At 66.1% G+C, this 56,511-nt stretch carries 54 protein-coding genes, 1 tRNA gene and 1 pseudogene (1 of these 56 only partly in view); 19 read left to right on the top strand and 37 right to left on the bottom strand.

The genetic code is table 11. From position 1 onward, the window contains the following. On the bottom strand, positions 1 to 1,235 hold the 5' portion of the coding sequence (locus tag AC3WTE_RS29540) for an SDR family NAD(P)-dependent oxidoreductase (protein ID WP_492443004.1). 184 nt of this gene lie to the left of the window's left edge; the window shows 1,235 of its 1,419 coding nt (coding positions 1-1,235); the start codon lies at positions 1,233 to 1,235; its stop codon lies off the left edge, out of view. Between the two features lie 99 nt (positions 1,236 to 1,334). Here AC3WTE_RS29540 and AC3WTE_RS29535 point away from each other — a divergent pair, with 99 nt between their 5' ends. Further along, on the top strand, positions 1,335 to 1,925 hold the full coding sequence (locus AC3WTE_RS29535; RefSeq protein ID WP_492443003.1) for a TIGR03086 family metal-binding protein: 591 nt from the start codon (positions 1,335 to 1,337) through the stop codon (positions 1,923 to 1,925). Between the two features lie 58 nt (positions 1,926 to 1,983). On the opposite strand, the gene AC3WTE_RS29530 is transcribed toward AC3WTE_RS29535, so the two are convergent. The 4 genes from AC3WTE_RS29530 to AC3WTE_RS29515 all read right to left on the bottom strand — a co-directional run bounded on the left by AC3WTE_RS29530 (position 1,984) and on the right by AC3WTE_RS29515 (position 5,030). After that, complete coding sequence (locus tag AC3WTE_RS29530) at positions 1,984 to 2,772, bottom strand: hypothetical protein (RefSeq protein WP_492443002.1); 789 nt, start codon at positions 2,770 to 2,772, stop codon at positions 1,984 to 1,986. Continuing rightward, positions 2,760 to 3,950, bottom strand: coding sequence for a hypothetical protein (locus AC3WTE_RS29525; protein ID WP_492443001.1), 1,191 nt, complete (start codon positions 3,948 to 3,950; stop codon positions 2,760 to 2,762). Before AC3WTE_RS29525 ends, AC3WTE_RS29530 begins: the two co-directional genes overlap by 13 nt. Positions 3,951 to 4,113: 163 nt before the next feature. Continuing rightward, positions 4,114 to 4,398 carry a type VII secretion target gene (locus tag AC3WTE_RS29520; protein WP_492443022.1) on the bottom strand — a complete coding sequence of 95 codons (285 nt, stop codon included), beginning with the start codon at positions 4,396 to 4,398 and terminating at the stop codon, positions 4,114 to 4,116. A 434-nt stretch (positions 4,399 to 4,832) separates the two neighbouring features. After that, entirely contained in the window at positions 4,833 to 5,030 is a 198-nt protein-coding gene (locus tag AC3WTE_RS29515) for a hypothetical protein (RefSeq protein WP_492443000.1), read from the bottom strand. Positions 5,031 to 5,230: 200 nt separating this feature from the next. Here AC3WTE_RS29515 and AC3WTE_RS29510 point away from each other — a divergent pair, with 200 nt between their 5' ends. Beyond that, positions 5,231 to 5,779, top strand: a complete 549-nt coding sequence (locus AC3WTE_RS29510; protein WP_492442999.1) for an ion transporter — start codon at positions 5,231 to 5,233, stop codon at positions 5,777 to 5,779. A gap of 3 nt (positions 5,780 to 5,782) precedes the next feature. Here AC3WTE_RS29510 and AC3WTE_RS29505 read toward each other — a convergent pair whose 3' ends face one another. From AC3WTE_RS29505 to AC3WTE_RS29485, 5 genes are all read right to left on the bottom strand, one after another. Then, the gene (locus AC3WTE_RS29505) at positions 5,783 to 6,376 is read right to left on the bottom strand and encodes a DsbA family protein (RefSeq protein WP_492443021.1); all 594 of its coding nucleotides are present in this window, start codon (positions 6,374 to 6,376) and stop codon (positions 5,783 to 5,785) included. Between the two features lie 96 nt (positions 6,377 to 6,472). Then, positions 6,473 to 7,957, bottom strand: coding sequence for a SulP family inorganic anion transporter (locus AC3WTE_RS29500; protein WP_492442998.1), 1,485 nt, complete (start codon positions 7,955 to 7,957; stop codon positions 6,473 to 6,475). A 29-nt stretch (positions 7,958 to 7,986) separates the two neighbouring features. After that, positions 7,987 to 8,736, bottom strand: a complete 750-nt coding sequence (locus AC3WTE_RS29495; RefSeq protein WP_492442997.1) for an ABC transporter ATP-binding protein — start codon at positions 8,734 to 8,736, stop codon at positions 7,987 to 7,989. Then, positions 8,733 to 9,545 carry an ABC transporter permease gene (locus tag AC3WTE_RS29490; protein WP_492443020.1) on the bottom strand — a complete coding sequence of 271 codons (813 nt, stop codon included), beginning with the start codon at positions 9,543 to 9,545 and terminating at the stop codon, positions 8,733 to 8,735. Before AC3WTE_RS29490 ends, AC3WTE_RS29495 begins: the two co-directional genes overlap by 4 nt. 103 nt (positions 9,546 to 9,648) lie before the next feature. Further along, positions 9,649 to 11,100: an ABC transporter substrate-binding protein gene (locus AC3WTE_RS29485; RefSeq protein WP_492442996.1), complete on the bottom strand. Its 1,452-nt coding sequence runs from the start codon at positions 11,098 to 11,100 to the stop codon at positions 9,649 to 9,651. Between the two features lie 201 nt (positions 11,101 to 11,301). Between AC3WTE_RS29485 and AC3WTE_RS29480 the strand changes: the two genes are divergently transcribed. Further along, a complete protein-coding gene (locus AC3WTE_RS29480) occupies positions 11,302 to 11,670 on the top strand; it encodes a YidH family protein (RefSeq protein WP_492442995.1) in 369 nt (122 codons plus the stop codon). Next, positions 11,667 to 11,987, top strand: a complete 321-nt coding sequence (locus AC3WTE_RS29475) for a DUF202 domain-containing protein (RefSeq protein WP_492442994.1) — start codon at positions 11,667 to 11,669, stop codon at positions 11,985 to 11,987. Before AC3WTE_RS29480 ends, AC3WTE_RS29475 begins: the two co-directional genes overlap by 4 nt. 4 nt (positions 11,988 to 11,991) lie before the next feature. Here AC3WTE_RS29475 and gyrB read toward each other — a convergent pair whose 3' ends face one another. The 4 genes from gyrB to AC3WTE_RS29455 form a co-directional block, all read right to left on the bottom strand. Then, on the bottom strand, positions 11,992 to 13,905 hold the full coding sequence (gene gyrB / locus AC3WTE_RS29470; protein ID WP_492442993.1) for a DNA topoisomerase (ATP-hydrolyzing) subunit B: 1,914 nt from the start codon (positions 13,903 to 13,905) through the stop codon (positions 11,992 to 11,994). Between the two features lie 62 nt (positions 13,906 to 13,967). Beyond that, a complete protein-coding gene (locus AC3WTE_RS29465; RefSeq protein WP_492442992.1) occupies positions 13,968 to 15,320 on the bottom strand; it encodes an arylsulfatase in 1,353 nt (450 codons plus the stop codon). A gap of 71 nt (positions 15,321 to 15,391) precedes the next feature. After that, positions 15,392 to 16,096 (bottom strand): GntR family transcriptional regulator, encoded by a 705-nt coding sequence (locus AC3WTE_RS29460; RefSeq protein WP_492443019.1) that lies wholly within the window; start codon positions 16,094 to 16,096, stop codon positions 15,392 to 15,394. Positions 16,097 to 16,294: 198 nt separating this feature from the next. Further along, positions 16,295 to 17,191 (bottom strand): formylglycine-generating enzyme family protein, encoded by an 897-nt coding sequence (locus tag AC3WTE_RS29455; RefSeq protein ID WP_492442991.1) that lies wholly within the window; start codon positions 17,189 to 17,191, stop codon positions 16,295 to 16,297. An 83-nt stretch (positions 17,192 to 17,274) separates the two neighbouring features. Here AC3WTE_RS29455 and AC3WTE_RS29450 point away from each other — a divergent pair, with 83 nt between their 5' ends. After that, positions 17,275 to 18,126 carry an NYN domain-containing protein gene (locus AC3WTE_RS29450; protein ID WP_492442990.1) on the top strand — a complete coding sequence of 284 codons (852 nt, stop codon included), beginning with the start codon at positions 17,275 to 17,277 and terminating at the stop codon, positions 18,124 to 18,126. Positions 18,127 to 18,133: 7 nt separating this feature from the next. Here AC3WTE_RS29450 and AC3WTE_RS29445 read toward each other — a convergent pair whose 3' ends face one another. The 4 genes from AC3WTE_RS29445 to AC3WTE_RS29430 all read right to left on the bottom strand — a co-directional run bounded on the left by AC3WTE_RS29445 (position 18,134) and on the right by AC3WTE_RS29430 (position 23,486). Further along, positions 18,134 to 19,603: a glycoside hydrolase family 130 protein gene (locus tag AC3WTE_RS29445; RefSeq protein ID WP_492443018.1), complete on the bottom strand. Its 1,470-nt coding sequence runs from the start codon at positions 19,601 to 19,603 to the stop codon at positions 18,134 to 18,136. 5 nt (positions 19,604 to 19,608) lie between these two features. Next, positions 19,609 to 20,586 (bottom strand): glycosyltransferase, encoded by a 978-nt coding sequence (locus tag AC3WTE_RS29440; protein WP_492442989.1) that lies wholly within the window; start codon positions 20,584 to 20,586, stop codon positions 19,609 to 19,611. A gap of 32 nt (positions 20,587 to 20,618) precedes the next feature. Next, positions 20,619 to 21,728, bottom strand: coding sequence for a glycosyltransferase (locus AC3WTE_RS29435; protein WP_492442988.1), 1,110 nt, complete (start codon positions 21,726 to 21,728; stop codon positions 20,619 to 20,621). Positions 21,729 to 22,397: 669 nt separating this feature from the next. After that, positions 22,398 to 23,486, bottom strand: a complete 1,089-nt coding sequence (locus AC3WTE_RS29430) for a fatty acid desaturase family protein (protein ID WP_492442987.1) — start codon at positions 23,484 to 23,486, stop codon at positions 22,398 to 22,400. Positions 23,487 to 23,715: 229 nt separating this feature from the next. Between AC3WTE_RS29430 and AC3WTE_RS29425 the strand changes: the two genes are divergently transcribed. After that, complete coding sequence (locus tag AC3WTE_RS29425) at positions 23,716 to 23,853, top strand: hypothetical protein (protein WP_492442986.1); 138 nt, start codon at positions 23,716 to 23,718, stop codon at positions 23,851 to 23,853. 175 nt (positions 23,854 to 24,028) lie between these two features. Here the strand turns inward: AC3WTE_RS29425 and AC3WTE_RS29420 are convergent. Then, positions 24,029 to 24,112 (bottom strand) — tRNA-Leu (locus AC3WTE_RS29420). Between the two features lie 237 nt (positions 24,113 to 24,349). Between AC3WTE_RS29420 and AC3WTE_RS29415 the strand changes: the two genes are divergently transcribed. Both AC3WTE_RS29415 and AC3WTE_RS29410 read left to right on the top strand, forming a co-directional pair. Then, positions 24,350 to 24,721 (top strand): hypothetical protein, encoded by a 372-nt coding sequence (locus AC3WTE_RS29415; protein WP_492442985.1) that lies wholly within the window; start codon positions 24,350 to 24,352, stop codon positions 24,719 to 24,721. After that, positions 24,718 to 25,059, top strand: a complete 342-nt coding sequence (locus AC3WTE_RS29410) for a DUF3817 domain-containing protein (protein ID WP_459368856.1) — start codon at positions 24,718 to 24,720, stop codon at positions 25,057 to 25,059. The genes AC3WTE_RS29415 and AC3WTE_RS29410 overlap by 4 nt, the downstream gene beginning before the upstream one ends. 88 nt (positions 25,060 to 25,147) lie before the next feature. On the opposite strand, the gene AC3WTE_RS29405 is transcribed toward AC3WTE_RS29410, so the two are convergent. Beyond that, positions 25,148 to 26,035 carry a haloalkane dehalogenase gene (locus AC3WTE_RS29405; protein WP_492442984.1) on the bottom strand — a complete coding sequence of 296 codons (888 nt, stop codon included), beginning with the start codon at positions 26,033 to 26,035 and terminating at the stop codon, positions 25,148 to 25,150. Positions 26,036 to 26,090: 55 nt separating this feature from the next. Between AC3WTE_RS29405 and AC3WTE_RS29400 the strand changes: the two genes are divergently transcribed. Next, positions 26,091 to 26,768 (top strand): TetR/AcrR family transcriptional regulator, encoded by a 678-nt coding sequence (locus AC3WTE_RS29400; RefSeq protein WP_492442983.1) that lies wholly within the window; start codon positions 26,091 to 26,093, stop codon positions 26,766 to 26,768. A 62-nt stretch (positions 26,769 to 26,830) separates the two neighbouring features. On the opposite strand, the pseudogene AC3WTE_RS29395 reads toward AC3WTE_RS29400, so the two are convergent. From AC3WTE_RS29395 to clpS, 8 genes and pseudogenes are all read right to left on the bottom strand, one after another. Next, positions 26,831 to 27,661 (bottom strand): annotated as a pseudogene (locus AC3WTE_RS29395) (type IV toxin-antitoxin system AbiEi family antitoxin); the annotation flags it as partial. Between the two features lie 159 nt (positions 27,662 to 27,820). Next, entirely contained in the window at positions 27,821 to 28,426 is a 606-nt protein-coding gene (gene rdgB, locus AC3WTE_RS29390; protein WP_492442982.1) for an RdgB/HAM1 family non-canonical purine NTP pyrophosphatase, read from the bottom strand. Next, a complete protein-coding gene (gene rph, locus AC3WTE_RS29385; RefSeq protein WP_459368850.1) occupies positions 28,419 to 29,201 on the bottom strand; it encodes a ribonuclease PH in 783 nt (260 codons plus the stop codon). The genes rdgB and rph overlap by 8 nt, the downstream gene beginning before the upstream one ends. Before the next feature lie 39 nt (positions 29,202 to 29,240). Further along, positions 29,241 to 30,008: a cyclic nucleotide-degrading phosphodiesterase gene (locus tag AC3WTE_RS29380; protein WP_459368849.1), complete on the bottom strand. Its 768-nt coding sequence runs from the start codon at positions 30,006 to 30,008 to the stop codon at positions 29,241 to 29,243. Between the two features lie 138 nt (positions 30,009 to 30,146). Continuing rightward, positions 30,147 to 30,803: a rhomboid family intramembrane serine protease gene (locus AC3WTE_RS29375; RefSeq protein WP_492442981.1), complete on the bottom strand. Its 657-nt coding sequence runs from the start codon at positions 30,801 to 30,803 to the stop codon at positions 30,147 to 30,149. Positions 30,804 to 30,828: 25 nt separating this feature from the next. Further along, the gene (locus AC3WTE_RS29370; RefSeq protein WP_492442980.1) at positions 30,829 to 31,848 is read right to left on the bottom strand and encodes a P1 family peptidase; all 1,020 of its coding nucleotides are present in this window, start codon (positions 31,846 to 31,848) and stop codon (positions 30,829 to 30,831) included. Next, on the bottom strand, positions 31,845 to 32,426 hold the full coding sequence (aosR, locus tag AC3WTE_RS29365; RefSeq protein ID WP_492442979.1) for an oxidative stress transcriptional regulator AosR: 582 nt from the start codon (positions 32,424 to 32,426) through the stop codon (positions 31,845 to 31,847). Before aosR ends, AC3WTE_RS29370 begins: the two co-directional genes overlap by 4 nt. A 3-nt stretch (positions 32,427 to 32,429) precedes the next feature. Next, the gene (gene clpS / locus AC3WTE_RS29360; protein ID WP_492442978.1) at positions 32,430 to 32,741 is read right to left on the bottom strand and encodes an ATP-dependent Clp protease adapter ClpS; all 312 of its coding nucleotides are present in this window, start codon (positions 32,739 to 32,741) and stop codon (positions 32,430 to 32,432) included. Positions 32,742 to 32,794: 53 nt separating this feature from the next. On the opposite strand from clpS, the gene AC3WTE_RS29355 reads away from it, so the two are divergent. Together AC3WTE_RS29355 and AC3WTE_RS29350 are read left to right on the top strand one after the other, a co-directional pair. Further along, positions 32,795 to 34,072 (top strand): nicotinate phosphoribosyltransferase, encoded by a 1,278-nt coding sequence (locus AC3WTE_RS29355; RefSeq protein ID WP_492442977.1) that lies wholly within the window; start codon positions 32,795 to 32,797, stop codon positions 34,070 to 34,072. Next, entirely contained in the window at positions 34,069 to 36,084 is a 2,016-nt protein-coding gene (locus AC3WTE_RS29350; RefSeq protein ID WP_492442976.1) for an ATP-dependent DNA helicase, read from the top strand. Before AC3WTE_RS29355 ends, AC3WTE_RS29350 begins: the two co-directional genes overlap by 4 nt. 161 nt (positions 36,085 to 36,245) lie before the next feature. Here AC3WTE_RS29350 and AC3WTE_RS29345 read toward each other — a convergent pair whose 3' ends face one another. Then, entirely contained in the window at positions 36,246 to 36,695 is a 450-nt protein-coding gene (locus AC3WTE_RS29345; RefSeq protein ID WP_492442975.1) for a MarR family transcriptional regulator, read from the bottom strand. Between the two features lie 102 nt (positions 36,696 to 36,797). Between AC3WTE_RS29345 and AC3WTE_RS29340 the strand changes: the two genes are divergently transcribed. Beyond that, positions 36,798 to 38,012: an FAD-dependent oxidoreductase gene (locus AC3WTE_RS29340; protein ID WP_492442974.1), complete on the top strand. Its 1,215-nt coding sequence runs from the start codon at positions 36,798 to 36,800 to the stop codon at positions 38,010 to 38,012. Here the strand turns inward: AC3WTE_RS29340 and AC3WTE_RS29335 are convergent, their stop codons facing one another. Both AC3WTE_RS29335 and glgP read right to left on the bottom strand, forming a co-directional pair. Beyond that, a complete protein-coding gene (locus AC3WTE_RS29335; protein WP_492442973.1) occupies positions 38,013 to 38,858 on the bottom strand; it encodes a virginiamycin B lyase family protein in 846 nt (281 codons plus the stop codon). Further along, positions 38,855 to 41,473: an alpha-glucan family phosphorylase gene (gene glgP / locus AC3WTE_RS29330; protein ID WP_492442972.1), complete on the bottom strand. Its 2,619-nt coding sequence runs from the start codon at positions 41,471 to 41,473 to the stop codon at positions 38,855 to 38,857. Before glgP ends, AC3WTE_RS29335 begins: the two co-directional genes overlap by 4 nt. 184 nt (positions 41,474 to 41,657) lie before the next feature. Between glgP and AC3WTE_RS29325 the strand changes: the two genes are divergently transcribed. Next, positions 41,658 to 43,724 (top strand): alpha-1,4-glucan--maltose-1-phosphate maltosyltransferase, encoded by a 2,067-nt coding sequence (locus AC3WTE_RS29325; protein ID WP_492442971.1) that lies wholly within the window; start codon positions 41,658 to 41,660, stop codon positions 43,722 to 43,724. Next, complete coding sequence (gene glgB, locus AC3WTE_RS29320; RefSeq protein WP_492442970.1) at positions 43,721 to 45,898, top strand: 1,4-alpha-glucan branching protein GlgB; 2,178 nt, start codon at positions 43,721 to 43,723, stop codon at positions 45,896 to 45,898. Before AC3WTE_RS29325 ends, glgB begins: the two co-directional genes overlap by 4 nt. Before the next feature lie 14 nt (positions 45,899 to 45,912). Here the strand turns inward: glgB and AC3WTE_RS29315 are convergent, their stop codons facing one another. The 3 genes from AC3WTE_RS29315 to AC3WTE_RS29305 form a co-directional block, all read right to left on the bottom strand. Then, positions 45,913 to 46,800 (bottom strand): co-chaperone YbbN, encoded by an 888-nt coding sequence (locus AC3WTE_RS29315; RefSeq protein ID WP_492442969.1) that lies wholly within the window; start codon positions 46,798 to 46,800, stop codon positions 45,913 to 45,915. 13 nt (positions 46,801 to 46,813) lie between these two features. Next, entirely contained in the window at positions 46,814 to 47,173 is a 360-nt protein-coding gene (locus tag AC3WTE_RS29310) for a DUF3817 domain-containing protein (protein WP_492442968.1), read from the bottom strand. Positions 47,174 to 47,302: 129 nt separating this feature from the next. Further along, positions 47,303 to 48,496: an acetyl-CoA C-acetyltransferase gene (locus AC3WTE_RS29305; protein ID WP_492442967.1), complete on the bottom strand. Its 1,194-nt coding sequence runs from the start codon at positions 48,494 to 48,496 to the stop codon at positions 47,303 to 47,305. Between the two features lie 83 nt (positions 48,497 to 48,579). Between AC3WTE_RS29305 and mce the strand changes: the two genes are divergently transcribed. Further along, on the top strand, positions 48,580 to 49,053 hold the full coding sequence (gene mce / locus AC3WTE_RS29300) for a methylmalonyl-CoA epimerase (protein ID WP_492442966.1): 474 nt from the start codon (positions 48,580 to 48,582) through the stop codon (positions 49,051 to 49,053). Positions 49,054 to 49,072: 19 nt separating this feature from the next. Here the strand turns inward: mce and AC3WTE_RS29295 are convergent, their stop codons facing one another. Next, positions 49,073 to 49,360 (bottom strand): Rv1322 family protein, encoded by a 288-nt coding sequence (locus AC3WTE_RS29295; protein ID WP_492442965.1) that lies wholly within the window; start codon positions 49,358 to 49,360, stop codon positions 49,073 to 49,075. Beyond that, positions 49,360 to 50,040, bottom strand: a complete 681-nt coding sequence (nucS, locus tag AC3WTE_RS29290; RefSeq protein WP_459368833.1) for an endonuclease NucS — start codon at positions 50,038 to 50,040, stop codon at positions 49,360 to 49,362. Before nucS ends, AC3WTE_RS29295 begins: the two co-directional genes overlap by 1 nt. Before the next feature lie 64 nt (positions 50,041 to 50,104). On the opposite strand from nucS, the gene AC3WTE_RS29285 reads away from it, so the two are divergent. Further along, positions 50,105 to 51,715, top strand: a complete 1,611-nt coding sequence (locus AC3WTE_RS29285) for an adenylate/guanylate cyclase domain-containing protein (protein ID WP_492442964.1) — start codon at positions 50,105 to 50,107, stop codon at positions 51,713 to 51,715. Between the two features lie 34 nt (positions 51,716 to 51,749). Further along, the gene (locus tag AC3WTE_RS29280) at positions 51,750 to 52,040 is read left to right on the top strand and encodes a hypothetical protein (RefSeq protein WP_492442963.1); all 291 of its coding nucleotides are present in this window, start codon (positions 51,750 to 51,752) and stop codon (positions 52,038 to 52,040) included. Position 52,041: 1 nt separating this feature from the next. Here AC3WTE_RS29280 and AC3WTE_RS29275 read toward each other — a convergent pair whose 3' ends face one another. Next, the gene (locus AC3WTE_RS29275) at positions 52,042 to 54,141 is read right to left on the bottom strand and encodes a DUF1214 domain-containing protein (protein ID WP_492442962.1); all 2,100 of its coding nucleotides are present in this window, start codon (positions 54,139 to 54,141) and stop codon (positions 52,042 to 52,044) included. A gap of 160 nt (positions 54,142 to 54,301) precedes the next feature. On the opposite strand from AC3WTE_RS29275, the gene AC3WTE_RS29270 reads away from it, so the two are divergent. Beyond that, positions 54,302 to 55,825 (top strand): DNA-3-methyladenine glycosylase 2 family protein, encoded by a 1,524-nt coding sequence (locus AC3WTE_RS29270; protein ID WP_492442961.1) that lies wholly within the window; start codon positions 54,302 to 54,304, stop codon positions 55,823 to 55,825. Beyond that, the gene (locus AC3WTE_RS29265; protein ID WP_492442960.1) at positions 55,822 to 56,331 is read left to right on the top strand and encodes a methylated-DNA--[protein]-cysteine S-methyltransferase; all 510 of its coding nucleotides are present in this window, start codon (positions 55,822 to 55,824) and stop codon (positions 56,329 to 56,331) included. Before AC3WTE_RS29270 ends, AC3WTE_RS29265 begins: the two co-directional genes overlap by 4 nt. Positions 56,332 to 56,511: the final 180 nt, after the last annotated feature.

Below are 56,511 nucleotides of genomic sequence, written 5' to 3'. Positions count from 1 at the left end.
TCCACGGCAGTCATGAGAATGCCGTCCTGCTCCAGCATCTCCCCCGCGCTCGTGCGGGTCAGCATGTTCAGCGCGGCCTTGGCCATATTCGTGTGCGGATGCCCGGGCCCCTTGTAGGCGCGGCCGAACTGGCCTTCCATCGCTGACACATTCACCACGTACTTGCGCCGTGCGGGCGCGGCGGCCAGAGCCGGACGCAGCCGGCTCACCAGAATGAACGGCGCCGTCTGGTTACACAGCTGCACCTCGAGCAGCTCCATCGCGTCCACCTCGTGCACCCGTTGGGTCCAACTGTTGACCGACGCGGTATCCGGCAGCAACCCGCCCGCGTCGATCGCGAGGCCGGCGGCAATCCGCTCCGGCGACGCGCTGCGGGCCTGCAGCGCCAGCGACGTCAGGGCGTGCGCCGTCGGGTGCTCACCGAGACTGCCGGCCAGGGCATGCGGATGGGCGTCACTGACATGGTCGAAGGTGATCACTTCCACCAGCTCCGGCGGCGGGGTGCGCTCGGCCTCCACCAGCGCGGCGTACGAGCCAGGCGGGCGGCGCACCGTCTGGGCAGCATTGTTGATCAGAATGTCCAGCGGTCCTTGCGCGGCCACCTCGTCGGCCAACGCAACCACCTGTGCCGGGTCACGCAGGTCGATCCCCACCACCCGCAGCCGGTGCAACCACTCTGCGCTGTCCTCCATCGCGGCGAAGCGCCTCACCGCGTCATTGGGAAACCGGGTGGTGATCGTGGTGTGCGCGCCGTCGCGCAACAACCGAAGGGCGATGTACATGCCGATCTTCGCGCGCCCACCCGTGAGCAGCGCGGTACGCCCGGTCAGGTCGGTGCGAGCGTCCCGCTTGGCCCGGTTGAAGGCGGCGCAGTCCGGACAAAGCTGGTGGTAGAAAGCATCGACCACGGTGTGGTGGCTCTTGCAGATGTAGCAGGCCCGCGAGCGCAGCAGCGTGCCCGCAGTCGCCCCGACCGCGGTGGACACCAGCGGCAGACCCTGCGTCTCATCGTCGATCCGTCCCGGGGCGCCCGTCGCGGTCGCGGCGATGACTGCGCGGTCAGCGGCCGCAACCGCGTCGCGTTTGGCGGTTCGGCGCTCCTTCTTCAACGCCTTGAACATCTTCGCGGTGGCCTGGCGCACAGCAATGGCGTCGGGATGCTCAGGCGGCAGCGCGCTCACCTCGGCCAGCACCTTCAGGCAGGTGCTGAGCTGGTCGGGATCGATCGCGGTCACCGTGGAAGGGTACGGGGACTGGGCCTCAGCAGGCCAATTAGCGAACCCGCGCCCCCGATCCTTCGGCCGATGTCGGTGCCCGCTCGTACCGTGTCCCTCATGAGCGAAGACACGACTCCCGAGCTTGGCGGGTTGGCCACCGAGGCCCTCGACCTGTTCACCGCTTCAGTGCGTCAAATTCCCTCGGAGCGCTGGGACGATCCGTCGATCCTGCAGGACTGGACTGTGCGCGAATTGGTGGCACACGCCACCGGCAGCGCCACCAGAATCGTCGTGCTGGCCGAGGATGGCGAACTCTGGGACGGACCGTCCCAACCGTCGGACTGGACCTATGACAGCCCTGCCGACCAGCTGAGCGCGTTGGGGATTCGACTTCGGGACGCCCTCCCCACGGCGGACCTCGATGCCCCACGTAAGTCCCCGCAAGGCGAAGTCCCACTGCGCCGAGCCTTGATGTTCCCGGTGGCGGATTTGGCCCTGCACAGCTGGGATCTGCACCAGTCTCTGGGCGAGTCGATCGAGTTGCCCGACGACCTGCTCACCCTGAGCGAGGGGCTGGTCACGTCGGTGCCGGAACAGATGCTGCGGCGCCCAGGCGCCTTCGGGCCGGAGCAACCCGCCCCGGCGGGTTGCTCGCGCACCACCAAGCTGATGGCGTTCCTCGGTAGAGCTGTCAGCCCGAGTGCGTAAGGCCGCCCCGTCGACGACAGGGGCGTTCGATTTCGGGCGAACTAGTTGCAGACGATCTCTACCCGAGATCGAATCGTCCGGCGCGTAACCGGTCGAGAGCGCGCCGCGAGTCCAGCAATTCCGCCCGATCCTCTGGATGTCGCCAATAGTGCCGCACCATCCAATAGAGCGGCACGCCGGTCGGTACGTACATATTCAGCGCTCCGATGACCGATTCCCCGCCATCCCGGAGGCACAGCACCACTGATCGACCGGTCTTGTTGCCGTCCTTCATGTCCGAATGGTCCCTGACATCGACGATGTCATCCCATTCCACTTCACGAGTTTTGAGTACATCGGCGATCTCGATCGCCGATGGCGTGAATTTCAAATAACCGACTCCCTCGCGCCGTACCCCGAGGATCAGCGCACCGATCGCGACCACGGCAGCTGTTGCGAACAGCACGGGTGAGAAGACCTGCATCCCTCGCGACATGGGAATGTCGATCGCGCCTCGTGGGACGAATATCGCGAAGAGGATGGCCGCTGGGGCCAATACCGCCATTCCAGTGAAGTAAAGCGCACTGAATCGCTTGTCGGGCAGCACCGTAAAGCCTGTCGCGTCGCTGGAGGTTCGCAGCTCTGTCTTTCCGGTCGCGGCCAACATCAGCGCCAACATCATCAACGCTGGAAACGTGACGATTCCGAGCACCAGCACCGTCGTCAGCAGATTGCCGCGCAGCCCGGCCAGGATTCCCCGAACAACGAAATAGAGCAACCCCGCAAGTACAGCGACGCTTGCATAGACCAACCGACGCCCGCCGGACTTGGACCAGTTCGCAGGCTCGGGCAGGTTCAGTACGGACACACAACCTCCCCGACAAATTTGCCCAATTCGGCGCCACCGAAGGCTCCGATACCGCCGCCGATGAGGGCAAAGAGGGGTACGCCTACCGGTGCGAAAGGACCCGTTGCGAGGCCCAGCGCCGCGCCGCCTTCCGCCATCCCCCAGCCGCCACCGCCACCGGCGACACCCGCGACGAGCGCAACACATCGTTCTTTCGGCGTATCCGCCATCATCATGTCGAATACCGTTGTCGCGGCCGCCAGCGCCGGACCACCGTATTTCATTGTCTTACCGACATTTTCAAGCGATTCCGCTGTCACCATCGGCAATGAGCCACCCCGCGCGATGTGCTTCTCCAAGCCTGACATTCCCGCGCCAGTCGTCATCGACATCCTGTCGATCAAATCGACAGGCACCTGGCTATGTCGTCCGTCCGCCGTGGTGAATCCGGCATTCCTACACCCCGTGGAGTCCATGGACATCAGCAGGTTCGAATTGTCTGCGTAGGTAATCGACGTGTAATCGACATCGTTGGTCAGATCGTGCCAGGAGCTTGTCCTTGCCACGAACTTGCCGGTCTTGTCGAATTCCTCTATCTGGTAAAAGTTCTGTTTGCTCGGCCACTCGAACGGGTCCATACGAGTCTTGACCGACTTGCTGCCGTCTTGTTTGATCACCGTCGTCACTTCCTCGCCGTGCTCATTGGTCGACTCGATGACTTCACGAACATTCTGCTGTTCGTCGGCAGCCTTGATTGCCTCCTGGCTCACCATGCCCATAGGTGTCGTCGGATCTGGGACCTGATCGGGAGGCCGTTGCGCGGTCGGCAGCATCAATCCGCCCAGATCTGTCGGCGGGCCCGCTTCCACGAATCCGAAGTTGTTACCAGCCGCCACCACGGCGTTTGCCGTCGCATCATCGGCGTCGCCGACGGCGACCAGCATGCGGTTGACGGTCTCCTGCTCCTCTCGTGCCAGCTTCTGCAGCTTGGCCAAATCATCCTCGGACATCATCGCGGGATCGATCAACACCACCCACTGATCACTCACATTCAGCGGCCCGGCGTCGAGTTCGTCGGCCTTCGCGAGCAAGGTCCTGCGTGCACCACCGATCGACGCCGCGCCACCACTCAACGCGGACGCTACAGCTGACGCGTAATCAGAGAACTTTGATGCATCGCGATCCGCACGCGTGAACATCGCAGCGGCCGCATCATGCGACCGACCGGACCATGACGCAGGCCTGATTGATTCCCTTCACGGCGCCCGAGACGGTTCCCGCGGCCGAGTTGATCGCGCCAGCCGACGTGGTCAAAGAGTCTGGATTCCAACCGGTCAAGGTGGTGCGAGACGGCAGCATCCGCTAGAACAATCCGTCGAAGTTCCCGGCGAGCACGTCGTCTGCCACCTCGAAAGCATCGCCCGCACCACGAACCGACCGTCCCATTTTGGTCACATTGTCGGCGAGCTTCGTGGCCACCTGCGACAAGTGTTCACCAACGGCTCGCGCCGCCCACTGGGTGGTTGAACCTGGAAGCCCATCGGCCGCAGACGTTGTCTTGTTGCCGACGTCTGCAGAAGTAATGGTCGAACTTGCAGCATCTGTCTGCGCAGCCAAGGCTCGCAGAACCTCCGGATCGACCAGCAACATCATCTACCTCCCCCGTACATGCGTCGAAGTCCATTATCGCGTGTCGCAATCCCGGCAGTCCGCACCAATATTCATCCAGATCGCGACGCGCCGACTTTGCATCGCCCAAGTTGCAGCGATACGCAGTCGGTCTTGAGATGGATGAGCCAGTAGCTCATGTCTCCGCAGTGGCTCACCAGCACTGCACACCTGCCTGCCATGCGCTACCGCCTCGGAGTGTCGTCTCCTGAGTCGACACTCCGAGGCGCCACGCCAACCGTCACGCTCGACTTAGGAAGCCCCGACAACCGCCCGCCAAGCAGTCCGAACTTGCCTGCGCGGTCCACTACGATCGCTGTTCGCCCGGCCCCAGCGCGCCATAGCCTCCCTCGTGTTAACTGCGTAAGGCCGCCCCGTCGATGACAGGGGCGGCCTCAGCGGTGACAGAAGTCTCAGCGGTTGCGCTGGTGGTGGTGATGGATCGGGGTCCCCGGCTGCGGGTTGTTGTGCTGGTGCGGGAACGCCTGGTGCGTACCAACCGGGCTGCTGGCGGTCGTGACGTCCGCGTGCGCGGTAGCGGCGCCGAGGAAGATGACGGCGGGCGCGGCGGCGAGGGCGAAACCGGCGGCGAGGCGGTGGGTGAGGTTCATGTCGACTCCTTTGTCCGAGAAGGCTTTTCAAGTTCTGGTCCGGTGTGTTCCGGTGTTGAACTAAGAATGCCGCCGGCAGCCGTCGACCTGTATCCGCCAACCAGCCCATCCACCGGCTGAAACCCGTGTCCCCCAATCGGGGGAACCAGCGCACCCGGACTTCCCTCGAAACCCGCCGCCCGTGCCGCACACTCGGAGGCGTGACAACCCAAGACAGCCTCGACAAGTGGGACCACCGCGCCGAATGGGCGCTGGCCGCCGTGGCACTCGTTTTCCTCGGCGCCTACAGCGTCGAGGTACTCGTCCAACCGCGCGGCCTCGCCCAGCACGCAGTCAACCTGGTGACCTTCGTGACCTGGGCCGTCTTCGCCGTCGACTACGTCGCCCGGCTGTACCTGGCCCCGGACCGGCGAACGTGGTTCTTCCGGCATCTGGTCGACCTCGCCGTCGTCCTGCTGCCGCTGCTGCGTCCGTTGCGGTTGCTGCGGTTGGTGGTACTCGTGACGGCGTTGCAGAAGGCGGTCGGCGCCGCGATTCGCGGCAGGGTGGTGCTCTACACGGTCGCCGCCATGCTGATGATCGGCGGCATCAGCCTGGTCGGGTCCATCACGGCGACCATCGCGTCGTGGGTCATCCAGAGCGTGTCGACCGAGGAGAAAGCACACGCCGCCGTCACCGCGACGCAGATCGAGGATCTACGTGGCGAGATCACCCGCCTGCACGAGTTGTTGAAGCAGAAGAGCGAATGACGCTCAGGACGGCAGCCGGCTCAGCCAGTCGTCGTCGTTGACGATCTGTCCACCGATGACCACCAGCGGCACCCCCGGCTCCGGAAACTCGTGCAGCAGCGTGAGGTTGTTGGTGGCGATGGCCCGGGAGTCGTAGCCGACGGGCAAGCCGACCCGGATCAGGTCCTGCGCCGACAGCGGTGCACCTGCCCGACCGGCGAGCTCCGCCAACTGGTCGTTGCTCAGGTCCGTGTCGCCGCCTTCGCGCGGCTGCTGCTCTTTGGAGAAGATCTGCTGGATGAAGCGCCAGGCGACGTCACTCGACTTCGACTCACCGGCGACAACGAACGCCGCGTAGATCGCCCGGCGGTCGTATGTGCCACTGGCCGAATACTTTTCGAGAAAGTTCACGAATCGCACGTTCACCCGCAGCGCGCCGTTGTCGATGCGGCGCCCCAGTTCGTCGCCGTCTTTGCGAATCAGTTTGCCGCTGTACGGGCACAGCGGGTCGACGTAGAGGTCGATCTGCCCGAGCGCGTTGGGGTCACCGATGGAGATGACATCCCCGGCCGGCGCGGCCGCCGCGGCGTGCGCCTGACCGGCGATCGGCCCGCCCATGAGCAGCCCGATGAGCAGCCCGACGACGACCCCGAGGACACCCCGCCAGTTCACGTTCACGCCTCCATCATGGCGCACCACCGCAAACCCAGACCACTAAACCCCGAGACGTCCCGACAACCGGGTCAGCCGGTCCGCGCTCGCGTCATCCAGACCAATGAACCGCACCGTCTTCCCTCGCGACGCGTACTTCATCCGGATCGCGTCCAGCGTCGCGACGGACGAGGCATCCCATACCGCGGTGCCCGACAAGTCGACGACGACTTCGGCGGGGTCACCCGCGTAGTCGAACTGGTGCACCAGGTCATTGCTGGACACGAAGAACAGGTCACCACACACTCGGTAGTTCCCCGGTTCCAGCACCGACACCGACGTGAAATGCGCGACGCGGCGCGCGAACGCCACCATCGCGGCCAGCACGCCGAGGGCGACGCCGATGGCCAGATTCCCGGTGGCGACCGTCGCGCAGACGGTGATGACCATGACCAGAGTTTCGCTGCGCGGCAACACTTTCAGCGTGCGCGGCGCGACACTGTGCCAGTCGAAGGTGGCCGCCGAGACCACGACCATCACCGCGACCAGCGCCGCCATCGGAATCCGGCCGACCAGGTCGCCGAGGGCCAGCACCAGGATCAGCACGAAGACCCCGGTGAGCAAGGTCGAGAGCCGGGTCCGGGCACCGGCTATCTTGACGTTCATCATCGTCTGCCCCACCACCGCGCACCCGCCCATGCCGCCGAACAGCGCGGTCACCACGTTGGCGATGCCCTGCCCGCAGGCCTCCCGGGTCTTGTTCGATGGGGTGTCGGTGATGTCGTCGACCAGCTTGGCCGTCATCAACGATTCCAGCAGCCCGACCAGCGCCGCCCCCAACGCGTACGGTGCGATGACCTGCAGCATGTGCAGGTTGAACGGCACATGCGGGATGCCGGGTAGCGGCAGCGAATCCGGCAGGGCCCCTTGGTCTCCCACGTTGGGCACGTGCCAGCCAAAGGCCACGACGGCCACCGTCAGCACCAGCACCACGACCAGTGGCGGCGGCACCGCGGTGGTCAGTTTGGGCAGCAGCACCATCAACGCGATGCCGGCCGCGGTGAGCGGATACACCAGCCAGGGCACGTCGATCAGGTGCCGCAGCTGGGCGACGAACACCAGGATCGCGAGCGCGTTGACGAAGCCGACCATCACGCTGCGCGGAATGAAGCGCATCAGCTTGGCCACCCCGAGGAACGCCAGCAGCATCTGGATCACCCCAGCCAGCGCGATGGTGGCGACGAGATACCCGACGCCGTGCTCGTGGGCCACCGGCGCCACGACCAGGGCCACCGCCGCCGTCGCCGCCGACACCATGGCCGGGCGTCCCCCGGCGAACGCGATGGTGATGGCCATGGTCACCGACGAGAACAGCCCGACGCGAGGATCGACACCCGCGATGACGGAGAAGGCGATGGCCTCCGGGATCAGCGCCAGCCCGACCACCAGGCCCGCCAGCACCTCGGTGCGCAGCACGGCGGGTGAGCGCAGGGACGGCCGATCGGGACGGGATGCGGGCGCGCGGAACCCAGGCAGGGTGATGCTCATCAAATCTCCTTGGCGGGAAGCCAGTTTGGTCAGGCGGCCGGGCGGTGGCCGAGGAAGTCCAAGATGGCGCGGCGGCGCCGCTGGTAGGACTCCTCGAATTGCGCCTCGGGGGTGCGGGGCTGCTCGATGGTGATGACGTCGGCGACAGTGGCGGGCCGGTGGCTCAGCAGCACAACGCGGTCAGCCAACAGCAGCGCCTCGTCGACGTCATGGGTGACGAACAGCAGCGTCATCTTATGGTCCTCCCATACCGACATCAGCAACTGCTGCATCTCCAGCCGCGTCTGCGCGTCCAGGGCGCCGAACGGCTCGTCCATCAGCATCACCCGCGGCTTGCAGGCCAGCGTGCGGGCCAGCTGCACCCGCTGGCGCATGCCGCCCGAGAGCTGGCTCGGCAGATGGTGCAGGTACGCCCCCAGCCCAACTTGCTCGAGCCGGGCCGTTGCCGTCTCCTTGAGCTCCTTACCGCGCACGCCCCGGAGCTTGAGCGGGAACTCGACGTTCTTGAGCGCGCTGCGCCACGGGAACAGCGCATCCTCCTGAAACACCATGGCGCACTGGGCCGCATTGCCGGTGACGGGCGCACCGTCCACCGTGGCGGTGCCGCCCATGGGCTTGAGCAGCCCGGCCAGCGCCCGCAGGATGGTCGACTTGCCGCACCCGGACGGCCCGAGGAAGACGACCACTTCACCGCCCTCGACGGCCAGGCTGATGTTGGCCGCGACCACCCCGTTGAAGCCCAGCTGCAACTGCTGGAGGTTGACGGCGCCGGCGCTCATCGGGCGGCCCTCGGCAGCCAGCGGTTGACCCGCCGTCCGACCCGTTCCACCAGCCACGCGGTACCGAGTCCCAGCACGCCGATGGAGATCATGCCGACCACCACGCCGGCGTAGTCCAGCAAGCCGTAGGCCTGCCAGGTGTAGTAGCCGATGCCGTATTGGCCCGAGATCATCTCGGCGCTGACGACGCAGATCCAGGCCACGCCCATGGCCACCGAGAGTCCGGCGAAAATCCCCGGCAGCGCACCCGGGATGATCACGTGGAGCAGCAACGACATTCGTCCGGCACCCATGGTCTGCGCGGCTTCCTCCCACACCTTCGGCATCGAGTCCATGGCATGGATGGTGCTGACCACCACGGGGAAGAACGCGGCGAAGAAGGTGATGAACACGATGCCCTGCTCGCTGGACGGGAACAACAGGATGGTGAGCGGTACCAGCGCGATCGCGGGGATGGGACGGATCAGTTCGATGAACGGCCGCAACGTCATTCGGGCGATCTCCGAGCGGCCGATCAGCACGCCCAACCCGATGCCGACCACGGCCGCCAGACCGAAGCCCAGCAGGATGCGTTGCAGGCTCGCCAGCAGGTCGTCATAGAAGGCGCCCGAACTGGCCCGCGTCATCAACGTATGGAACACGGCCCCCGGTGCCGGCATCCGGTTGAACCGCAGCCATGCGACGACGTTGTGGGCGGTCAGCAGCTGCCAGAGCGTCAGGAAGACGGCGATCGGAATCAGCGGCAGCAGCAGCGCCGGGATTCGCCGGGCGGCGGGCGCAGACATCACGTCAGCCATCTTGTGCCGCATCGGTTTTCCGGTCCGGTTCGCCGGTGACCACAGGCGAGGTACGGCCAACGTGGGTCGGGTCATGAGCTCGGTCATGGGGTTCCTTTCTCTCCTGCTGGTGTGACTAGCCCGCGGTGCGGGATTGGCCGATGGCGGCGGTGTAGCCGATGGCGGCTGCTTGTGGGTGATTGGTCCGGTAAGTGTCCGCACCTGCGGCGGTGGCGAACGGTTTGTACCGTTGGGTCGGCGGAGCGTCCGGATCCTGAAGCCAGACAGCGTGATCGGCGAAGATGCGCAGCCCGGTCAACGTGTCGGGCACGTAGGCGGCCCGGACATGCGGTGTCGCGGCCAGCCGGCGCAGCAGGCAGCTGGGCGTGGCGGAAACCTCGGTGGCGGTGCCGGATGCCCACAGCTCGGAGGCCTGCGCCGCGTCGCTGACCGGGAGTCCGCATACCTCGTCGAAGCCGGTGAGCGTCATCGGATTGGCCACGCTGGCCTGCCGCTGCGCGTAGTCAGGCCCGAACAACTGCCGCAGGTATGTGTCGTTGATGAAGCCGGGAACATCGAAATCCTTTGTCACCGCGCCGCGGCTGACCAGGTAGGTCTTGATCGGCTTGAATGCCGCGAGCACTCGATCCTTAAGCGTCATGTCGAAACTCACGAGGCCGTCGGGGCCGTTGTACAGATAGATCACTTCGGGCTCGATCCCGGTCAGCGCACTGACCCGCAGAGCCGCGTTGAGTGGATGCGCGACGATCTCATCGGTGGTGCTCTTCATGGCCCGCAGGAACGCCGCCAGCACTTCCGGGTGGCCGTCGACGAACTGCCGACGTGCGACGACGCCATGGAAAGTGGGCACGTTGTTGTCGCCGCCGTCGTACAGCAGGCGCCCCTGGTTGCGGTAGATCACCAGTTGCGGCCACGGCACGAACTGCGCGAGGGCGTCGACCTGACCGCCATCGATGGACGACGCACCGACCGAAGGATCCTGATTGACGACGTGCACCGAGTCCCTGCTGACACCAACGGTTTTCACCGCGGCCGAGAACATCCCGTCGCCGGCCGATCCCAGACTGGTGGACACCTTCTTGCCGGTCAGGTCGGCGAGGGTGCGGGCCGACGAGTCCGACCGGACCACCACCTGATTCAGCGATCCACGGAGGTTGTAGCCGGTGGTGGCGACCAATTCCGTTGCCGCGTCATCATATTTGTGCGTCTTGGAACCGTTGGTCAGCAGCGGGTAGTCGCCCATCGATCCGATGTCGACATGGGTGGCGATCATCTGCGCCGTCAGCGGAGCGCCGGACGCGAAGTCCTGCCACACCACCCGGTACTTCGTGTTGGTGGCCGCGCCGAGCGCGTTGAGCTGATTCTCGAAGTCGCCACGGTCACGCAGCAGCGTGCCGGCGTTGACGGTGTTGATGGTCTTGGATTGGTAGCCGACGTTGACGACGACAGTCGGTTCCGACAGCAGCCCGCACCCGGTCAGCAGCCCCGCCCCACCAACCGTGAGCGCGGTCAGCAGAGCAACCGACCGGGCCTGCCACCGGCTGCCAGTGCGTTGTTGCTCGTCCATGTCCACAAGAGTCGACCGTGTCTGTTACCTCGCTGTCATCTGAGGTTGCGCGGTAGTTACGCCATCTGTGTAGGTCGAAACCGCAGGTCAGATGCCTATTCGCACCGATTGCGCCGCGGCACCGATGCCGCGTGTGAAGACTCTGTTACGCTACCTCCGCTACCCTGGCACGACACAGAGATTTCGGAAAGCCTTGTAGCCATGGACATTTCGAGTGTGACGGCGGCGCGTACCCAGATCGAGCCCGATTACCGGTTTACCCTCGCCAATGAACGCACGTTCTTGGCATGGCAGCGCACGTCGCTTGGCCTGATGGCCGCCGCGGTGGCGGTTGTTCAGTTCATGCCGGAACTGGCCATACCGGGCCTGCGGCACGTCCTGGGCGTCGGCGTCGGGGTTATGGCGGTCCTGACGGCGGTCGCGGGGCTGCGGCGCTGGAGCCAGGTGGACCGGGCCATCCGGAACGACGAGCCGCTGCCGCAAGCCTCCGCCCCCACCTTCCTGACCACCGGTCTGACGCTGATCGGACTGGTCACCGTCGTCCTGGCGATCACCGCCACGGTGCGATGACGCTCCCCCAGGATCGCGGACTGCAGGCCGAACGCACGGCGCTCGCCTGGAATCGCACGGGGCTGGCGATCGCCACCTCGGGTGTTCTGGTGTTGCTGCGCAACGCCGATACATTCAATGTCCGTCACGACGTGCCACGAATTGCCCTCGTTGCCGCGGTCGCGGTGCTCGCCGTGGTGGTCTGGGGGCTTGGCGCGAGCCGACGGCGGCAGCTGGCCCGCGGAGACTACTCCGGAATGCGCTACCTACCAGTGGTCGGCCTCGCGGTGATCGCCGAAGGCGCGCTGGTGCTGGCCTACCTGATGCCACTCGGTTAGCCGATCACACGTCCAGGAATCGAATGTCCTTGGCGTTGCGCACGATAAAACTCCGCCGCGCCTCGACGTCCTCCCCCATCAGGATCGAGAACAGTTCGTCGGCGGCCGCGGCGTCGTCGAGAGTGACCTGACGCAAGACCCGGACGGACGGATCCATGGTGGTCTCCCACAGCTCCTTGGCGTCCATCTCACCCAGACCCTTGTAACGTTGGATGCCGTCATCCTTGTTGATCTTCTTCCCCGCCTTCAGCCCCGCATCCAAGAGCGCGTCGCGGTGACGGTCGGAGTACGCGAATTCGGGTTCGCCGCGTTGCCATTTCAGTTTGTACAGCGGCGGCTGAGCCAGGAACACATGACCGTGCTCGATGAGCGGTCGCATGAAGCGGAACAACAAGGTCAGCAGCAACGTGGAGATGTGCTGGCCGTCGACGTCGGCGTCGGCCATCAGCACGATCTTGTGGTACCGCAGCTTCGACAGGTCGAACTCGTCGTGAATACCCGTGCCCAACGCGGTAATGATGGCCTGGACTTCGTTGTTCTTGAGCACGCGGTCGATGCGGGCCTTCTCGACGTTGATGATCTTTCCACGCAGCGGCAGGATCGCCTGGAACATCGAGTCGCGACCGCTCTTGGCCGAGCCACCGGCCGAATCGCCCTCCACCACATACAGTTCCGACCTCCTCGGGTCGGTGGAACGGCAGTCGGCCAGCTTGCCCGGCAGACCGCCGATGTCGGTCGCACTCTTACGGCGCACCAACTCACGCGCCTTACGCGCGGCGACCCGAGCCTGCGCCGAGGACGCCACCTTGGTGATGATGACCTTCGATTCCGCCGGATTCGCCTCGAACCAGTGCGTCAGCTCCTCATGGCAGACCTTCTGCACGAACGACCGGATGGCGGCGTTCCCAAGCTTGGTCTTGGTCTGCCCTTCGAACTGCGGTTCGGCGACCTTGACGGAGATGATCGCGGCCAGCCCCTCCCGGATGTCGTCACCGGTGAGGTTGGCTTCCTTTTCCTTCAGCAGCTTCTTGTCGCGCGCGTACTTGTTCACCACGCTCGTCAACGCCGCGCGGAAGCCCTCTTCGTGCGTACCACCCTCATGCGTGTTGATGGTGTTCGCGAAAGTGTGCACCGACTCCGAATACCCGGCGTTCCACTGCATCGCGATCTCGACCTCATGACCGGGACCCGCCCCGTCGAACGCGATGATGCTCGGCTGGATGGGCTGTTTCACCCGGTTGATGTGGTGGACGTAGTCGATCAACCCGCCCGGGTGATGGAAGACGCGGGTCTCGGCGTCGGGCACACGGCGGTCGGTCAGCGACAGCACCAGCCCCTTGTTGAGGAAGGCCATCTCCTGCAGCCGGCGGGCAATGGTCTCGGCGTTGTACTCGGTGGTCTCGAATATCTCTGGGTCCGACCAGAATCGGACGGTGGTGCCGGTACAGGTGGAGGGACTGCCCTTCAGCAGGGTGCCGGGCACCGAGCGGTCGTAATGCTGGAACCATTCGTGCCCGTCCCGGTGGATGCGCACCTCCAGCCGCGTCGACAACGCGTTGACCACCGAGACCCCGACGCCGTGCAGACCACCAGACACCTGATAGGACTCGCCGTCGAACTTGCCGCCCGCGTGCAGCTGGGTCATCACGACGTCGACAGTGGGAATCCCGGTCTGGTGCATGGCAACCGGGATGCCGCGGCCGTCGTCGCTGACCTCGACACCGCCGTCGGCGAGCAGGGTGACATCGACGCGGCTGGCGTGGCCGGCCATGGCCTCGTCCACGCCGTTGTCGACCACCTCCCACACCATGTGGTGCAGGCCGCGCTCGCTGGTCGACCCGATGTACATCCCCGGACGTTTCCGTACGACGTCGAGCCCTTCGAGAATCGTGATCGATTGGGCGCCATAGCTGGACACGGCTGCACTCCTCCTACAGTCGAGCACGGCCCCTGGCGTGCAGGGGCCGCGCTGGTCTGGTGCTACTGGTTGCGGGCGGGGACGAAATCGATGGGCGCGCCTGCCGGGATGAGCTGCTCAGTCTCGACGCTGGCCTCGAACTCCTGAATGAACCGGTAGGCGTGTTGCATCACCCACCACCGCACCCAGGTCTGGTTGACGGCCTCGCGCTCCTTCGGGTCCTCGAGGAGGTTGGTGATGCGGGCGAAGCCGAGCGGAATCTCCGGGTCGTGGAAATGCTGCTGCCGCTTGAAGTTGATCTTGAACTGCGACCACTTCACCGCGTGCAGCTCTTCATTGAGCCAGACCATGCAGCCTTCGCGCTTGGATTCCTCTGCCCCGCCGAAGAATTCGCGCTGATCGATGCCGTCGATAATCCGGTCGTCGGGTACGTCGCAGCCCACCCAGCGCAGCAGGGTCGGGAACATGTCGGTGACATGCACCATCTCGTTGCTCTCCCGCACCGGCACGTGGCCGGGCCACCGGATCAGGCACGGTGTCCGGATGCCGCCCTCGGCCGAGCTGAAGTAGGAGCCGTCGAAGAAGCCCGCGGTACCCCGGCCGGCCAGATGGTCCTCGGCGCCGTTGTCCCCGGCCATGATCACGATGGTGTTGTCCTCGATGCCGAGTTCAGTCAGGTAGTCCAGGATGCTGCCGAAGTCGTGGTCGAGCATCAGCAGCGAGTCACCCCAGTTTCCATTGGTGCTCTTGCCCTTGAACTCCGGACGAACCTCCATCGGGAAATGCATCAGCGAGTGGTTGTGATACAGGTAGAACGGCTTGCCCGCATCGACGCTGCGCTTCATGAACGCCTTTGCCCGGCGGTCGTATTCGCCGTCCACCTCGCCCTTGAGCTTGACCGTCAGCTGCTGGTCGGTGGTCGTGACGCCGTCTTCTTTGGTGCCGTCGTACATGTAGGAGTAGCCGTCGCGTTCGGCCTTGTACCAGGGGTCGTCAGGCCACAGGCACTCGTCGTAGGTGCGCGCCGGGCCGTACCACTCATCGAAGCCGTGATCGGTCGGCCAGCGGCCGTCCTCGGCACCGATGTGCCACTTTCCGAAACATGCTGTGGCATAGCCGGATTCGGACAAGATGTCGCCCATGGTGCGCTCCCAGGCCACGATGCCGCCGCCGTTGCCGCCGAGCGCGATGGTGTGGTTGCCGGACCTGATGGGGTACCGACCGGTCATCAACGCCGACCGGGTGGGCGTGCACTGCGGTTCGACGACGAAGTGCGACAGCTTGAGCGATTCGGCGGCAAAGGCGTCCATGCGCACCGTGTCGGCCCCGCGCAGGATGCCGCCGCCGTAGCAGCCGAGCTCCCCCATGCCGAGATTGTCGACGTGAAAATAGACGATGTTGGGTTGTTCGGGCATGGTTGTACTGCCTCTCTATCGATTGCGTTAATCGGTAAGGGGATTGGGTGATTGGACTGCAGAGGTGCCGGCTACGGTGGCGGCGGTGCGGAATCCCTTGCGGCGGTGGTGATCAACGAGCAACGGTCGCCGCGGTAGCGCACCGTCTCGAGGTCAAAGGGTGTGCCGTCTTCGAGGTGGGTCAGCCGGTGCAGCAGCAGAAGCGGTGCACCGGCACGGATTTGCAGGAGCTTGGCGGTGTCCGCGTCGGCCGAGACCGATTCCACGGTGATCTCGGCCCAGCCAAGGCGCATCCCGAGTTCGGTTTCGATCAGCGCGAAGACGTCCTGGTCGGCCAGATTGGCGTCGACCGGGATGGCCCCGATCCGCAACGACGTGGTGTCCAGCGACAGCGGCACCCCGCCGACCGATCGCAGGCGCTCGATGAACAGGATCGGTGCGCCTTCGGCCACTTGGAGTTTCGCCGCGACAAACGGTGAGGCGACCGACTCACGCGCCGACATCACGGTGTTCTCCACCGGAAGTTGATGCCCGGCAAGCGATTCGGCAAGACCTTCCAATCGGTCGATCCGCTGTGTGAGCTTCGCCCCCGTGACGAACGTCCCGGCACCCTGCACGCGGGTGATCAACCCCTCGCCGCGCAGGAGTTCCAGGGCCTCGCGAATTGCGTTGCGGCTGACGCCCAATTCGGCGGCCAGCTCATTCTCCGGTGGCAGCAGCGGGCGGGCCGCGGCCAGGCCGCCGTACACGCCGTCGAGGATCTGGCCACGCAGCACATCGCGCGCCCAGCGGGCCGCGTCGGCGCGGGTGCCCGCATACTCCCGGGCCGCAGGACGGGGAAAGTCCTTCGGCGGGATGTGCGGGCGGCGGGTCATGACCTCACTGTGCCACCGATGTCCACAGGTGGCGATACGTACCGTGTTACGCCACCTGCCTCCAGGTAAAGCCCTAGGCCAGGGACTACGCGGCGGCGTTTAGATGCCGCTTTCGCCACCCCAGTCGGCGATGCACCGGAAGCCGATGTGCGTTGTGGCACTGTCCTGCGACTGCGACGACCGCGCCGCCGGCCGGTACCGGTGGCAGTACTCGGGCGCGCACAGGTGCGAACCACCCTTGAGGGTCTGCATCACCGACGGGTCGCCGCCCGGCGGCGGGCAGCAGCCGGACACCTCAGCGTGGGCCTGGTGCCGCGGCGTGTAGCGGGTACGAGTCCATTCCCACACGTTGCCGATCATGTCGACCAGACCGAAACCGTTGGGCGGGAATGTGCCAACCGGCGAGGTGCCAGTCCAGCCGAGGGCGCCGTCGTTGCGATACGGGAACTTGCCCTGCCAGGTATTGGCCATCAGCTGCCCATCCGGCCGGACCTCGTCACCCCACGCATAGACCGTGGTCGCACCGGCGCGGGCCGCGTACTCCCACTGCTCCTCGGTTGGCAGCCGCCTGCCCGCGTAGGCCGCGTAGGCCGCGGAGTCCGGGTAGGCGACCTGAACCACCGGATGGTCGAGGCGGTCCTCGATGGTGGAGCCGGGCCCCTTCGGGTGCTTCCAGCACGCCCCCGGGACCCACGTCCACCATGCCCGCCAGTTGCGCAGGTCCACCGGGCCGGCCGTCGGCTGGAACACCAGCGCCCCGGGAACGAGTTCCTCTGCCGGGACCCCGGGAAACTGCGCCGGATCGAGTTGTTGCTCGGCGACCGTCACGTGCCCCGTCTCGGCCACGAATTCCGCGAACTGGGCGTTGGTGACCGGGTGCCGTTCAATCGAGAACGGCGCGACCGTCACCTCATGCACCGGCGCTTCCTCCGGGTAGAAGTGCTGCGCACCCATGCGGTACGACCCGCCGGGGAGCGCGATCAGTTCGGTGAGCATTCCGACAGGTTAAGCATGTCGACGCAGGATGCGCCCGGCGAGTTTCGCGCCACGATGCTCCCCCGATGCACCAGACTGGGTCCATGACGGACACCACCGCGACCCGCGTCGCGGTCTACCTCGACTTCGACAACATCGTCATCTCGCGCTACGACCAGGTGCACGGCCGCAATTCGTTTCAGAAGGACAAGGCCAAGGGACTCGAACCGGACAAGCTCACCCAGGCCACCGTCGACGTCGGCGCGGTCCTCGACTTCGCCTCGTCGTTCGGCACGCTGGTGCTCACGCGTGCATATGCCGACTGGTCCGCCGCGGTGAATGCCGGCTACCGGCAGCAGCTCGTCGGCCGGGCTGTCGACCTCGTGCAGCTGTTCCCTGCTGCCGCCTACGGCAAGAACGGCGCCGACATCCGGTTGGCGGTCGACGCCGTCGAGGACATGTTCCGGCTGCCCGACCTCACCCACGTCGTCATCGCCGCAGGCGATTCCGACTACATTCCGCTGGCCCAGCGCTGCAAGCGCCTCGGCCGTTATGTGGTGGGGATCGGGGTGGCCGGGTCGTCGAGCCGGGCGCTCGCCGCGGCCTGCGACGAGTTCGTCACCTACGACGCCCTGCCCGGCGTGCCCGTCCTGGAGCCATCCCCTGAGCCACCGAAACGCGCCCGCGGCACCAAAGCCGAGCCTGAGCAGCCAGACCCCCAGACCTCCGCCACTGCCCTGCTGACCCGCGCACTGCAGATCGGCCTGGAGAAGGACGACGTCGACTGGCTGCACAACTCCGCGGTCAAGGCGCAGATGAAACGCATGGATCCGTCGTTCAGCGAAAAAGCCTTGGGATTCAAGTCTTTCAGCGATTTCCTGCGCTCCCGCACCGATGTCGTCGAGTTGGACGAAAGCTCGACGACGCGTTTGGTGCGGCTGAAGAGCGCGCAATAGGACCACCCTAGAGGCGCAGTACCGCCAACAGCTCCGATAGCACCACCGTGGCGAAACCGATCGCGGCATCGCCGATGCCGTACGGCAGCACCAGGGTGTCGCCATGGACCAGCGCGCCACACGAATACACCACGTTGGGCACGTAGCCGTCCTGTTCGTCGGATGCGGGACTGAGCAGCGGCTCCGACAATCGGCCAATAATCCGGGTCGGATCATCCAGGTCGAGCAGGATGGCTCCGATCGAGTAGGTGCGCATCGGACCGACCCCGTGAGTCAGCACCAGCCACCCTGCCTCGGTCTCGATCGGCGCTCCGCAATTGCCCAATTGCAGTGCCTCCCAAGCCTCTACCGGATGCTGACACGGCGCGGAATCGGACCACACCGACAGCTGATCGGAGTACGCCACCGTGTTTGATTCCCGATCCGACCGTGACATGGCCGCGAACCGCCCGCGAATCCTGCGAGGAAAGAGCGCCAGCCCTTTGTTCGCGGCAGCCGGGCCAACCATCGGTACGGAGGTGAACGACCGAAAATCGTCGGTAGCCAGCAGTTGCTGACTGATCTGCGATCCGCTGTACGCGGTGTAGGTGGCGTAGTAGGTAGCGGCACCGTCGTCGTCGACGAAGCGGACGAACCGCGCGTCCTCCATACCCGCCGCCTCGGCGCCGGTCGCCGGCCACAGCACTCGCTCGGAAACTTCTGTGGTAGAAGAGAATTCGACCGCGTAGGACCGCTCCGCGATCGCTCGCATCAGAGCAATGGTGCCCGGCGCATGTGTGCGGGTACTGCGGTGCAGTTGCAGCCTGTCGAGCTGTTCGCCCAGATCGTCGCGGGTGAACCGGTCACCGAGCGCGTCGAGCACATAGTCGGCAGACTCACCGGCGTAGCCCCGCCGTACCAGCTCAGTACGGAACACCGCCGCGTCGAGCAGCGTCGGCACCACCGTTCCGACGGTGGCGAACGGAGCCGGGTCATCGATGGTGACCCGGCCCGCCTGGTCCACGCTGCCGGTACGAAAGCCGATCGAGGACCGATGCCCCTCGCCGATCCCTCGCACACTCAGAACGAATCGCAAGCTGCCGGCGGACGTGCCGGTCTGGTTCGGGTGTGCGACGATGCTCGGGTTGCACAGCGCGGCCGCCTCGATGGCGAACTCGTTGGTGAACGTCGCGCCCAACAACAACGTTCGAGCCTCGGAGACCTTGATACCGGGCTCCAAGCGATCGGCCAGCTCGTGTGCGTGCCGCCGAAAGGTCTCGGCCAATCCGCGGTGCCGATGATCGAATCGAACGACGACACTGTCGAGTGCCGCCCGCACGCCTGCTTCATCCAGAGCCAGGATCCGGGCGAGTACCACGCCGGCGCGGGATTCCTGGAGTTCGAAGCCTTCCTGTCCCGGAACGAAAAGCCGGGTGATGACCCGCGTCGGATCTGCCACCAGCCGCTGCGGGAGGCGAGTGATCAACCCCGACCGCATGGAAGTCACGGCGACACCGCCGCAAGACGGCGTGCTTGCTGAAGAGTGGACAGCACCGCGAGGGTCGACTCAGCTCCCTGATTGAGGTTGACTCCGTCGGCCTGCAGCCCGTCGAATCCGGCGCCGGTCGTCGGATTCCACATCGGGATGCCCGCGTCGTTGACGCCCTCGAACCAGGCCGCCGCTGCGTGCACGGTGCTCGGCCAGATGGCGCTGGCGTCGATGCCAGCCGCCCGGGCGCACGCGTCGGCCAGCGTAGCCACCTCGATGGGCTGCTGGTCGAAGGCGGGCCGGGGTTCCCCCGGCGTCCAACCCGCGGCCGGGCTCACCGACAAATGGCCGTCTACAGTCTCGCAATCGATCAGCCATTCCAGCAGCTCCAGGCCGCGCTGGCTGAGCGCCGAGTCCTCGAGAGCAGCGCCAGCGGCGATCATCGCCTCGGGCAGCAACGCGTTCGCATATGTCAGCCGCGCCTCCGGCCATGGCCAATCGAGGTCGCCCTTGGGCTCCGCAACGGCCGCGGCGTAGTCGTTGATGAGTTGGCGCGCCGGTGCGTGGTCGGGCACGACACTCAGCAGCTCGGCGGCACCCAGCGCAGCGAACGCCATGGCGCGCGGCCAGACCGATCGGCCCCGTGCGGCGCGCTCGAACTGCACCACCGACAGGCTGCGAACCAGGCCGATATCACTGTGGGCTGCGGCAGTGCCCAAGCCCCACAAGCATCTGCCCCAACAGTCCTCGAAGGCGAAGTCGTCGGTCCACCGACCATTGCAGTCCATCCGGTTACGGCAAGCACCGGCGAAAGACTGCGCCTCGTTGAGGAACTTGACCGCCAATCTGGCCAGTGCGTGCACGGCGTCCCCGGCATCCGGTTCACGACTGGCAACTACCAGGACTCTAGCCATGTCGTCCGTGCAATAACCGTGCTCGAGCCGGGGCTCGGCGCCACAGGCATGCTCGAAGGTGCCATGCCGATCAGTCATCGACAGCAGATGATCGAACTTTGGCTCCGGCACTACCACGACCACGCCCGCTCCGGTCGTTTAGCCAGAATTCGTTGTGCCGCAGCTTGATATGATCTGGCGACGATCGGCCACGACATCGACGGGGCCAGCCGCCGGGCCTCAGCCGACATCGCGCCGGCCAACCGCGGCTGAGTCAGTACCGCGCGCAGCGCCGTGCGTAGCGCGTCGGGGTCATCGTGCGGAACCACGATGCCGGCACCGGTGGACAGCAGGTCGACCGCATGTGGGAAAGCCGTGGCGACAACCGGCCGACCGCAGGCGATGGTGTCCACCAAGACCCCGGAGGTGGCCTGATCGGTGGAGTCGTACGGCAGCACGACCACCGCCGCGGACAGCATCAGCTCGATCAATGACGGCACGTCGCGGTAACTGGCGTCGAAGCGGACCGCATCGGCCACTCCGACGCGCCGGGCCTGCTCGATACGAGCGTTGCGGTAGGCCTCGCCGTCAGCGGCGAACACCTTTGGATGGGTCTCGCCGGCAACCAGGTAACGCGGCCGGCTATTGAGGTGGTGCAGCTCGCCCATCGCGTCGATGACTCGTTCAACCCCCTTGCCCGGTCCCAGTAGGCCCCACGTCAACACCGTCGGCCGGCCGCTGCGCTTCGTGTAGCCGGCGGATGGCACGGTCGCGCCGTGCGGGATCGTGCTGATCTTCCGCCGGCTGACGTCGAACCCGTGACGCAGTTGCGCGCTCGCGGCATCGGACAACACCACCACCTGGTCGGCGAGCGTCACGATGGCCTCGAGCACAGAACGCTGACGTCTGGTCGGATGCCTCGGGATCGTATGCGCGACAACGATCGAGGGGACCCGCAGAGCGCCGATGATGTCCACGACTTGATCGCCGTCTGGGCCACCGTAGATGCCGTACTCGTGCTGGATCACCGCAACATCGCTCTGGCTGAGCAAGTCCGCTGCCGCTGACGCTGACGCTGCCGATCCGTTGGTCAGTTCACCGATGACACGACCGTGACTGGTGGGTGACCCGTCTGCGACTCGTACCACGCTGACATCGGCTCCGTTGGCCGCCAGCCCGTTGGTGAGTGCGGCGCTGAAGGTTGCCAACCCGCATCGGGTCGGCGGATATGTGCTGAGCATGGCGAAGCTCGGTGAGCCGGCGCGCCACGTGGGCAATCGCGGGGCATCTGAAAGTTGAAGGCTGGATTGAGAATTCAAAGGTGATCCCATCGCGTGGTTGTCACCGATGTGTCCGGCGCGAGCGAGCTGCTCGGGGAATTCAACGGCGAAAGGCCGACTACGCCTGGGCTGACTGGGTTCCCAACTCTTTCCACGCTACACCCCCGGCCCAGCCCAGCGGGGTAAGCGGCTGCCCCGCCGACCACACTTTGGCCGTTTGTACAGCCCAAACGGGTGTAGAGTGGCTCGCGCAGAGGACTTCAGTTGTGTCGAGCCCAGTTATCGGTGGCTCCGGCGCCATGGGCTCACCGTGGTCCACAACTCGCCGACGTACCCGTCTGGGCGGTCGATTGCCAAAACCTAAGCCACATAACGTGTTCCAGACAATCGTCGGCGCCGACGGCAAAACCTTCGACGGCGGGCCGGGAACCGGATCCGAACACCAACACAATGCACTCGAACCAACAACAGAGAGATAGCCAATGAATATCGGAAAAAACATGGCACGCAAGGCGAAACGCGCCTCACATGCCGCCAGGAGCTATTTCGGCTTCGCTACGGACAACAACCACGTGAATGACGAAGGAGCGGTACAACGGGCCGCCGATGCCGGTCAAGCGCGGGCGAAGATCAAACGGGCTTTCGAGCGCTGACACCGTCGGGCAGCGCCAGCCGGAAATTGGTCCGGAGCGTCTGCAGGTACTGCCGAGCGAGCGGGCCGGTGGTGTAGGGCACGTCGTACTTCTTGCAGAGCTGACGTACCCGCACACTGATCTCCGCGTACCGGTTGCTCGGCAGATCCGGGAACAAGTGGTGCTCGATCTGGTAGCACAGGTTGCCGCTCGAAAATGCAAGCACCCGACCGGCTTTGAAGTTCGCCGCGCCCAGCATCTGGCGCAGATACCATTCCGATCTGGTCTCGGACCGCAGGACGTCGGGGTCGAAGGTCTGCACGCCGTCGGGAAAATGTCCGCAGAAGATCACCACGTATGACCAGAGATTGCGCAGGAGGTTGGCGATCGCGTTAGCGGTCAACGTTCGGCGCCAGCGGCGCAGGCTGAGCGCGGGCACGAGGAGATAGTCCTTGGCCGTTTGCCGGGCAATCTTGGTCAGCATCGCCTTCCTCGCAGCCCGCCTACCGTCCTCGGAGCCCGTCCGTTCAGTCTCGGCATGATAGCCGTGGCGGGCGATTCCCCACTCGAAGACCAAGGCCAACAAAAGATTTCGCAGCGGCTGCCAAAGATGCTCCGGCTTCCACGGTTGATCACGGGTCACCCGAAGCACCCCGAAACCAAGGTCGTCGTCCACACCGACCACGTTGGTGAACACATGGTGGCGGTAGTTGTGCGAATACCGCCACTGCGCCGACGGCCCCACCATGTCCCATTCCCAGGTGGTCGAATGGATTTCCGGGTCGTTCATCCAGTCCCATTGACCGTGGCCGACGTTGTGCCCAATCTCCATGTTCTCAACGATTTTCGCGTACGCCAACGCTACAGCCCCCACCACCCAGCCGCTCCTGGACCGACTTGCGGCAATGTGCAACCGAGCCACGGCGTCCAGAATGCGCTGGAACATGATGACGCGCCGGATATAGGTCGCATCCTTGGCGCCTAGAGAGTCCTCGACGTCGAGCCTAATGGTGTCCAGCTCGGCACCGAACGCCTCGACGTCTGCCGAACTCAACCGCGCGTACACAGCAATATTATTGATAGCCAAAAGAATTCCGGATCCGTCTACGTGCGGCAGCGGGTCTCGGCTACCTAGGCATGTGTTGCCTCCAGCCTAGGCTGCTGCGCGCGTCCGTGCCACGCGGCGCCCGCCGGGACAAACGGCGCAAACCAGACCGTCATCGGCAACGCAGAACCCGCGCCGCTGCAGGGCCGTTCACGGTGCGCGTATGGTCGGGTTATTGGGACCATCCAGGCCCCCGAACAAAGGGGGCTCCATGTCCGATAAATCTCCGCGGCAGAGCATGACCAAGAAATCCGGTAAGTCGCTCAAGGAGAAACGTGCGGAAAAGCGCGACAAGTCAGGCCAACCGTCATCGGCGACCGACGGCGTACTGCACTCCAAGAGGCACTGACGCTAATAGCAGTCAGCCAGCCCAACGCTTTCCGTAGTGCGGCAGCCGGGTTCCGGGTGCGGTAGTTTCCGCGGCAGCAGCGCACGGCTGACCTACGCAAAACCCCGGCCCCAACGGCCGGGGTTTTGGTTCACCCGTGACTCGTGGGTAATCCCCACGTGAATCACCTCAACTGTGCGGGCGGTGGGACTCGAACCCACACGTTCTTTCGAACACGGGTACCTAAAACCCGCGCGTCAGCCAATTGCGCCACGCCCGCAGCACTCCGAGGATACCGGTATCGCACAGCCCCGCGTACGACTGTCCGCGGTTGGCGGCTGCGCGCTGGACCAACTCGGCGTCCTTTGGCGACACTCATCGAGAAACAACTCTCGATCTATCGCAAGCCGGCACCGTGCGCCCCGACGAATTCATCGGCCCAACGTATGCATCGAACGTCCGGCGTACTAGCAGGCACGAATCGCAAACCCGAAGTCACGCGCGGTACCGTTACCTTATGTCCACTACACGGCGTAGGAGGCCGGCGCTCATCGTGCTGGTGACCATCGCTGCCCTGGGCTGCATGGCCCTGGCCTGGTGGCAGTGGTCTCGCTTCCAGTCGAGCGCGGGCAGCTTCCAGAACTTGGGCTACGCGCTGCAGTGGCCAATGTTCGGCGCGTTCTGCTTCTACGGCTACTACAAGTTCGTCCGCTACGAGGACGAGGGCCCCGTGGCGCCGGCGACCGACGGGCCCACCCAAATCCCCGAGGGTCTGCTCCCCGAGCGCCCCAAGGCCGCCAAGGACACCGCGGACCCGACCCTCAACGAATACAACGCCTACCTCGCCGAACTGGCCGAGAACGACAAACAGGACAGGACCACCACATGACCGAGTCGCAGCCGACCGCCGTGTCGAAGGACACCATCCGCAAGGCCCTCATCGCCTACCGCGTGATGGCGTGGGCGACCGGTATCTGGCTCATCGCACTCTGCTACGAGCTGGTCGCGCACTACGTCTTCAACGACGTCAGCCTGAACTGGATCGGCATCGTCCACGGCTGGGTGTACTTCATCTACCTGCTGTGCACGTTCAACCTGGCCGTCAAGGTCCGCTGGCCCCTGGGCCAGACCATCGGCACCCTCTTCGCCGGTACGGTCCCGCTGCTCGGCATCATCGTCGAGCACTTCCGCACCGAAGATGTCAAGAAGCGCTTCGACCTCGCCTGATCGCCAAGCCCGGTCGCGACTGTAACCACAGTGCGGAAATCGGGCCCGGAAACCGCCGTGGCGTTACGGTCGCGGCCGCAACAACCCGTCAGCCCAAGTGCTTGAGAACCTCGACGGCCAACTGCTCGCCGCGATCCTCTTGCAGGAAGTGCGACGCACCTTCGATGCGGACCTGCTCGTCGACAGTCGGAATCAGGTCGACGAACGCCTCGCCGGCGCGCGGGTACGGAAACACCGGGTCCTGGTCGGAGAACGCGACCAGCGCCGGCTTCTCCCACCGCGACAGCGCGTCGGTGACCGCCTGCATCTCGGCAGCGCCGGCGGCGTCTTCAGTGATCGGCACCAAGAGCGGGAACTGCGCGGCGGCCGCCTTGGACTCGACGGTGGGGAACGGCGCGTCGTAGGCGGCGACCACCTCGGGTGACAACTCTGTCGTCGTCGCACCCTGAATCACGAAGCCGACGGGCAAGTCAGGGTTGGCCTCCGCGAAGGCACGCCATGCCATGAAGCCCTTCGACACCCGGCCGGTGAACAGCCCGGTGTTGAAAATCGCCAGGGCGCCAACCTGATCCGCGTTCTCCGTCGCCCACCGCAGGCCGATCGGCCCGCCCCAGTCCTGCACGATGGCGGTGGCATCGCTCAGCCCCAGGCCGCCCAGCACCCGCGTCACCAACTCGACGTGCTTGTCATAGCTGTACCACCGGCGGTCGGTCGGCTTGTCCGAGCGGCCGAAGCCCGCATAGTCGGGCACGATCACCCGATGCCCGGCCTCGACGAACGGGCCGATCATCTTGCGGTACAGGAACGCCCACGTCGGCTCGCCGTGGAAGCAGACAATGGGCTGGCCATCGCGCGGCCCCTCGTCGAGGTAGTGCATGCGCAAGCCGTCGATGTCGACGTAGTTCGGGGCGAAGTCGTAGCCCGGCAGATTCTCGAATCGCTCATCGGGGGTACGGAAGACCTCAGGGTTAGTCATGTGGTCAAGCTAGCTATTGTTGACCGACCGGTCAACTACCAATTAGAATCCACAGGTGTCCCGCAATTCCGACGCCCGCGATCGCCTGGTCGCGACGGCTGCCCGACTGTTCCTCGAACGCAGCTACCAAGCCGTCGGGGTCGACGAACTCTGCCGCGCCACCAACATCCGCAAAGGCAGCTTCTACCACTACTTCTCGTCGAAATCCGAGCTGGGAAAAGCCGTTATCGACTTGCACGCCAAGGCATTTCAACGCCAACTCGCCGGCTCCCCCACCGCGACACCGGCCGAGAAGCTGCACGCGGTACCCGACGCGATCGGCGCCATCCAGTCCGCCCTCGAAGCCCAATTCGGCCGGGCCGTGGGCTGCCCGTTCGGCAACTTCGCCGCCGAACTGTCCACCACTGACGACGATCTGCGCGCGCACCTCGCACACACCCTCAAAGCGATGGAACACCATCTGGCGGTCATCGCCACCGAGGCCGCGGCTGCCGGGACCCTACGCCCGGGTACCGATCCGCAGCAGCTCGCGCACGCACTACTGGCGCAGTATCAGGGCATCATCCTGCTGGCCAAGCTGAACGACGCGGGCGTCGCGCATCTCGCGCCCGCGCTGCACGACTTCATCGACGGCTATCTGACCGAACGCAACCCGGTGGCGGCGATTCGGCCTGAAAATCGCCGTGCAGTTGCGTTCGGCGGCGCGGATACACCGTATGACGCCCGCATCTGAGCGGGCCACAGCCGTGCCGCCTCGTCTCGAGGGAAAGACCAGGCGACATCGTCGACCGCACCTCGTGACGCCCTGGCATTGATGAGCCGACGCAGCACCACCCCCGCCGGGTCGTGCGCGGTGACGCGAACAACGAGCCAACCCGCCTCGACCATGCTCTCGATCCTGGCGATGTCCCGGCGAACCGCATCCGGATCGGTGTGGTGCGCACCCTCGTACTCGATCGCGATCCTCAACTCCGTCCACGCGAAATCGGCAACCCCGATCAGCGAACCGTACTCGTTGTAAATCGGGTACTGGCTCTCAGGCTTCGGCAGCCCTGCCCGAATGATCAACAGCCGTAACGCTGTTTCTCTCGGTGATTCGGCTTTCGGGTCGACGAGCGCGATCGTCTTCCGCGCCTGGCGAATACCCCGCTGCCCGCGCTGGCGCCCCGCTGCCACATCAATGTCAGCCACCGGCAGCCGTGCAGCACGCGCCAAAGCGTCAATCGCCGCAACGGCGGCATCCTCGGGAAACTTTCGCGCCAAATCAACCGCGGTACGCAACGGCGAGGTCACCATCATGCCGCCGATGCGATACACCTCATCGTCGGGTGGGACGTCACGCCAGACCACGACACCCCGCTCGGGACGGCTATAGCGGTCACAAATGTAGGCGGGTACCTCCGGCCCGACGAACCTGGCGCCATGCAACGCGGCGGCCGAGAACCCCGCGAGCACGCCCCGGCGTTTGGATCGCAACCATGCCGCTTTGGCCCGCATGATCGCGCTCGGCCTAGTACCTGTCGGCACGTAGACGTCCTTGTGCACGGCGACGAAATTCGTCCGTAGCTGATGACGGGTCAGCCGCCCCGCCGACAGCGCCTCACTCCCGATGAATGGCTCCCCCACCAGGGCAGTGTGCGCAGCAGAGTATGAATCCCGCCAGCAGGAGCAGACTCAGCCTGTGGACAACTCGCCGTCAGTTACCGAACGCAACTGCATGGCGGAAATTGAGCCCAAAAATCGCCGTGCAGTTGCGTTGGACGACGACCAAACATCGGCCCGCCCTCAGGACGCAGCCAACTCCCGCAGCGCCGGTACCAACTGCGCCAGCGCGCGCCCGCGGTGTGACGCCGCGTCCTTCTCGGCAGGCGTCAGCTCCGCGGCCGACACCGAACCACCGGCCGGTACGAAGATCGGGTCATAGCCGAATCCACCGGACCCGCGCGGCTCCCGCGCGATAACGCCGGGCCACTCACCGCGCACCACCACCGAACCCGCGGCGGAAACCAGCGCGCAGCACGACACGAACGCCGCACCGCGACGGTCGTCGGGCACATCCTCGAGCTGCCCGAGCAGCAGCTCCAGATTCGCCCGGTCATCCCCATGGCCGCCGGCCCACCGCGCCGAGAGCACGCCGGGCATGCCGTTCAACGCATCGACCGAAACCCCGGAATCGTCTGCGATGCAAGGAATTCCGGTGGCCTCGAACCCGTCGCGGGCCTTGGCCAACGCGTTCTCCTCGAACGTCGCGCCGGTCTCGGGCGCCTCGGGGTACTCAGGCACATCGGTCAACGACAACAACGTCAGACCGACAACACCCGCGGCATCAAGGACGCGCTGCAGCTCCGCCAGCTTCTTCGCATTGCGCGAAGCGACCAGAAGCTCAGGCACCAAATGCCTTCTTCGCGGGACCCGTCGGCTCGGGCAGCACACCCGGATACGGCAGCTCCAAAGCCTCGCGCTGCAGCGCGAACAACTGGTCGCAGGCAGCCAAAGCCGCGTCCAGAAGCTTGTCCAGCGTCGAGCGCGGGAACGTCGCACCCTCGCCGGTGCCCTGTACCTCGACCAGGGTCCCGGTGTCGGTGGCGACGACGTTCATGTCGACCTCCGCGCGCGAGTCCTCGGTGTACGGCAGGTCCGTGCGGACCCTGCCGTCGACCACACCGACCGACACGGCGGCGATCGCACACGACAGCGGCCGCGGGTCCTTCAACCGTCCGGCCGCAGCCAGGTAGGTGACAGCGTCGGCCAACGCCACATAGGCGCCGGTGATCGCTGCGGTGCGGGTACCGCCGTCGGCCTGCAGCACGTCGCAGTCGATGGCGATGGTGTTCTCGCCCAGGGCACTCAAATCAATGCACGCACGCAGCGAGCGGCCGATCAACCGGCTGATCTCCTGGGTCCGCCCACCGACGCGGCCCTTCACCGACTCGCGGTCGGAACGGTCATGTGTGGCGGCCGGCAGCATCGCGTATTCGGCGGTCAGCCAGCCCAAGCCGGAACCCTTGCGCCAGCGCGGCACGCCTTCGGATACCGAGGCCGTGCACATCACGCGCGTTTCGCCGAACTCCACCAACACCGACCCCGCAGGGTGGTTGGTGAATCCTCGGGTGATCTTTACCGGGCGGAGTTCGTCGTCAAGGCGACCGTCTTCTCGTCGGGACACCCGACAACCCTAGCGGGCCGCCCTGAGCACGGCGGTGACTTACCGGCGGGTGATGTCGAACGACTCGTTGCAGACCACGCCGTGCACGGGTCCGTCGAACTCGGCCTTGGCCTCGCTGATGACGTCCTCGCGCGACGTCCACGGCGGGATGTGGGTCAGCAGCAGCTCTTTGACGCCGGCCTCGCGGGCAGCGCGGCCGGCCTCGGTACCGGACAGGTGCAACTTCGGCGGACGGTCGGGAGAGTCGGTCCACGACGCCTCGCACAGGAACACGTCGGCACCGCGAGCCAGGTCGACCAACGCGTCGCAGTAGCCGGTATCAGCGGAGTAGACGAGCGTCGCGCCGGACGGATCGGTGAAGCGCATGCCGTACGACTCGGTCGGGTGGCAGACCAGGCGGGGCGTCACGGTCAGCGAGCCGATCTCGACGTCCTCGCCGTCCACCCAGACCTTGATGTCGAAGATGTCGGTGATGTCGTCGATCTCGCCGCCCTCGGGTGACGACGCCGCACCGAGCCGGTGCCAGGTGGCCGCCGGCCCGAACATCAGCGCGCGGCCGACCGGCGGATTCGGGTGGTAGCGCCGCCAGACGAACAGCCCGGGCAAGTCCAAACAATGGTCGGCATGCAGATGCGACAGCAATATATTTACCGAACCCGGATCGGCATGACGCTGCAGTGCGCCGAGTACCCCGCCGCCGAAGTCGATAACCATCGGCGTGGTGTCCGGAGCGGTCAGCAGATAGCCCGAGGCCGGAGAATCCGGCCCACCCACGCTGCCGGAGCAACCGAGAATGGTGAGGCGCACACCCCTAGCTTGCCACGCCGACACGCCCTTCGACGAAAAGACGGCACCTTTGGGCGGCCAGTTTCTCGATTACTCGCGAAAGCGATACTCATCACGCTTCCGGCATCACGATGTGCGGCGAATGCCGAATTCAGCAAATCACGTCGGAATCGACGGCAGGGCTGAGCCCTTGCGCCGTTCACGCGCTTCCCGTTCCGGACTGCTCAGCAAATACGCGGCGAGCACACCGGCGAGGCCACCGCACAGATGGCCCTGCCACGACACGCCGAACGTGCCCGGCAGTGCGCCCCACAGCACACCGCCATAGACGAACAGCACCACGACACCGACGACGATCTGCCACGCGTGCCGAGTGAAGAAGCCGAACACGATGAGGAACGTCAGCCAGCCGAAGATCAGCCCAGACGCCCCGATGTGCACTGACTCGACGCCCGGCGGCGCGCCGATGTTGCCGATGAGCCAGGTACCGAAACCGCCGAGAATCCAGATGATCAGAGTGGCCGCGAGGAACCGGCCCATGCCCGCGAGCGTCACCAGGAACCCGAGCACCAAGGCCGGGCCCGTGTTCGCGAGCAGGTGCGCCCAGTCGGCGTGCAGCAGCGGCGCCCACAAGATGCCCCAGAGGCCATCGGTCTCCAGCGGCCGGATGCCGTCCTGATTGAGCTCCTGATGATGCAGCGCATCCCAGCCTTCGATGAGCCACAGCAGCGCGACGAAGCTGACGATCGTGACACCGCCGACCTTCCACGTCGCAGGCGGCTTCGGCTTCGACGGAGTCGTCACCTCGTAGCTCATGCGACCAGGCTACCGACGAACGACGTCAGGCGAAGGCTCCCGGCAGCAGCTCGCGGTAGGTCGGGATATCGGCGATCGACTCCGCGGCCAGCAACCCGACCATTACGGCGGTGGCGAGCGCGTCAGCCGCAGCGGCCCCGATCTCGGAGATCAGTCGCGTCTCGGGATTCATCTGCTCCGGCGTCGCCGGGTCCGGCTCGATGTGGACCCGGCCCGTCGCCAGCGCGAAGACGGTGTCGCCGTCGACGGCGGTATGTGCCGGACGGATCGTGTGGGCCAGTCCGTTGTGCGCGGCGACGGCCACCTTCTTGCAGCCGCCCGGGCTGAGCGCGGCGTCGGTCGCGACGACGGCGATGGTCGTGTTGAGCGGCTTGGGGTCTTTCACCCGGGTCGCATACGCCTCGATCTGGTCGGCCGGTGGCGGCTTCAGACCAAACCGGGCGATCTGGTCCGCCGACCACGGCAGCCCGGTCTGCGGGTCGACGACGTGGCCGGCCGCATTGACGATGACGAGCGCCCCGACGGTGACACCATTGTCGAGCGTGACCGATGCCGTCCCGAGTCCGCCCTTGAGCGCCCCGGCCCGCGCACCCGCGCCCGCGCCGACGTTGCCGGTGGGCACGTCGGTGCCGGCATGGGCGACGGCCTGGTAGCCGAATTCGGCCGTCGGCCGGTTGGCCCACGCGCCGACGGGTAGATCGAAGATCACCGCACCCGGCACGATCGGCACCCGCCCGCCGGGCATCTTCACGCCGCGATCGTGTTCCTCGAGCCAGGTCATGACGCCGTCGGCCGCGGCGAGCCCATAGGCGCTGCCGCCGGTGAGCACGATCGCGTCGACATGCTGCACGCTGTTGGACGGGTCGAGCAGGTCGGTCTCGCGGGTGCCGGGCGCTCCTCCGCGCACGTCGACCGCGCCGATGGTTCCCGGCGGCGCCAGCACGACGGTGGTGCCGGTCGCCCAGCCGCCGCCCAGGGTGGCGTCTTCGATCCGCTGATAGTTGCCGACCAGGATGTCAGGGACGAAGGTGATGGAACCCGTCACCGCTCGTCCAGCAGACTCAGCACCAGATACTCCTGCAGATACGTCAGCCACTGATACACCTCCAGATGCCCCGCCATCGGATGATCCGGCGAAAGACGTTGCGGCCCATCGGGTCCGATGTCGAGCATGGCGCCAAGGGCCAGCCGCACGTCGTTGATCGCGGCCGCCCAGTCCTGCGCCTGCTCTTCTGTCAGTTCGAACTTGCCTGCCGGCTCCGGAAGCGAGTCCAGAAGTTGTTGCGCAGCTTGCCGTTTGGCGTCGATGATGGCCGGCTCGTGCAGGCTGCGCAGCGCGCCGTTGAGGCTCTCACCGGCGGCGCGGCCGTCTGGGTGCTTGGCCGGGTCGTGGTAGAAGTCCGGCAGCAACCGGCGCATGGTGTCGTCGTCGGGGGCCTGCCACGGCCCGATCTTCATGCCGGTCAGTTCGGCGAGTTCGTCACGCGGTGAAGCGGATTCGCGTTCGTCGAGCATCTCGATCAGTGAGCCGACCAAGTTGCGCAGCATGGTGACTTCGTGCGCTTCCAGACCCGACTTGATGCGCACGCCCGACGACGTGGTGACTCGCTTCCACTTGCGCACCGCTCAGCGGTCCTGCTGCATGGTTGCCCACAGCCCGGCTGCGTGCAGTTTGGTGACGTCGACCTCCATCGACTCCCGGCTACCCGTCGAGACGACGGCTTTGCCCTCGGTGTGCACCTGCATCATCAACTCGGTGGCGCGCACCTCGCTGTAACCGAAAAGCTTCTGGAAGACGTAAGTCACGTAGGTCATCAGATTCACCGGGTCGTCCCAGACGATGGTCACCCACGGTCTGTCCAGGCCGGCCACCTCTTCGACGTCAGTCGCGGGGCTTGTCCGCGCGACTACCGTCGACGAGCTGGCACCCAGAACCATGAGCCCAGAATAGCGGGGCAGATGCGCGGTGAAGAACCAGTACGGTGAGGTCTGTGACCGCCGCGTTGCTGACCGACAAATACGAGCTCACCATGCTCGCTGCCGCCCTGCGCGACGGCACGGCGCATCGTCGCGCGTCGTTCGAGGTGTTTGCCAGGAGACTGCCGTTCGGACGCCGATACGGAGTGGTCGCCGGCACCGCGCGGTTCCTTGCAGCGCTCGCCGACTTCCGGTTCGACGACACAGCGCTGGCCTCACTGGACTTTCTCGATGCCGAGACGCTGCGCTGGCTCGCCGACTACGAGTTCCGCGGTGACATCGACGGCTACCCCGAGGGCGAGCTGTACTTCCCCGATTCTCCGGTGCTGTCGATCCACGGCACGTTCGCCGAATGCGTGATTCTCGAGACCCTCGTGCTGTCGATTTTCAATCACGACACCGCGATCGCGTCAGCGGCCGCGCGCATGGTCAGCGCCTCGACCGGCCGGCCGCTCATCGAGATGGGTTCGCGCCGCACTCACGAGCACGCCGCTGTCGCCGCGGCCCGGGCCGCGTACCTCGCCGGGTTCCTCGCCTCCTCGAACCTGGAGGCGCAGCGGACCTACGGCGTCCCCGCGCTGGGCACCAGCGCGCACGCCTTCACCATGGTGCACACCGCGACGAGCGGTCCCGACGAGGTTGCCGCGTTCCGCGCCCAGGTCGACGCGTTGGGCGTCGGGACGACGCTGCTGGTCGACACCTACGACATCACCCAGGGCGTGGCCAACGCCATCGAGGTGGCTGGGCCCGAGCTCGGCGCGGTGCGCATCGACTCCGGCGACCTGGGCGTCATGGCCCGCCAGGTCCGCGACCAACTCGACGCGCTCGGTGCGCGCGGCACCAAGATCGTGGTGTCCGGCGACCTCGACGAATACTCGATCGCCGCGCTGGCCGCCGCACCGGTCGACGTCTACGGCGTCGGCACGTCAGTGGTGACCGGGTCCGGTGCACCAACGGCGTCGATGGTCTACAAACTGGTCGAGGTCGACGGCATGCCGGTGGCAAAACGCAGCAACCGCAAGGAATCTCACGGCGGCCGCAAGGCGGCGCTGCGGTTGGCGAAAGAGTCGGGAACCGTCATCGAAGAGGTGGTATACCCCGCCGATTCACCCCCACCCGACGACGGACGGGTGCTGACGGTTCCGTTGGTGCGGTCCGGTTCGGTCGTGTGCGACTCGTCGCTGGCCGATGCCCGCGCGCGCGTCGCCGCCGGACTGCACAGCCTGCCGTGGGACGGACTCAAGCTCTCCCGCGGTGAACCCGCCATCCCGACCCGACTGGTGGGTGCATGAGCCGCAAGACCAAAGCGACGGACGCTACAAACGTTTCCGGGCTGCTGTCCATCGCGGTATCCGCCCTCGGCGGTGCCGAGCGCAGCGGCCAGATCGAGATGGCCGAAGCCGTCGGCCATGCCTTCGACAAGGGTGAGCACCTGGCGGTTCAGGCCGGCACCGGCACCGGAAAGTCCTTGGCGTACCTGGTGCCATCCATCGCGCACGCCGTCGCATCGAATCAGCCTGTGGTGGTGTCGACCGCGACCATCGCACTGCAGCGCCAGCTTGTGGACCGCGACCTGCCCCGCTTGGCCGACGCCTTGGCTCCGCACCTGCCGCGCCGTCCCGAGTTCGCATTGCTCAAGGGCCGCGGAAACTACCTGTGCCTGAACAAGATTCACAGCGGAGCCTCTGCCGAAGAAGATCTCCCCCAGGAGGAGCTGTTCAACCCTGTCGCCGCGTCGGCGTTGGGCCGGGACGTCAAGCGACTCATCGAATGGTCGTCGGACACCGAGAGCGGTGACCGCGACGAGGTCGTGCCGGGCGTGCTGGACCGCGCCTGGTCGCAGGTCAGCGTCGGCGCCCGGGAGTGCATCGGCGCCACGCGATGCCCTTACGGCACAGACTGTTTCGCCGAGAAGGCCCGCGCCAAGGCGGGTGCGGTCGACGTCATCGTCACCAACCACGCGCTGCTGGCCATCGATGCCATCTCCGAGGTCAATGTTCTACCCGAACACCAGTTGCTGGTGGTCGACGAGGCCCACGAACTGGTCGACCGCGTGACGAGCGTGGCCACCGGCGAGCTGTCCGCAACGTCCATGGCCGTGGCACTCCGACGCGCCGCCCGGCTGGTGGAACCTGAACTGACAGAACGCCTCGAGGCTTCCATCGCCACACTGGGGTCGGCCATCCACGATATGGAGCCCGGACGCATCGACGTGCTCGACGACGAGCTCGCCACCTATCTGACGGTGGTGCGCGATTCGACGGACAAGGTCAAGATGGCCATCGATACCGCACCGTCGGACCCCACCGCCGCGGCTGCCCGCAGCGAGGCCGTCACCGCGCTGACCGATCTCAGCGACACCGCGTCCCGCATCATCGACTCGTTTGTGCCGGCCATCCCCGACCGCTACGACGTGGTGTGGCTGGACCGCGAAGAGTCCAGGGGCTCAGTGCGTTACATCCTGCGAGTAGCTCCGCTGTCGGTGGCCGGGCTACTGCGCGGCCGGCTGTTCGGCGAGGTGACCGCAGTGCTGACGTCGGCGACGCTGACCATTGGCGGCCGCTTCGAATCGATGGCCCGAGCGTGGGGACTGTCGGTGCCCTCAGAAGAGGATGCTTCCACGTCGTCAGCTCCCCGGTGGAAGGGCATGGACGTGGGTTCGCCCTTCTCCCACGCCAAGTCGGGAATTCTGTATGTCGCGAAGCATCTGCCGCCACCGGGACGCGACGCCGCTCCACCGGAGCAGCTCGACGAAATCTACGAGCTGATCACCGCCGCCGGCGGACGTACGCTCGGCCTGTTCTCATCGATGCGCGCCGCCAAGACCGCCGCCGAGATCATGCGTGAACGGCTCGACACCCCGGTGCTGTGCCAGGGTGAGGACTCGACGTCAACGCTGGTGCGCCGCTTCACCGAAGACGCCGAGACGTCGCTGTTCGGCACACTGTCGCTGTGGCAGGGCGTCGACGTGCCGGGACCGTCGCTGTCGCTGGTGATCATCGACCGAATTCCGTTCCCCCGCCCCGACGATCCACTACTGACGGCGCGCCAGCGGGCCATTGCCGCACGCGGCGGCAACGGATTCATGGCGGTGGCGGCATCGCACGCCGCGCTGCTGCTGGCGCAGGGCGCGGGGCGACTGCTGCGCAGCGTCAACGACCGGGGCGTCATCGCGATCCTGGATTCCCGGATGGCGACGGCGCGCTACGGCGGATTCCTGCAGTCGTCGCTGCCGCCCTATTGGTCGACGACCGACCCGGTTCGGGTGCGCAGCGCACTGGAGCGGCTGGCTGCATCCAGCTGACGAGGCTCGTGGGCAGGTACCCCGGGAGCTCCTTCGCCACCCCTTCGCGTCAGGACCTGTCAGCCGAGGCTGACATCGTCAGCACGTGTTGACAAGGTCAGCCCATGTTGACGGGTCTGGACCGCACACGTTGCAGACAGAAGCGACACGCCCGGAGCCGATCACATCCCACGCAGCCGCTCGACATGGTCGCGCTGCAATGCGGCTGCCCGCGTGAGGAACTCGGTGATCAGCTCGAGCTGTTTGGTGCTGTATCGGCTCAGCAAGCTGCGCTCCCCCTCCGCCACCAGCGGGCCGATGAGTTCGAAGGCGCGCTCGCGCGCGGTAGCGGTGGCATGCACCAGCAGTTTGCGCCGATCACTGGGGTGCGCTGAGCGCGTCACATAACCGACCTTCTCCAAGCGGTCGAGCATGGTTGTGGCGCTGCCGGTGGTGAGACCCAGCCGGTCGGCCAACTCCCGCGGGGTCAGACCGTCGGGCGTTTCCTGGATCAGGATCTCGAGACACCGCGCGTCCGTCGCGTTGATGCCGAGCAGCCGCGCGACCTCGCGGTCGAAGTCGTCGACCGCCGCCTGATAGGTCTGGACCGCCGCACCCAGACGGTCCGGCACCGGTTTTTCGCTTGACAATCGAGCGATCTTCCTTCCATTCTATTGCTTGATGATCAAGCTATCTGATTGTCGAGCCATCTGGCGAGATACCGAGGACTACGCATGACCGAAGCACTCATCATCGGCGCCGGAGTGGCCGGCCCGGTCCTGGCCGTCGCGCTACAGCGGGTGGGAATCGACGCGCACGTCTTCGAACGCTCCCCGTCCGGGGCCGACCTCCGCGGCGCCTGGCTGAACTTTCAGGCCAACGGCATGGATGCGCTGCGGGCCGTCGATGCGGCCGGGCCGCTCGAGAACCTTGGCTACCCGAACGACGCCATCAGTTTCATCACCGGCAGCGGTAGAGAGCTGGGCCGAATTCCCATGGCCGCACGGCGCCCGGACGGCCAGCTGTCGGTCATGATGCGTCGCGCCGACCTCTACCGCGAACTCAACGCACTGGCCACCGAACGCGGTGTGCACCATAGCTACGGCACGGAGTTCGTCTCCGCGACAACAGCTTCCGACGGCCGGGTCCGCGTGCAATTCGCCGACGGCAGTACCGCGACCGGCGATCTTCTGGTCGGCTGCGATGGGATTCATTCCGCGGTGCGCCACACCATCGACCCGCACGCTCGCGCGCCCCGCTACGTGCCGGTACTTAACGTCGGGGGTTACATCCCAAACTTCACCGTCGACGTGCCGCCGCGCGAATTCCGGATGCAGTTCGGCACCCGGTGCTTCTTCGCCTGGTTCCCGACCCCGGACGGTGGCACCGTCTGGTTCGCCAACCCACCGATGGCCCGCGAACCCGAACGCGGGGTGTTGTCCGACATGACCGACGCCGACTGGCGAAACTGGCTGCACGAGTTGATGTCCGGCGATACCGGACCCGGCCACGACATCATCGACGCCGCACCTGGTCCGATGATCGGGTGGGCCACCTACGACCTACCGGTGGTCAAGCACTGGCACAACCACCGCAACCAGATCATCATCGGCGACGCCGCCCATGCCACCGCACCGTCGGCAGGCCAAGGCGCGTCGATGTCCGTCGAGGACGCCGTCATTCTCGCGCAGTGCCTGCGCGATTGCCCCGACATCCCAACGGCATTCACGACATTCGAATCGCTGCGCCGCAGCCGGGTGGAGAAGATCGTCCGCCACGGACACCGGTCGGCCAACAGCAAGGCCGCCGGCCCGGTAGGGCGGTTCCTGCGTGACCTGATTCTGCCGGTGGCGTTCCGGCAGGCCGCCAAAGACGACGGCCGCTCGATGATGTGGCTGCAGGGCCACCACATCGAGTTCGACCAAACCGTCCAGCCGGTGCCTGCCTAGTTACACCGGCAGCCGCACCACGAACCCCGACTCCAGCGCCACCCACAGTGCGCCATCACGATCGACGGCCAACCCGTGCGGCTCACTGCCCGGCGGCAGATCGAATGTCGAGACCTCGCCGTCGGCGGTGACCCGGGCGATGGCGTCCGCGCCCCACAGACTCACCCACACGCCGTCGGCCGCATCGGCGACCACCGCGTGCGGCTTGCCCGGCAGGTCCAATTCCTGGATGGCGTCATTCAGCGGGATGCGGCCCAGCTTGTCCGCCCCAATTGCCGTGAACCACACGGCATCGTCGTGGGTGGCGCAGATGCCGACCGGCCCTGCGGACGGCGTCGGAGTCTGCCGGACCGACAGCTTGCCGTCCACCGTCAGTCGCCCGATGGCAGACTTCTGATTCAGTGTGAACCAGAGCGCACCGTCACCGCCTCCGGTGATCATCGACGGCATCCCGCCGGGCGCGGCGACCTGCTCCACGACGCCGTCGGCACCTACGCGACAGACAGTCCCAGCGTCCATGGCGGTGAACCAGACGGCGTCGTCGGGTCCGACTGCGATGCCGAATGGCGCACTGCCCGAATCTAGTTCAACGAACGTCAGGGCACCGTCACCGTTGATCCGGCCCAGCCGGTCGGCGCCGGCACAGGTGAACCACATCGCCCCATCGGAACCCGCGCAGATCTGCATCGGCCGGCTGTCGGCACCGACTTCGAACAGCCGCACGGCACCGCGAGCGTCAACCCGGGCCACCGAACCTGCCGACACCAACGTCACCCACATCGCGCCGTCCGGGCCGGCCGCCAGCGCGTACGGTCCACCATCGACCGCAACAGTCAGTGCACTCACGCCAGCGTGACCAGCCCGAGTTCGTTGTCGGCGGCCAGCAATGCGTTGTGCGGCAACACCCGAACGGTGTACCCGACGGGCCCGGCCACCGGCAGCGGCGTGGTTGCCGAGAAGACTTCGACGCCACCCTCGCCGGAATTCGTGTGCGTCATGGGCACCGTCACCGGGTCCACCAGTTGGTCGCCGGCGTCGACCCGTCCCAGAACCGCTTGCACCACAACTTCGTCGGTGCGCAGACCAGCCAGCTGCACCTTGGCGGTCAGCGACAACTCCGAACCCAGCAGCGGCGTATCGGGCAGCCCGTAGCTGTCGACGTCGGTGATCTGGATCTTCGGCCAGGTCTCGGTCACCCGCTGGCGATAGGCGGCCAGCGACCGGGCCGCACCGAACGGCACGCCGTCGATCGGCTCTATCGTGCGCCGGAACGACTGCGCCGCAGGGCCGTAATACTTCTCGGTGTAGTCGCGCACCATGCGCGACGCCAGCACCTTCGGCCCGAGCGACTGCAAGGTGTGCCGCACCATCTCGACCCATCGCATCGGCACGTCGTGCTCATTGCGCTCGTAGAACTTGGGCGCCACCGAGTGCTGCATCAGGTCGTACAGCGCGGCGGCTTCGAGGTCGTCACGGCGGGTCTCATCGGTGACGCCGTCAGCAGTCGGTATCTCCCAACCGTTTTCGCCGTCGTACCACTCGTCCCACCAGCCGTCGCGGATCGAGAGGTTCAGCCCACCGTTGAGCGCGCTCTTCATGCCCGACGTGCCACACGCTTCCAGCGGACGCAGCGGGTTGTTGAGCCACACATCGCAGCCCCAGTACAGCACGCGGGCCATCGACATGTCGTAGTCCGGCAGGAATGCGATCCGGTGTCGCACCTCGGGCCGGTCGGCGAATTTCACCACCTGCTGGATCAGCGCCTTCCCGCCATCGTCGGCCGGATGCGACTTGCCCGCGACGATCAGCTGCACCGGCCGCGACTCGTCGAGCAGCAGCCTTTCCAGCCGCTCCGGGTCGCGCAGCATCAACGTCAACCGCTTGTACGTGGGCACCCGGCGAGCGAAGCCGATGGTCAACACCGACGGATCGAAAGCCGTTGCGATCCAGCCGAGTTCGGCCTCGGTGGCACCGCGCTCCAGCCACGAACGCCGCAGCCGCGACCGCACATCGGCAATGAGCATCCTGCGCAGCTGCGACCGGATCCACCACAGGTGGCCAGGGTCGACGTCGTGCAGCCGCTGCCACAGGTGCGGCTCCCCCGCCGCCTGGTCGACCGCCTCCATGCCCTCGACGCCGACCAGCTCCCGGCCCAACTCCAGCCACTTCGGCGCCGCCCACGTGGGCGCGTGCACGCCGTTGGTGATCGAGCCGATGGGAACCTCGGCCTGGTCGAAGCCCGGCCACAGTTCGTTGAACATGCCGCGGCTCACCCGGCCGTGCAGCAGCGACACCCCGTTGGCGCGCTGCGCGAGCCGTAAACCCATGTGTGCCATGTTGAATTTGCTCGGGTCGTCCTCGGCACCGAATGCGACCACGCGGTACAGCGGCACCTCGGGCAGCAGCGGTGCAGCGACGGTGTCGTCGAAGTAGCGGCGCACCATCTCCACGGGGAACCGGTCGATGCCCGCCGGCACCGGGGTGTGGGTGGTGAACACGGTCGACGACCTGACCACCGTCAGCGCGGTCTCGAAGTCCAGTCCCGAGCCGCTGATGTACTCCCGAATACGTTCCACGCCAAGGAAACCCGCGTGGCCTTCGTTCATGTGATAGACCTCGGGCGCTTCGATGCCCTCGATCTCGGTGAACGCCCGGATGGCGCGGATGCCACCGATGCCGGCGAGTAGCTCCTGCTTGATCCGGTGTTCCTGGTCGCCGCCGTATAGCCGGTCGGTCACCGACCGCAGCTCATGGTCGTTCTCAGGGATGTCGGAATCGAGCAGCAACAACGGAACTCGCCCGACCTGCGCCACCCACACCCGCGCCCGCAGCACCTGCGACTCCGGCAGGTTCAGGGACACCAGGGTCGGTTGGCCGTCCGCGCCGGTCAACAGCCGCAGCGGCAGACCCTGCGGGTCGAGCGACGGGTAGTTCTCGTGCTGCCAACCGTCGGCCGTCAGCGACTGCTTGAAATAGCCGGACCGGTAGTACAGCCCGACCGCGATCAACGGCAGGCCGAGGTCCGACGCCGACTTGAGATGATCACCCGCGAGGATGCCCAGACCACCGGAGTAGTTGGGCAGGACTTCCGCGACGCCGAACTCCATGGAGAAATAGGCGATGCCCTTCGGCATCGCGGGGCCGCCATCCTCGGCATGGTCGGCCTGCTCCTGGTACCACAGCGGCCGGCTCAGATAGTTGTCCAGATCGGTGGCGCGGTAGTCCACCCGGCCGACGAAGTCGTCGTCGGTCGCCAGTTCGTCGAGGCGCGCGGGGCTGACCGCGCCGAGCAACGCCACCGGGTCGGCGCCAACCTGTTCCCACAGCACCGGATCGATCTCTGCGAACAGCTCCTGAGTGGGCGTGTGCCAGGACCAGCGCAGGTTGATGGACAACCGCTCCAGGGCGGCGAGACGTTCGGGCAGGTGGGCACGGACGGTGAACCGACGGAGGGCTTTCACACAAAAGAACCTTACTGACATTTTTTCCACGTGCAGGGTCAGTTCAGCGACGGCGCACGACGCATCCAGCTGCTCACTGCCCCTGTGGTGTCATCGACTACTACGGTGGGTATGAGAAGCACGGGCGGGCCATTGAGGCCACTACGGTGCGTAGTGGCATGTGCCCGGGTAAGGAGTCGTTTGGGTGGCCGGTCGGATCGAGATCGACGACGTCGCACCAGTGGTGTCCGCAGGCCGATATCCCGCCAAGGCCGTGGTGGGCGAAGTGGTTCCGATCAGTGCCACCGTGTGGCGCGAGGGGCACGACGCCGTCGCCGCAACGCTGGTGGTGCGCTACCACGGAGCCGTCTACCCGCAGCTCGCTGAAACCCCGCCCGGTGCAACCGCGGTACCGGCTCCGCCTCGGGCAAAAATCAAGCCCACCCGGCTGCCCATGGCACCGGGCTTCACGCCCGACGTGTTCCACGGCCAGTTCACGCCCGACGAGGTCGGATTGTGGACCTTCCGGGTCGACGGCTGGGGCGACCCGATCGCAACGTGGCGACACGCCATCACGGTCAAGCTCGAGGCGGGGCAGAGCGAGGCCGAGTTGTCCAACGATCTGCTGGTCGGCGCGACCCTCATGGAGCGCGCCGCGACGGCCGTCCCCCAGGGCGACCGCACGCCGCTGCTCGCAGCCGCGAGGCGGCTCCGGGAGCCCGGCGACCCGTATGTCCGAGCCGCGGCAGCGTTGGCGCCCGACGTCACGGACCTGCTGCGCAAGTACCCGCTACGTGAATTGGTCACGCGCGGAGAGCAATACGGCATCTGGGTCGACCGTCCGCGGGCCCGGTTCAGTTCCTGGTACGAGCTGTTCCCCCGGTCCACTGGCGGCTGGGACTCCGAAGGCCGACCGGTGCACGGCACGTTCTCCACGACCGCCAAGGCCATTCCGCGGGTTGCCGCAATGGGATTCGACGTCTTGTACCTGCCGCCGGTGCATCCCATCGGCAAGGTGCACCGCAAGGGCCCGAACAACAACGTCACAGCCGCATCCGGCGACGTCGGTTCTCCGTGGGCCATCGGCAGCGACGAAGGCGGGCACGACGCGGTGCACCCGGACCTCGGGACCATCGCCGAGTTCGACGACATGGTCGCCACCGCCCGCGACAACGGCCTTGAAGTGGCTCTCGACCTGGCGCTTCAGTGCGCACCTGATCACCCGTGGGCCAAGGAGCACCCGGAGTGGTTCACGGTGTTGCCCGACGGCACCATCGCATACGCGGAGAATCCGCCGAAGAAGTACCAGGACATCTACCCGCTGAACTTCGACAACGACCCGGCCGGCCTGTACGACGAGGTGCTGCGCGTGGTCAAGTTCTGGATGTCGCACGGCGTGAAGATCTTCCGCGTCGACAATCCGCACACCAAGCCGGCGAACTTCTGGGCCTGGCTCATCGCCCAGGCCAAGAACATCGACCCCGACGTCTTGTTCCTGTCCGAGGCGTTCACCCGGCCGGCCCGGCTCTACGGCCTCGCGAAACTCGGCTTCACCCAGTCGTATACGTACTTCACGTGGCGTAACTACAAGTGGGAGATCACCGAGTTCGGCCAGCAGATCGCTGAGTACGCCGACTTCTACCGGCCCAACCTGTTCGTCAACACCCCCGACATCCTGCATGCCAGCCTGCAACACGGCGGCCCAGGGATGTTCGCGATCCGCGCGGTGCTGGCGGCCACGCTGAGCTCGTCCTGGGGTGTCTACTCCGGCTATGAGTTGTTCGAGCACCTGCCGGTGCGCGAGGGCAGCGAAGAGTACCTGGACTCGGAGAAGTACCAGTTGCGGCCGCGGGACTTCGAAGCGGCGCTGGCCGCCGGCCGGTCCCTGGAGCCACTGCTGACCCGGCTCAACGAGATTCGGCGCGTGCATCCGGCGCTCGGCCAATTACGGACCATCAAGTTCCATCACGTCGACAACGATGCGATGTTGGCGTACAGCAAGTTCGACCCCGTTACCGGCGACACCGTCCTTGTGGTGTTGACGCTCAACGCATTCGGCCCCGAGCAGGCAACGCTGTGGCTGGACATGGGCGCCCTCGGCATGGAGGACCACGACCGGTTCTGGGTGCGAGACGAGATCACCGGTGAGGAATATCAATGGGGCGCAGCAAATTACATACGACTGGACCCGGGCAAAGCAGTAGCCCACGTCCTGAACATGCCGCAAATCCCGTACGACAAACGGCTGAACCTCCTGCGGAGGCAACCGTGACCAGCCACCTCCGGCCACCCACCGCCGACCTGGCCCGACTGCTGGCCGGAGAGCACCACGACCCGCATTCGATCCTGGGCGCGCACGAATACGGCAAGCGCACCGTCATCCGGGCACTGCGTCCACATGCCACCGGCGTCACGGCGCTGATCGGCAAGAAGCGCTACCCGATGGAGGCCATCGGGGATGGCGTGTTTGCTGTCGAGGTGCCGTTCACCAAGCTGGCCGACTACCGCTTCGAAGTCGAATACCCAGGCGATGTCTTGCACGTCACGGCTGACCCGTACCGCTTTCTGCCGACGCTCGGCGACATGGATCTGCACCTGCTGGCCGAGGGGCGCCACGAACGCCTCTGGGAAATCCTTGGTGCCCAACCCCGTTCGTTCACCACACCCGACGGCGTCGTCGACGGGTTCTCGTTCGCGGTGTGGGCGCCCAACGCCAAGGGCGTCAACCTGATCGGCGACTTCAACCACTGGGACGGCAGCGAGGCCCCGATGCGGGCACTGGGCTCGTCCGGGGTGTGGGAGCTGTTCTGGCCCGGGTTCGAAGCCGACGGTCTGTACAAGTTCCGCATCCGCAGCGGCAACGGAGCGGTCAGCGATCGCGCCGATCCGATGGCCTTCAGCACCGAGGTGCCGCCGCTGACGGCGTCGAAAACCTTCGTCAGTTCCCATGTCTGGAACGACGACGCGTGGATGACCGCCCGTGCCGAGCTGAATCCGGTATTCGAGCCCATGAGCACCTACGAGGTGCACCTCATGTCCTGGCGCCCCGGGCTGAGCTATCGGGAACTGGCCGTCGAACTCACCGAATACGTCGTGGCGCAGGGCTTCACGCACGTCGAGCTACTTCCGGTGGCCGAGCACCCCTACGGCGGCTCCTGGGGTTACCAGGTGACGTCGTACTACGCACCGACCTCGCGACTCGGCACACCTGACGACTTCCGGTACCTGGTCGACACGCTGCACCAGGCCGGCATCGGCGTGATCGTCGACTGGGTGCCCGCGCATTTCCCCAAGGACTCGTGGGCACTGGGCCGCTTCGACGGCACGCCGCTGTACGAACACGCCGACCCGCGGCGCGGCGAGCAACTCGATTGGGGGACCTACGTTTTCGACTTCGGACGCAACGAGGTCCGCAACTTCCTGGTGGCCAACGCGCTGTACTGGCTCGAGGAGTTCCACATCGACGGCCTCCGCGTCGACGCCGTCGCCTCCATGCTGTACCTCGACTACTCCCGCCCCGACGGCGGTTGGACGCCCAACATCTACGGCGGCCGGGAGAACCTGGAGGCAGTGCAGTTCCTGCAGGAGATGAACGCCACCGTCCACAAACTGGTCCCCGGCATCGTCACCGTCGCCGAGGAATCCACCTCGTGGCCCGGCGTCACCCGCCCGACAAACCTTGGCGGCCTTGGCTTCTCGATGAAGTGGAACATGGGGTGGATGAACGACACCCTGGACTACATCAGCCACAACCCGGTGCATCGCAGCTATCACCACCACGAGATGACGTTCTCGATGCTGTACGCCTACAGCGAGAACTATGTGCTGCCGATCAGCCACGACGAAGTCGTGCACGGCAAGGGCACACTGTGGACCCGGATGCCCGGCGACGATCACGCCAAGGCCGCAGGCCTCCGGCAGCTCCTGGCCTACCAGTGGGCCCACCCGGGCAAGCAATTGCTGTTCATGGGACAGGAATTCGGCCAGCGCGCCGAGTGGTCCGAGGAACGGGGACTGGACTGGTTCCAACTCGGCGAGCACAGCTTCTCCACGGGGGTGCAGCAGCTGGTCCGCGACATCAACGGCATCTACCGCGACAACCGCGCGCTGTGGTCCCGCGACAGCAATCCCGAGGGTTACTCGTGGATCGACGCCAACGACTCGAACAACAATGTGCTGAGCTTCCTCCGGTTCGGCGACGACGGGTCGGCCATCGCCTGCGTCTTCAACTTTTCCGGTAGCGAGCACTCGCAGTACCGGCTGGGCCTGCCGCACACCGGTACCTGGCACGAACTGCTCAACACCGACGCCACCGTCTACAACGGTGCCGGCGCAGGCAACATGGGCGTGGTCGAGGCCACCGACGACCCCTGGCACGGCCGGCCCGCGTCCGCGGTCCTGGTACTCCCGCCACTGTCAGCGCTCTGGCTCAAGCCCGCCGAGTAGACCGCGAGCAGAGATCAGTAGAGGGCGTTGGCGAGGTTGCGCCGGCCGGCGATGACCTCGGGGTCGGCCGGGTCGAACAGGTCGAACAACTCGACGAGCCGGGTCCGCACGCGGGTCCGGTCGTCGCCCGAAGTCTTCTTGACGAGCGCGATCAGCCGGTTGAACGCAGCGGCGACGTCGCGCTGGAACAGCTGCACGTCGGCGGCCGCGAAGGCCAGGTCGATGTCGTCGGGTGAAGCATCGGCGAGACGCACGGCTTCCGGCCGCTGCGCGGACGCGCGCTGCAGGAACGCGATCTGCTGCACGGCACCCTTGGCCTCGACGTGCGCCGGGTCGGTGTCGAGGATCGCCTGGTACGCGGCCAAGGCGGCGTCGAAGTCTCCGTTGTCCAGGAAGTCCCGGGCCTGCGCGAGTGCGGGGTCGACCTGCTCATCCTCGCCCTCGGCGCCGCTACCGAGCTTGCCGGCGGTCGCCTGCAGCAGCGAGTCCACCCAGCGTCGCAGCTGATCAGCCGGCTGGCCGCCCTCGAAGCTCGTGATCGGCTGTCCCCCGGCCAACGCCACAACCGTCGGTACGGCCTGGATACCGAACATCTGCGCGATGCGCGGCGCGGTGTCGACGTTGACCGTGCCGAACGACCACTTGCCGCCGTCTTCGGCCGCCAGCGCGGACAGTGTCTGCCCCAACTGGACGCTCGAGTCGCTACGCGGCGACCACAGCAGCACCACGACGGGCACCTCGCCGGAGCGGATGAGCACCTCGGCTTCGAGATTGGCCTCGGTGATCTCGATGCCACCAGGTGCGCCACCGGCAGCGGCAGCGCCTTCGGCGGGACGGTTCTTGAGCGCGGAGAGGTCAACCGCACCAGCCAGGGCGGGACCAATAGGACGCGGACGAGTCACGCTGTCCAGTCTGTCACGCGACGGCCGACGCCTCCGGTTCGGCCTCGGCCGCAGGAGCACCGACAGCCAGGGCCCCGCTTCGTTCGGCCCAGCGCAGGAAGATGACACTGGCCAGCGGCACGATGCTGGCCAGCGCCGCCGACACCCACGTGGCCGGGGACCAGCGCGCGGCCCGGCCGACGACCAGTCCGGTGGCCAGGAACGCCAGGAACACCACGCCGTGGACCATGCCGAAGATGTGCACGCCGATCTCGGTCCGGGGCGTGCCGAGGTACTTGAAGTACATGCCGGTCAGCAGCCCGATCCAGCTGAAGGCCTCAGCCAACGCGATCAGACGAAACCAGCCCGCCACCCGGGACACCACAGCGCTCATGGCGCCATTGTGCCCGAGTGACGGGCTGACTACTACGAGGCGTAGTTCACACCTCGTCATCGCCGAGATGACGGTTGATGACGAAAATCGGCGGAAAACCGTCATCAAGCGCCATCTCGGCGCGGAAAACTAGGGACGACGCAGGATCAGGGCGTCGCCCTGACCACCGGCGCCACACAGCGCCGCCACCGCGTACTTCCCGCCCCTGCGCTGAAGCTCGAGAGCGGCATGCAGGGTGATGCGGGCGCCGGACATGCCGATCGGGTGACCGATGGCGATGGCGCCACCGTTGACGTTCACCTTGGCCGGGTCGACGCCAAGCTCCTTGGTCGAGGCCAGCGACACCGCGGCGAACGCTTCGTTGATCTCCAGCACGTCCAGCTGGTCGACCGTGATGCCCTCACGCTCGACGGCCTTCTTGATGGCGTTGGCCGGCTGGCTCTGCAGCGTCGAGTCCGGACCGGCGACGACGCCGTGCGCGCCGATCTCGCACAGCCAGGTCAGGCCCAGCGACTCGGCCTTTTCCTTGCTCATCACCACGACGGCACACGCGCCGTCCGAGATCTGCGACGACGAACCGGCGGTGATGGTGCCGTCCTTGCGGAACGCCGGCTTCAGGCCGCCCAGGGACTCAGCCGTGGTGTTGCCCCGGATGCCCTCGTCCTCGGCGAATTCGATCGGGTCGCCCTTGCGCTGCGGGATGGACACCGGCACGACCTCGTCGGCGAAGACGCCGTCCTTCCAGGATGCGGCGGCCTTCTGGTGCGACTGCGCGGCGAACTCGTCCTGCTCGGCGCGGGTGAACTTGTCCTGGTCGTTGCGCTGCTCGGTCAGGGCGCCCATCGGCTGGTCGGTGAACACGTCGTACAGACCGTCGTACGCGAGGTGGTCCAGCGCGGTCACGTTGCCGTACTTGTAGCCCTCGCGGCTCTTGGGCAGCAGGTGGGGCGCCTGGCTCATGGACTCCTGACCACCGGCCACCACGACCTCGAACTCACCGGCGCGAATCAGCTGGTCAGCGAGCGCGATGGCGTCGATGCCCGACAGGCACATCTTGTTGATGGTCAGCGCCGGGACGTCCCACGGAATGCCGCCGCCGACGGCCGACTGACGCGCCGGCATCTGGCCCGCACCGGCGGTCAGGACCTGGCCCATGATCACGTAATCGACGAGAGACGCGTCGGCCTCACCATTCGGGAAGGCCTTTGCCAGAGCACCCTTGATCGCGAGAGCCCCCAGGTCGCTACCCGAGAAGTCCTTCAGCGAACCCAGCAGTTTGCCCACCGGGGTGCGGGCTCCAGCAACAATTACCGAGGTCGTCATTTCCATCCTCCAACAAATCTGTAACGGCTAATGTGGCCGATCACACAGGCGCAAATTCGGTCGTATCAGGTTACCTTTACGTTATGACCACCGAACACGTCGACGCCCGTCCCGCGCTGGCCAGCGCGCTCGTGACCGCTATCGATCACGTCGGTATCGCCGTGGCTGACCTCGACGCCGCAATTCGCTGGTACCACGACCACCTCGGCATGATCGTGCTGCACGAAGAGGTCAACGAAAGCCAGGGCGTCCGCGAGGCCATGCTCTCGGTGCGTGGCGCGCCGGTCGGCAGCGCCCAGATTCAGCTGCTGGCCCCGCTCGACGAAACGTCGACCATCGCCAAGTTCCTCGACACCCGCGGTCCTGGCCTGCAGCAGCTGGCCTACCGGACCAGCGACATCGACGCCCTGTCCGAACGCCTACGAGCCGAGGGCGTCCGCCTGCTGTACGACGCCCCGCGCCGCGGTACCGCCGATTCGCGCATCAACTTCATCCACCCGAAGGATGCCGGTGGTGTGCTGATCGAGCTCGTCGAACCCGCCGCCGACGGACACTGACGCGCCGCTCGCGCCCTAACTAGGACCACCTTCGGGTCGGTCCTCTGTTACCCCGATTCGCCCAGCACGGCGTGTGCCAATGCCGGCGGTCTTCGGCGTCGTCGACCCGTAGCACCACCACATGCGCAGTGCCCGGGCGAATTTCGTGATCGCACCCCGGGCACCGATACGTCTTGACGGCGCGCGAACCGGCAACCGGACGTACCTCGTAGTCGTATCCGTCGGGCCCGGTCTCCACCCGGCGCGACGACAGCCCGAGCCGCGGCGGCGGGTCGCGCCGAGGCCGCTCCGGACGTCGCCGAGGCATCAGAACAACCGGAACTCGTCGTTGTCCATGCCGCGCATCTTGTCGTAGTCCAAAGTGACGCAACGGATTCCGCGGTCAGTCGCCAACGTGCGAGCTTGCGGCTTGATCTGCTGGGCGGCGAAGACGCCGGCCACGGGCGCCAGCAAGCTGTCGCGGTTGAGCAGGTCGAGATACCGCGTCAGCTGCTCGACGCCGTCGATCTCGCCGCGGCGCTTGATCTCCACCGCGACCGACGCACCGGTCTCGTCCCGGCACAGGAGGTCCACCGGACCGATCGGCGTCGGGTACTCCCGTCGCACCAACGTGTAGCCGACACCCAGCAGCTCGACGTGCTCGGCGAGCAACTCCTGCAGGTGCGCCTCCACACCGTCCTTGACCAGACCGGGATCGACGCCGAGTTCATGGCTGGAGTCGTGCTCGATGTCCTCGACGGTGATCCGCAGCTGCTCGCCGGCCTTGTTCTCGACGACCCACACCAGAGCCGAAACCCCGTCCGCCGCCGTCTCCTCCACAGTCCAGCACGGCGGCGTCATCCAGTTCAGCGGCTTGTAGGCACGGTCGTCGGCATGCACGCTCACCGACCCGTCCGCCTTGAACAACAGCAGGCGACGGGCTGACGGCAGATGTGCGGTCAAACGTCCGACGTAGTCAACGGTGCACTGGGCGATCACGAGACGCACCCGACCCACCTTAGGGGCACTGAATCCCGGTCCGGACTCGCCCCACGAACTAGGCTGACGCCCAATGACTGCGGACCAGACCGGGACGACGCGCCTGGCGCGGCTACGGGAAGCCATCACCCCGCGTACCAGCTTGCAGGCCAGACCCGAGTACGGATCGTGGATTCTGGGGCGCGTCTCCGAAACCCAGCGCCGCCGCCGGATCCGTATCCAACTGATCCTGACCACGTTCGTGATCGTCGCGAACATGATCGGCGTCGGCGTCTCGATTCTCATCGAGACGGTGCTGTTCCCGACCCCCAACGTCTTCCGGTCCGACGTCTGGTGGATCACCACGATCGTGGCGCCGGCGTACATCGTGCTCGCCTTCCTCGTCGGCGTGGTGTGGGCGACCAACAGGGTGATCCAAAGCGTGCGGTGGGCCATCGAAGAACGCACTCCCACAGTCGAGGACCAGCGCAACACCTTCCGGGCACCGGGCCAGCTCACGCGGGTGCTGCTGTGCCTATGGGGCGCCGGCGCCGTACTGCTGACGACGCTGTACGCGTTGCACGACACGCAGTTCATTCCCAAACTGCTGCTGGGCGTGACGTTCCCCGGCATCGTCGTGTCCACCAGTTGCAACCTGTACACCGAGTTCGCGCTGCGCCCGGTCGCCGCCGACGCCCTGCAGGCCGGGCGCCCGCCGTCGCGGCTGGCCCCGGGGATCATGGGCCGAACCATGGTGGTGTGGGCATTCGGCTCGGGAGTTCCGATGCTGGGCGTGCTGTTGGCCGCGGTGTTCGCACTGACCCAAACCACCCTCACGCCAACCCAATTCGCCTTCGCCGTCCTGGTCCTGGCGGTGTTCGCATTGGTGTTCGGCGCGTTGTTGATGTGGATCGTGGCGTGGCTGACGGCGAGCCCGATCCGCATCGTGCGAGAGGCCCTCAGCCGCGTCGAGCGGGGCGACCTGACCACTGACCTCGTGGTCTTCGACGGCACCGAATTGGGCCAGTTGCAGCGCGGATTCAACTCGATGGTGCACGGGCTGCGCGAACGTGAGCGGGTGCGCGACCTGTTCGGCCGCCACGTCGGTCGCGAAGTCGCTGCCCTGGCCGAGCAGGAAAAACCAGAACTCGGCGGCGAAGAACGCCATGCGGCGGTGATCTTCGTCGACGTCATCGGCTCCACCCAACTGGTGACCAGCCGCCCGGCAGTCGAGGTCGTCGAGCTGCTGAACCGCTTCTTCGCCGTGATCGTCGACGAGGTGGACCGCCACCACGGCTTCGTCAACAAATTCGAGGGCGACGCGGTGCTGGCAGTGTTCGGAGCGCCGGTGTCACTGCAGTGCGCCGAGGGTGACACGCTGGCCGCCGCCCGCGCCATCGCGTCACGGTTGCGCGACGAAGTGCCCGAGCTCCAAGCCGGGCTCGGCGTCGCCGCCGGGGCGGTGGTGGCCGGCAATGTCGGGGCCAAGGAGCGGTTCGAGTACACGGTGATCGGCGAACCGGTCAATGCGGCAGCCCGACTGTGCGAGCTCGCCAAGTCCGTGCCGGGTCAGCTGGCGGCCGCCGCGGACATGCTCGACGCGGTCAGCGAATCGGAAAGAGCGCACTGGGCTTTGGGCGACACCGTCACGCTGCGCGGGCTGTCCGAGCCGACGCGGTTGGCCATTCTGGCCGGAAATTCATAACTGCTTCACACAGATCCGGAGGATCATGGTGACCATGAAGCGACATTCCGCCATGGCCGCCGCCGGCGCACTCGCCATGTCGTTCGCGCTCGCACCGCTCGCCGCTGCCGACATCTACGACACCAGCGGTTCGGCAGCTGACGTCATCAACAATCTCCAGTCCGAGGGCTACCTCGTCCACATCAACTGGACCAACGGCTTCGACGTCAAACCACTGGACGTCTGCTGGGTCACCGGCGTGAACAACCCCGGCAATTTCAAACCCGGCGGGCCGGTGGCCGCAACCGTCTACGTCGACGTGCAGTGCCCCAACCACGAGTACTGAGTCACACCTGCGGGTAGGGCGCGAAGCGGCTGTCGAATCCGGCCTTGCGCTGATCGAGGGCCGCTTGCCGTTGTGCGGCAGTGACATACACGGTCCCGGGCGGCAGGACCGTGCTGAGGTCGCTCAGCGCGACCACCTGTGAACTCACCTTCGGCAGCTCGGTGCCGGTCGTGTCGATGCCCTGGAAGCGGATCGAAATGGTGCCCTGGTTCAGGCCGCCCGTGGATACCCAGTTCGCCACGCCGGGGTCCGTCGGTGACACCACGATGGTGTAGCTGCCGTCCGGGTTGGCCACCGATTGGGCGATGTTGAGGCTGGTCTGCTGATCCCAGTAGTTCTTGGTGATGGTCCAGTCGTTGGTCACCGGTACGACGAAATAGCCCGCATCGCCGGGCTTGATGGTCAGCACCAGCGCCTGGTCGTTGGCCAATTGGAAGTACCCCGGGCTCTGGACCTGAGTCGACAGGAACGTGGCGTTGCTCGCCGGATCGGTGAACACGTTGGGCGCCTTCTGCTTTCCGGATGAATCGTGTGTGGCGACCGACATGTACTGCGGCTCCATCTGCAGTCCGAGGGCCAACACCACCGAGGCCTCCAGCCCCTTCAGGAGCGTCGGCACCACCGGCAGCGGCGGGACGAGCGAGACCAGATTGGTCAGCAGCGAATTACCGGCCACGAACGATCCAAGGCCCGGAATGGCGAAGCCACCGATTTGCGCGAACAAGCTGTCCGGAGGGCCACCGACCCGCTGGATCGACAGACTCATCGGAGACTGAGCATTCCAGTCCGACAACGTGTTTCGGGCCACGATCAACGTGGTGTCGGCCGGAATCTGAAGATGGTTGGTCTCGCCCTGAGCGGCCGGACGCGAACTCACCGTGACCGCGAAGGTGCCGTCGGGGTTGATCTGCATGTCCTTGGCATTGAGCACCGCCGCCGTGGTCCCACCCAGGCCGGTCAGCACACTGAACGTGGTCTCGGCGGGCATCTGACCGGGCGCGAACTTGCCCGTGATGACGTACGTCGACGTCGAGTTGACCCCCATCATCCGGTAGATGGTGTCCGGATTGTCATAGAGAATCCGGGTGCCCGTGACGGACTGACCGAACCAATCATGCGGCGGCATAACCATTTCCAGCACCGTCGGGTTCATGGAGTCCAGCAGTTGGTACTCCATGGCGGCCTGTTGGGCGTACTCGTTGACTGCTTGCCCCAGCTGGCTCAGGTTCCCCTGGTCGGGCCCGCCGACCTGGGAGTACTGCTGCTTGGCATTCATCTGGAACCCAAACGTGAGGATCGCCTTCATGAGCTGCATCGGCAGCGTGTTCACGATGGCGTTGGCCTGCTTCTCCGCGGCCAGCTGCTGGGACGTGCCGAGCACCGTGGCGGTGCTCGGGAGCGTCGTCGGCGCGGCCGCCAATGTCGTTGTCGCGGAGGATGACGCGTTCTCCCGCCGGGTGACGCCGAGCAGTGCGGACAATGCCGCGTTCTGCAGTGGCGCCATAGGGTTTCCTGACGCATTCGCCGTCCCGGTCCAGCCTACTGCCGCAAGCGCATGCGACACCGCCGAGGTCGCCGCAGCGATCGGCGCACCGATCGACGCCACGGGCACGGCCACATTCACCCTCGGCACGGTGCTCACGGGTGCGTTCGCGACCGCCGCCACCTGTTCCTTCGAGGGCTGCTGAGCCGCCGTCACGCGCGGCGTGGTGGAGACCTTCTTGGTCGAGGACTTCGTGCCGGAATCCGACGTCTTGTCGGTATCGGCCGAGTCCTTCGCCGGCGATGGCTTCGCCACGTCCGTCTTGCCCGACGGGCGCTTCGACGACTTCTTCCCCGAATTCACGACGCCAGAGCCCTTGTTGCCCTTGTCGGTCTTCGGGCTGTTCGCGTCGGACTTCTCCTCGCCGCCCTTGGCATTACCGTCGCCCTTGGCGTGGCTGTCCGATGACGACCCACCGGCGTCGCTCGGCGCGGCGACTGCGACGCCAGGGCTGCTCGCCACGGCCACGCCAAGACCGAGGGCGACGGCCAACACACCGACCCGGCCGACGAATCTCGCTGCGCCAGTGAGCAACTGCTCACGACCGTTCATTGACATGCGCCTCCCCTGGACCCCGGCCAGAACGCATTCCAGTTATAACAGGGACACACCCGCACGTCAGCCATTTGCGAGACAAATGATTAAATATGTCTCGCGAGCCACGTTGATGTCGATTTTCCGCTAGTACTCGGCGCGGCTGCATGCCATTGTCGAAGACATGTACGACGACTTCGACCGCTGCTACCGGGCAGTCCAATCCAAGGACGCCCGGTTCGACGGTTGGTTCGTCACGGCCGTCCTCACCACCGGCATCTACTGCCGGCCCAGTTGCCCGGTCCGGCCACCGTTCGCGCGCAACGTCCGCTTCTACCCAACCGCAGCCGCGGCGCAACGAGCGGGCTTCCGGGCGTGCAAGCGCTGTCGGCCCGATGCGTCGCCGGGGTCGCCAGAGTGGAACATTCGCACCGACGTGGTCGCCCGCGCGATGCGCTTGATCGCCGACGGCACTGTCGACCGCGAGGGTGTCACCGGGCTGGCCACCAGGCTCGGCTACACCACCCGGCAGCTCGAGCGTCTACTCCAGGCCGAGGTCGGCGCGAACCCCTTGGCGCTCGCCCGGGCCCAACGGAGCCAGACCGCGCGGGTACTCATCGAGACCACGAAGCTGCCCTTCGGGGACGTCGCTTTCGCCGCAGGATTCTCCAGCATCCGCCAGTTCAACGACACCATTCGCGAAGTATGCGCACTGACACCCACCGAACTCCGCCAACGGGCACAGGCACGGTTCAAACCGAACGAAACCACCGGCACGGGAACGCTTTCCGTCCGCCTTCCGGTCCGGACGCCCTTCGCCTATGAGGGAGTGTTCGGGCATCTCGCGGCCGGCGCGGTGCCCGGTGTCGAAGAAGTGCACGACGGTGCCTTCCGACGCACCCTCCGACTGCCCAACGGCACCGGCATCGTCGGCCTGTCGCCCCGCGTCGACCACGTCCAGTGCACGCTGATCCTCGACGACTTCCGGGACCTGGCCACCGCCATCGCCCGATGCCGACGACTACTCGACCTCGACGCCGACCCCGAGGCCGTCATCGACGTCCTCAACGCCGACAGGCACCTGGCACCCATCGTCGCCAAGGCACCCGGCCAACGAATCCCCCGTACGGTCGATGAGAACGAGCTGGCGCTGCGCGTCGTCATCGGCCAGCAGGTGTCCATGAAGGCCGCGGCAACGCATACCCGTCGGCTTGCGGTCACCTACGGCACGGCGATCGACGATGCGATGGGTGGCCTGACCCACGTCTTCCCTTCCGTGTCGCAGCTGGCCGAGATCGATCCCAGCCACCTCGCATTCCCCGAGTCCCGTCGACGCACCCTTGTCGCATTGATCGACGCCCTCGCAGCCGGCACCGTTGAACTCGACGCCGGATCAGACTGGCTGCAGGCTCGTGCCCAGCTGGCCGAACTACCCGGGATCGGACCATGGACAGCCGAGGTGATCGCGATGCGGGGGCTCGGCGATCCCGATGCCTTTCCCGCCAGCGATCTCGGAGTCCAAGTCGCGGCCAAGCAGGCTGGATTACCGGACAATGCACGTCAACTGATCGAACACAGTGCACGATGGCGCCCGTGGCGCGCGTATGCCACACAACATCTATGGACTTCCTTGGATCACGCGGTCAACCAGTGGCCGCCGCCACTGACCAGCAACACGACGCAATCACCACAACAGGAGCAGGCATGAGCGCCACCTTGCAGACCCGGACCATGCAAAGTCCGGTCGGCACCATCACCCTCGCCGGACGCGATGGCCGGATACGACATCTGCGGATGGACGAACAAACCTACGAACCCAGCCACGACGGTTGGGAGCCCGACCAGACGGCATTTCAGGATGCGGTGGATCAACTCACCGCCTACTTCGCCGGTGACCTCCAGGAATTCGATCTGGAACTCGACCTCGTGGGTACTGAATTCCAGCGCCGCGTATGGGGCGCGCTGTTGACCATTCCCTATGGCGAGACGCGGTCATACGGCGAAATTGCCTTGCAAGTCGGATCACCGGGTGCTTCGCGAGCCGTGGGATTGGCGAATGGGCATAATCCGGTGGGCATCATCGTGCCGTGCCATCGGGTGATCGGGGCGAATGGCAGCTTGACCGGATATGGCGGTGGATTGGATCGCAAGAAATTGCTTCTGGATCTCGAGAAAAGCCGGTCGGGAGCCGATGAGCCGACGCTGTTCGATTGATCGAACGGCGTAGGCCGGCGCCGCGAATTGCGCGGCGCCGAAATGCAAAAAGCGGCAGAAACGCAAAATGCCTCAGCCCCCGATTTTCATCGGGGGCTGAGGGCTAATTTGTGTTCGGCGGTGTCCTACTTTTCCGCCCGTGCAGGGCAGTATCATCGGCGCTGGCAGGCTTAGCTTCCG

This window comes from Mycobacterium sp. FW102-FHT13B02, from assembly GCF_058790275.1.
Note: the sequence above shows the minus strand (reverse complement) of the source record. Positions and strands in the feature narration are given on the sequence as shown.

Excerpts from the sequence above, each read along its gene's own strand:
- AC3WTE_RS29455 (WP_492442991.1), bottom strand. The coding sequence starts at position 17,191 with ATGCTCACCGAACTGATCGCGCTCCCCGGCGGGTCGTACCGCATGGGT.
- AC3WTE_RS29405 (WP_492442984.1), bottom strand. The coding sequence starts at position 26,035 with ATGACTAACCCTGAGGTCTTCCGTACCCCCGATGAGCGATTCGAGAAT.
- AC3WTE_RS29445 (WP_492443018.1), bottom strand. The coding sequence starts at position 19,603 with ATGCGGTCGGGGTTGATCACTCGCCTCCCGCAGCGGCTGGTGGCAGAT.
- AC3WTE_RS29500 (WP_492442998.1), bottom strand. The coding sequence starts at position 7,957 with ATGAGCATCACCCTGCCTGGGTTCCGCGCGCCCGCATCCCGTCCCGAT.
- AC3WTE_RS29410 (WP_459368856.1), top strand. The coding sequence starts at position 24,718 with ATGACCGAGTCGCAGCCGACCGCCGTGTCGAAGGACACCATCCGCAAG.
- AC3WTE_RS29475 (WP_492442994.1), top strand. The coding sequence starts at position 11,667 with ATGACGCTCCCCCAGGATCGCGGACTGCAGGCCGAACGCACGGCGCTC.
- AC3WTE_RS29415 (WP_492442985.1), top strand. The coding sequence starts at position 24,350 with ATGTCCACTACACGGCGTAGGAGGCCGGCGCTCATCGTGCTGGTGACC.
- AC3WTE_RS29485 (WP_492442996.1), bottom strand. The coding sequence starts at position 11,100 with ATGGACGAGCAACAACGCACTGGCAGCCGGTGGCAGGCCCGGTCGGTT.
- AC3WTE_RS29295 (WP_492442965.1), bottom strand. The coding sequence starts at position 49,360 with ATGCCTCGGCGACGTCCGGAGCGGCCTCGGCGCGACCCGCCGCCGCGG.
- AC3WTE_RS29505 (WP_492443021.1), bottom strand. The coding sequence starts at position 6,376 with ATGGGCGGGCCGATCGCCGGTCAGGCGCACGCCGCGGCGGCCGCGCCG.
- AC3WTE_RS29310 (WP_492442968.1), bottom strand. The coding sequence starts at position 47,173 with ATGAGCGCTGTGGTGTCCCGGGTGGCGGGCTGGTTTCGTCTGATCGCG.
- AC3WTE_RS29305 (WP_492442967.1), bottom strand. The coding sequence starts at position 48,496 with ATGACGACCTCGGTAATTGTTGCTGGAGCCCGCACCCCGGTGGGCAAA.
- AC3WTE_RS29270 (WP_492442961.1), top strand. The coding sequence starts at position 54,302 with ATGTACGACGACTTCGACCGCTGCTACCGGGCAGTCCAATCCAAGGAC.
- AC3WTE_RS29340 (WP_492442974.1), top strand. The coding sequence starts at position 36,798 with ATGACCGAAGCACTCATCATCGGCGCCGGAGTGGCCGGCCCGGTCCTG.
- AC3WTE_RS29450 (WP_492442990.1), top strand. The coding sequence starts at position 17,275 with ATGACGGACACCACCGCGACCCGCGTCGCGGTCTACCTCGACTTCGAC.
- AC3WTE_RS29275 (WP_492442962.1), bottom strand. The coding sequence starts at position 54,141 with ATGTCAATGAACGGTCGTGAGCAGTTGCTCACTGGCGCAGCGAGATTC.
- AC3WTE_RS29515 (WP_492443000.1), bottom strand. The coding sequence starts at position 5,030 with ATGAACCTCACCCACCGCCTCGCCGCCGGTTTCGCCCTCGCCGCCGCG.
- AC3WTE_RS29375 (WP_492442981.1), bottom strand. The coding sequence starts at position 30,803 with ATGAGCTACGAGGTGACGACTCCGTCGAAGCCGAAGCCGCCTGCGACG.
- AC3WTE_RS29350 (WP_492442976.1), top strand. The coding sequence starts at position 34,069 with ATGAGCCGCAAGACCAAAGCGACGGACGCTACAAACGTTTCCGGGCTG.
- AC3WTE_RS29525 (WP_492443001.1), bottom strand. The coding sequence starts at position 3,950 with ATGTTCACGCGTGCGGATCGCGATGCATCAAAGTTCTCTGATTACGCG.
- AC3WTE_RS29495 (WP_492442997.1), bottom strand. The coding sequence starts at position 8,736 with ATGAGCGCCGGCGCCGTCAACCTCCAGCAGTTGCAGCTGGGCTTCAAC.
- AC3WTE_RS29280 (WP_492442963.1), top strand. The coding sequence starts at position 51,750 with ATGAAGCGACATTCCGCCATGGCCGCCGCCGGCGCACTCGCCATGTCG.
- AC3WTE_RS29440 (WP_492442989.1), bottom strand. The coding sequence starts at position 20,586 with ATGACTGATCGGCATGGCACCTTCGAGCATGCCTGTGGCGCCGAGCCC.
- mce (WP_492442966.1), top strand. The coding sequence starts at position 48,580 with ATGACCACCGAACACGTCGACGCCCGTCCCGCGCTGGCCAGCGCGCTC.
- AC3WTE_RS29480 (WP_492442995.1), top strand. The coding sequence starts at position 11,302 with ATGGACATTTCGAGTGTGACGGCGGCGCGTACCCAGATCGAGCCCGAT.
- clpS (WP_492442978.1), bottom strand. The coding sequence starts at position 32,741 with ATGGTTCTGGGTGCCAGCTCGTCGACGGTAGTCGCGCGGACAAGCCCC.
- AC3WTE_RS29285 (WP_492442964.1), top strand. The coding sequence starts at position 50,105 with ATGACTGCGGACCAGACCGGGACGACGCGCCTGGCGCGGCTACGGGAA.
- AC3WTE_RS29425 (WP_492442986.1), top strand. The coding sequence starts at position 23,716 with ATGTCCGATAAATCTCCGCGGCAGAGCATGACCAAGAAATCCGGTAAG.
- AC3WTE_RS29490 (WP_492443020.1), bottom strand. The coding sequence starts at position 9,545 with ATGCGGCACAAGATGGCTGACGTGATGTCTGCGCCCGCCGCCCGGCGA.
- AC3WTE_RS29435 (WP_492442988.1), bottom strand. The coding sequence starts at position 21,728 with ATGCTCAGCACATATCCGCCGACCCGATGCGGGTTGGCAACCTTCAGC.
- AC3WTE_RS29535 (WP_492443003.1), top strand. The coding sequence starts at position 1,335 with ATGAGCGAAGACACGACTCCCGAGCTTGGCGGGTTGGCCACCGAGGCC.
- AC3WTE_RS29265 (WP_492442960.1), top strand. The coding sequence starts at position 55,822 with ATGAGCGCCACCTTGCAGACCCGGACCATGCAAAGTCCGGTCGGCACC.
- AC3WTE_RS29465 (WP_492442992.1), bottom strand. The coding sequence starts at position 15,320 with ATGCCCGAACAACCCAACATCGTCTATTTTCACGTCGACAATCTCGGC.